Raw genomic sequence first — 57,347 nt, 5'->3', positions numbered from 1 at the left:
CCAACTCTCCAAAACACAAGAACTAGTATAACAAAACAGACCACCTTTGGGAAGCTATTGTCTTAAAATGTGTGATAATTACGGTTGAATCAGAGGGTTAATCGTTGTTCAGTTGCCAGTTAAGCTGTGAGCTATGAATAAGCCGTGGTGATTTTATCAATTAGGGAGAGATCGCTATGAATGAATCCTTTAGTTTTGCTACCGTCACCCAAGCGGATTTACCGCTTATTCGGCAGATGTATCAGGCCTCTTTCAAACCCATCTCTCTGAAGTACCAGGATGACCAAACTGACCCTTTTTTGAATCATTAGTTTTCCTAGAAGAAAAGTGGTCTCGTCCTACCAATCACTTATATTTTTTTAGCCACGGAAATGTTCGCGTAGGTATGCTTCGAATCATTGTCAGTCAGGATAGGCAGATCGCACGTTTATCTCCCTTGTTAATTTTACCGCAATTTCAGGGTCGAGGTTACGCGCAGCAAATGCTACGTGACATTGAAATCTTTTATCCGAGTATCACGACATGGCATCTGGATACAATTGCTGAAGAGAAAAAGTTGGTTCATCTATACAGAAAAATGGGTTATGTTCAGGACACCACCAAGATAACGGCCATAAAACCCGGGATGACCATCATTTATTTCTATAAAACCATTAGTAAGTGAATATTTTTCTGGATTTGAAGTGTTTGGACAAAAATTTCAGCCCCCGCTTAAAGCGATATTTTTAATAGCCAACCGTTCCCGAAACACTATTATTTTAATTAAGTCGTTTTCATCTTCCGTGCATTGCCACGTTTAACCTTGTATAATACGATTATCGCTAAACAAGGGAAGGTCGACACTTGAAAATTTCCATTAAGAAAGTACCGGCACTGTATGACCTCTTATATGGTGCCTTTGCCTTGGTAATGCTAGTTGCTGCCATCATGGCGACATTGCCAAACGGCTTCTCATTGACGGGTGTTGGATCAACACTGATGCAGTGGGCCAATCATTTGTGGTGGCTGACGTTGCCTGGGATCGTCTTACATTTGCTGTCGTATTTTGCGAGTCAGAATCAACGGCTGCTTTTAATAGGCAATCTGATAGGCTTGTGTGCCTTTATTGCCTTCATTCTGATTCCGAACTACAGTGTCTTTGCAGTCATTGGTTTGGCTGTTGCCATGTTCTTAATTTTGTCAGGCGCCAAACGATCTCGTCGTGTCCATAATAATTCGGAGGTGTCGTGATGGCCTGGTTAAAGCATAAAAAAGAAGAACCGCCTGAGATTGGCATCGGCGATCATGATTTTAGTCAATTCGTGCAGGATGCTCGCCGTGATCCGCAACGGTTTAAGGCCGTACAGTCAGTTTTCAGCCGCCTGAAGCGCAAGCCGCGAAAAGATGATTCGCGGCGACCTAAGCGACATTAAATCTGGTTTGGGGTGGTAATACCTATTACAAAAGTGTTGGTTCAGCCTTGATTTGTTAAAGACTGCCAACACTTTTTTTGGTCAATAAGCCGTCAAGGGATTCGATGAGATGATATAGAAATTGTATTTAAGCAACCATCACATTTTCGCAAGGTATCAATAAGAGAAGTGAACGATGTCCCTCGTGGATAAGTTGTCTTCTTACATACCAGTGACATACGCATTAAATAATATTAGTAATAAAATTAATTATTCAGTTAGTTCCTTTTTGTTTTTAAAAATCTCATGATATGCAATGCTGATGGATAAAGCATTAGCATTGCAGAATGGCTTTAACTCGCATCAAGCTTACATTTCTTACACTTTTGTCACGCGTTAAGAAAGCCGTAAAAGCCGTTGAAAGTGTTGAATCTAGGTCACGATTTTGGCATACTATTTTTATCGAGAAGGAGTGAAACAAATATGAAAAAAGCATTCGGCGTTGTGTTCTTATTGGTCGTCATTGTCTTGGGCTTTTTCGGCTATCAGTATTGGAACAGCACCTATAATGGCGTTGAATCCTATGCAAAGGTGACACAAGGAACCAAGCATGCGTCCAAAAATAATGATGGCTCCCCTTATAAAGTTAATGGTAAACAGTATTACTATTATGATTATGAGTTCACTTGGGTGACAAAGGATGGTCAAAAACGCGAAGTTGGATATGAGTCTGGCGAATCTGCAAATCCAACTGAACTACAGCCTGGCTCTTATGTGAAAGCAACTGTTTCCGAGAAACGGGTTATCAAAGGCCCAGAAGTCGTGAATAAAAATGCGATCCCTGCCTCAGTGCTTTCTAAGCTTGAGAAACGGGAACTGGCAAAAAAGAACGAAGCAGGCTCATTATGAGCTGACTGCTTCGTTCTTTTTATTTTTTACTAAGCTTGCTCCTTGAGTTTGAGCGAACCATCCTCGACAAGCTTTGTCAGAATGCGATAGAGAAGTTCCTCAGAGAAATCGCGAGATTCCGACAGTAGGTAACTGTAGGTATCGGCTACACCAGGATCAGGTACTTTTGCTAACCACGTCTGCAGTCGTGCATTGACCTTGTCGTCGGTATAGAGTTCAGAGACGAGTGCATCTGTCTGTTGGCTGATTAATGCGCGCAATGCCAAGTTTTCTGCCATGTTCAGCTTCCTTTCTAACTTGATACCATTATACCCGGCAAAGATTTTTAGGCAAAGCTGTGCTGCCTCTTTGATTTCGCGCGCAGCTAGGCTAAGATGTTAAGCATGATGATACCATGGTTAGTAACCCAGCCAACAATTCAATCTGCGCAGCAATTGCTAGGTATGCAACTGAGTCTGGCTGGCTGCAGTGGTTTGATTGTTGAGACTGAGGCGTATTTAGGTGTAGAGGATAAAGCCGCGCATGCGTTTGGCGGTCGAAAAACACCGCGTAATCACAGTCTGTATTTACCGGCGGGCAACGTTTATGTTTATCAAATGCGCCAGTACTGCTTATTGAATATTGTGACGCGAACTGCGGAGGTGCCGGAGTGTATCTTGATTCGGGCACTGGAGCCGCAAGCTGGTATGGCGAAAATGCAGCAACGTCGGCACCAAGAAGGCGTTGGGTTGACCAATGGCCCGGGCAAGCTTTGTCAGGCATTGGCAATTGACCGTGCGCTTGACGGCAGTCGATTAAACGCTGGCGGCTTGCAGCTGACGGCGACAACATTTCAGCCGCGTCACATCACGATAGGACCGCGCATTGGCATTCCAAACAAAGAACCTTGGACAAGCGCACCTTTGCGTTTTTCCGTTCAGGGGAATCCGTTTGTATCAGGCACAGCTCGGCGAGATTAGGATTTAAAAACGAGAGGATGGCAATCATGAGCCAAATCAATATGTTAGATGCAATTGGTGACAAAATGGATGCGCTGGATTTCGATGGTGATTTAAGTCTAAACTGGGATAAAGATGCCCATGTGATTGAACTTGAAATCACGATGACAGTACAAAGCGAGTCTGGTATCGAGGTTGAAGATCAATCTGGTGAGACCGTTGACAATGGGCCAGTTGAATATCAAGATGCCATTTTATTTTATGATGAAACCCGGCTGCACGGTGAAGACTATGCAGATGATTATTTAGCTGTTTTCGGGTTTAATGGTAAGAAGGGCATTGATAAAGCCACAGTGGATGCTTTGTTTATCTATCTGCAGGATTTTTTAGACGATAGCGAAAGTGACCTCATGGATTTTGTCGACGGCACGTCTGACGATGATACTTTCGTCTTGAATTTTGACGATGCGGCATTTGAACGGATTCTGGCGGAACAGCCGGAGGAGGATAACCGCGTCTTTTTACCCTATCCCAAGTACTAGTCAGCCTGCCAAAGAAGAAAGAATATTGGCTGCAAGGACCGGTCGGCTGACTTTTCAAGCCGGTATCTGGACAGTAGCAGTTTTTGCATCAAAGAACACGTTTAAAGGAGGCAACCATGAATGATTGGACAGCGTTAACGGTCACAACCACCACTGAAGCCATTGAGGCGGTCAGCAATATTTTAATGGAGGCAGGGGCGGTTGGGATTCAAATCAAAGACGCCGCTGATTTCAAAAAAGAAACCGTGGATGCTCACGGTACCTGGTTTGACCCGAAAACGGTGCCGCATTTGGCCTCCGGAGCACAAGTGATTGGGTATTTTGATCCAGCAACATCACTTGTTGAACAACGCGATCATATTGCAACGCGGGTCCGCGGGCTTGCTCAATTCGGCCTGGATCCTGGTGCTGCAACCGTCACCTTGGCAGATGTCAGGCAGGCGGATTGGGCAAATGTCTGGAAACAGTATTACCATCCCTTACGCGTTTCGCGATTTTTGACCATCGTACCCAAGTGGGAGCATTATACGCCGCAACAAGCAGGCGAATTGCAGTTGACACTTGATCCCGGTATGGCCTTTGGCACCGGCACACACCCGACGACCCAGCTGATGCTTTCGTTATTGGAGTCCGTGATCCGCGGTGGTGAAACCATGATTGATGTCGGCACTGGCTCAGGTATTTTAGCGATTGCGGCTGAACGGCTTGGTGTCGGTGACATTTTGGCGACCGATGTGGACGAAATTGCCGTTAGAAATGCTGAGGCTAATATCAAGCTAAATCCTGTTAGCCACATTACTGTCATCGCGAATGACTTGTTGAAGGGCATTACCTTGTCAGCCGATTTGATTGTTGCCAACATTTTGGCCGAAGTGCTGGTGCCGCTGATTCCGCAAGTGCGACCACGATTAAAAGCTCATGGGCACTTCTTGCTTGCTGGCATTATTGCCAACAAGGCGACGTTAATTATTCGGACTTTAGAAGATAATGGCTTTTCAATTGCTCAGCGGCGCGAAGCCGGTGGTTGGGTCGCATTAGACGCAGTGATTAAAGAAACAGCGTGAGGTGGCACGGTTAGCAATCAAAGCAATGAGCGTTCTTAGCCGAAATGGCCGTGCTTTGACGATTCTGACCAAGGTTCTAATGTGCAGCTTTTTGCGCTAGTGCTTGCGATTCGTTTATGAGGAGGACATCAGATGCAGCGGTATTTTACCGATCAAAAACTTAAAACCGGTGACGTTGTTCAGTTAGATGCGACCATTGCCAAACATGCGATCAAAGTGCTGCGTCAGGATATTGGTGATCGGTTCGAACTCGTTGACCCCATGCACCACGCATATTTGGCAATCATTCAGCAGTCGTCGCCGCTACAGGTCGCGATTGATGAAGACATAACTAAAAAAGTTGAACTGCCACTGGCTGTGGAAGTTGTCTGTGGTGTCAGCAAAGGGGACAAATCAGAATGGATCGTTCAAAAAGCTACTGAGCTGGGTGCCGACAAAATCGGTTTTTTCAATGCCCAGTGGGGAACGGCACGGTGGCCGGCGGAACGGGTTGTTAAAAAAATCGCCCGTTTACAGGAAATTGCTAAAAATGCTGCCGAACAAAGTCATCGAAACCAGGTTCCAGATGTGACGATGTATGCTAAGCTAAATCAGGTAGGGCAGACTGCCGAGGCGAAATTGGTCGCTTATGAGGAAAGTGCCAAACAAGGTGAGCATGGTGCCTTAATCTCGGCGCTATCGCCTCGGCCTGCTTCGTTGTGTGTGGTTTTTGGTCCAGAAGGCGGCCTTGCACCAGAAGAATTATCAGTTTTAACGGGGCAGGGGTTTATTGCTGCAGGATTAGGGCCGCGCATTTTACGTGCAGAAACTGCACCGCTTTACTTGCTTAGTGCCGTGTCGGTTTTAACAGAATTACAAGCAACATCTATATAAGTGTCATTAAAGGAGAACATTTTCATATGAGTCGTATTCTCAATTGGGTCAAAGTGCCCCGCAACAGTGTTATTAGTTGGAGCATTCTGATCACCTTGATTTTACCGTGGCTATTTCCGTTATTTCATATCAGCACAGCGATTCGTGTCGGTGTTTTGTTTATTCTCATCGATATGTTCAGTGCTTGGTGGATTGGTAAGATGATTCATCGGCATCATTTGGCTTGGTGGTGGTTATTCGTTCTGCCAGTTTTATTTGCCGCCATGGTTTTTTTGCGTTATCAATGGTATGGCTATTTCTTTGTGCCGGTCTATATTTTGCTCAGTCTGCTCGCAATGGCAAAGGACTAGCATTTTTACATAGAATCGTTATAATTTAAGGGTAATCTAAGAAAAGTGAACCGTCACGCACACTGCTTTTTGAAAACGGTGTGTTGAGATAAAAGCGCGCACTGACGCGAAACAGCAAGCGTAGCGAAGCGGCGATAAGCGTGTTGCCTAAGATTCTTTTGGCAGGTGCTTATCGCCCTTCTCATAATATCAGCGTGCGCGTGCCTGTGAAGGCGTGGAATTCAGGAGGGAATAGAATGGCCGAAGAAGTTGAACTCACCCAACCGGATGTCATGAAGTTGTGTAAAGCTTACATGAACCCTGAACACTTGGCATTCGTCGAAAAGGCCTACAAGTTTGCCGCATATGTTCATAAGGATCAGGTTCGCAAATCTGGCGAGCCGTACATTATCCATCCCATTCAGGTGGCAGGGATTCTCGCTGAATTAAAAATGGATCCAGCAACAGTCGCATCTGGCTATTTGCATGATGTCGTCGAAGATACCAATATTACTTTGGGCGATATTGAAGAAGTGTTTGGTCATGATGTTGCCGTCATTGTGGATGGCGTCACCAAGTTAAGCAAAGTGACCTATGTTGCCCATAAAGATGAGCTGGCAGAAAACCATCGAAAAATGTTGCTGGCAATGGCCAAGGATCTACGGGTCATTATGGTGAAGCTGGCTGATCGGCTGCACAATATGCGGACGCTGCAACATTTGCGGCCTGATAAGCAACGACGAATTGCCAACGAAACATTGGAGATTTACGCACCCTTGGCTGATCGTTTAGGGATCAGTACCATCAAATGGGAACTCGAAGATCTATCGTTGCGATATCTCAATCCGCAACAGTACTATCGCATTGCCCACTTGATGAATAGTAAGCGGACTGAACGTGAAGCTTATATTCAGGAAGCCATCGATGAAATCGAAAAGGCCTTGGCTGATTTACACATCAAATATGAGATTTACGGTCGGCCAAAGCACATCTATTCAATTTACAAAAAAATGCGCGACAAGCATAAGCAGTTCGATGAACTCTATGATTTGTTGGCCATTCGGGTGATTACCGAGACGATCAAAGACTGTTATGCGGTTCTTGGCGCCATTCATACTAAGTGGAAGCCGATGCCTGGGCGATTCAAGGATTATATTGCGATGCCCAAGGCAAACTTGTATCAAAGTATTCATACCACGGTGATTGGACCGATGGGTAAGCCGCTTGAAGTTCAGATTCGCACCGAAGAAATGCACCATGTGGCTGAATATGGTGTTGCGGCACATTGGGCTTATAAAGAAGGCCAGACCAGCAAGGTTGAGTACGATAAGACCGGTAAGAAACTCGACATTTTCCGTGAAATTCTGGAGCTTCAAGATGAAACCAGCGATGCTGCCGATTTTATGGAAAGTGTCAAAGGCGATATCTTCACGGATCGGGTTTACGTTTTCACGCCTAAAGGTGACGTCTATGAGCTGCCTAAGGGGAGTAATCCGTTAGATTTTGGCTACCTTGTGCACACAGAGGTTGGTAATCACACGGTCGGCGCTAAGGTCAATGGCAAAATCGTACCGCTGAATTATGTTTTGAAAAACGGCGACATTGTCGAGATGTTAACGGCTAGTGGCAGTGCGCCAAGCCGCGACTGGATCAAACTGGTCTTCACTTCACGGGCTCGCAATAAAATCAAGCGCTATTTTAAACAGGCTGATAAAAGCGAGAATGCTGAAAAAGGCCGTGATATGCTGGAACGTGAACTTTTGGACGAAGGTTACGTGCCAAAAGATTTCTTGACCAAGGAAAATATGACAGGCTTGATGCAGCGCCTCAATTTTCAAACGGTTGATGAATTGATGAGTTCAATTGGTTACGGCGAATATACCCCGAAAGTCATCGCCAATCGTTTGACGGAGAAATTCCGGCATGACAAGGCTGAAAAAGACCGGAAGGCTAAAGAAGCCGAAATTCTGTCCAAGAATCAAAAGGTTACGACGGTTTCAAGCGACAAACATCAGCAGCCACAAACCCATTCTGAAGATGGCGTTGTCATCGAAGGAGTGGATAACCTGTTGGTGCATCTTGCGAAGTGTTGCATGCCTGTCCCTGGTGACGCGATCGTTGGCTATGTCACAAAGGGTCGCGGGGTCACCGTGCATCGCGCCGATTGCCCGAATGTGCAAAGTTCCGGTGAAATGGCCGGCCGGTTGATTGATGTCCGCTGGGAGAATGAAGAAGCCCAAAAGCAGCTTTTTGATACTGACTTGGAAATCTACGGTTATAATCGCAGCGGTTTACTGAGTGATGTGTTGCAGGTTCTAAATGCCCAGACCAAGGCGTTAAACAACATTAACGGCCGGGTTGACCATGACAAAATGGCTGACATTCACGTGACAGTGGGGGTACGCAATCTTGCTCATTTGGATAAATTGATGGATGCAGTCAAAAATGTGCCGGATATTTATGAAGTAAAGCGCGCCAATGGCTGATTTTAGGGCTGGTTGACGATAAAAATGCTGTTTGCTCAAGACAGGTGGTCAGAAATCTGCTACCGTATTGAGTAAGCAGCTTTTTTTGATCATGCTAAGCAAATAAAGGGGATTGAATTCATGCGCGCAGTGGTACAACGAAGTCTTGAAGCAAAAGTGACAATTGAAGGCAATACAGTCGGCACAATTGACCACGGGTTTGTGGTTTTACTCGGTGTCGGACCAACTGATACGGAAGCCGACAGTGATTATTTGGCCGAAAAAATTAGCAAGCTACGGGTGTTCAGTGATCCAGTCGGCAAAATGAACTTGGCTTTAGCTGATGTAGGTGGCCAAGTGCTATCGATTTCGCAGTTCACGTTGTATGCTGACACTCACCGCGGCAATCGGCCGAGTTTTACTGGAGCTGCTGATCCGGCATTAGGTGATCGTTTGTATCAAGCCTTCAATGCCAAACTCAAAGCTTTAGGTGTGCCTGTTGCAACTGGTGAGTTCGGTGGCGATATGCAGGTGAGCCTGACAAATGACGGGCCAGTTACGATTTTATTTGATACGGAGGCGAAATGATGCTAGTCAATGCCATCTGGGATTTTGACGGGACCTTGTATGATTCCTACCCGGGGATGATGAAAGCGTTAGGTGCTTTGGTGACAGACAACGGTGGTCACTTTGATTTAGCCGCTTTGTATCGAACAACCAAAGAGACTTCAATCAAACAATTTTTGACGACATTTGGGGCACAGATCGGCCGCAGTGTGACCGATTTGGAGGCTGATTACCACCATCGGGCTGCGGCTTATTTGCAGGATATCAAACCTTACCCGACTGCCTTAGCTGTTTTGCGAGCGATCAAGTCGCAAGGCGGGAATAATCTTTTGTTGACGCACCGCGACCACAGTGCTTGGAAAATATTGGCCAAGGATCATGCTGCTGATTTGTTTTTGGGTGGCGTGGATGCCGATTTAGATTTGCCACGCAAGCCGGCACCAGATTCAATTCAGTATCTGCTCAAACGATTTCAGCTAAATCCGGCTGTCACAGCGATGATTGGTGATCGCTCATTGGATGTTGACGCTGGCATTAACGCTGGCGTCAAAACGATCTACTTTAACGTTGACGGCTTGAACGCCGCACCGCAAGCTGATTTTCAGGTGGATCATCTGGAAGAGATCCCGCCATTATTCCGCGTTTAAAAGTTATTATCGACTCTAAAAAAGGTCCTGCATTGAAGTTGTAAACTCAATGTCAGGACCTTTTTTAGTTCATCACTGATGATTGCCTGCCTTAAAGTAGGCGTTTAGGCCATTTACAATATCGGTAGCAATCTTGGACTGATAGCTCGGATCTTTGATTTGACGGAAATCTTTATCGTTGTTGATGTAACCCATCTCGTTCAGAATAGCAGGTTGTTTATTATCACGCAGGACTTCGAAATTACCAAAGGCGACACCGCGGTTTTCCAGCGGAAGGCCGCTGAAAGCACTGTTGACGGACTTGGCCAAGGCAAGGTCTTTTTTGCTGTCGTAGTAATAGGTGGTGATCCCAGATGCTGAATTCTTGGATGGACTGGAGTCAAAATGGAAAGAGATGAAAGCATCCGCGTGAGCATTGTTGGCAGTATTTGGTCGAGGTGCTAAATCAACGAAAGTATCCGTTGTACGGGTCATAATGACATTGGCACCAGCCGCGCGTAAAGAGTTAGCAACTAAATTGGCCGTCTTAAGCGTGTATGTTTTTTCATAGTCGGTGCCATCATTGGCAATCGCACCAGTGTCGGAGCCGCCGTGACCTGGGTCAAGGACAATCGTAGCCTCTGACAGTTTTGTAGCGGCTTTTTGCGTTTGCCCGTCATTTGGTGCGCTGACGGTCCAGCTCGCAACGTAGCCAGTTTTGCCATCTGGTGCCGTGACCGCATACCAATCATCTTGTTGCTTAGAGACCGTCAGTTCGGTGCCTTTGTCTAGCTTTTCAACCGAAGGCGCATTGATACCGGCGGCATTGCGAAGGTTGGTCATCGTATTGGTTGTTACCTTCAACGCCGGCGCACTTTTCTCGTTTGCCAACGCCGTTTGCGCAGGCTGGGCTAAATTGGTGGTTTGGCCGGTTAACTGAACGCTGCTGCTGGTGATCCATGCAGCCGTGGTGTTGTACGCAATCTGAGTCCAAGCGCCTTCTTGATAAACGACCTTGACGCTGTCGCCGGCATTTAGCGAACCTAGTTGTTTTGCATTTTGACTGGCATATTCACGGACGTTAACCGGTTGATTAACCGTTGCCACTTTGGCCTGTGAAGTTGCTGCCTCACTTTGATCCACCAACCAAGAGGCAACCCAGCCGATTTTATTACCAGCTAGTCGGACTTGATACCAGGAGTTTTTCGCACCGATAATCGACAGTTCATTACCGGATTTCACTTGTCCCATAATTGAATATGCCAAACCAGGACCTAACCGCACGTTGACGGTATCTGCCTTGACAGTCATGTATTGTGTGTTGGCCATTACACTGGTTGTGGCAACACCAACGCCGAAAAGTAGCGCCACCAGAACGACCAGCGGCCATTTTTTTAATTGTCCAATTTTCTTCATGAGCCCACCATTTTCTGAAGATAGTTAATCCTATTATAGCAAATCGCATTAGAAAAAGTGGCGTAATCACGTTTAAGTTGCGTTAAGAACTAGACAACAAGACAATTCGCAGTAACCCTTACCAGTCGGATCGGACGCTTATGCCAAAAGAAACTGAGTGATTTTTTGCCGAATCGCATCATGCTTGGCCGGGTTGTATTGATATTGTGGATCGTGCCAATGATCCGGGGTGTATAACCAAACAGGTTTAGCAAGTCGCTCCGCGGATTCCGTTTTGTATCGTGGAAACACATGGGCATGTAAAAAATTATCTGTATTCCCTAAAATATCATAGTTCACTCGGACCCGGTGACAAGCGGCCAAAACCGCATCGCCTAACTGATCCATGCTTTGTAAGAATAAAGTTCTTGCTGGCTCTTCGAGATGATTGAGATCGGTAATATTCTGTTTTGGAAGGAGCACACAGTAACCGGGTAAAAATTGAACATCACCAAATACCGCAAATCCGCCGGGTAGCTCAGCCATGACCATTGGATTGGTACCATCAATGGCTGCTTGGATACGATTATCTTGCCACATAAAGACACTTCCTTGTTTTAGTAGAGTGGGCGCGAAATTAGTAATAGCGTACTGCTGCGGAGCCGAACTGGCAAAGAATTCTAATCTATACGTTTCCCAGATTATTCAGAATCTAATGAATCACAAGTCCAATAAGGAATTATGTCTCATTCTTTTTCGGTCTAAAGACTGACGCCAAGTGCAACTTATGATTGATGTTGCCATAAGTTATTAATTTTAAACTAGTTTCAGGAGGTGCATGTCTCATGTCATTATTTTTGAAAAACGTTGGTCAACGCTTTGGGGATAAACAAGCGTTGACTGGGATAACCGCGACACTTGAAGCCAATGGGGTCATTGGTTTGATTGGACCAAATGGTGCTGGCAAGTCGACTTTACTGAAACTCTTAGAACCTGTCTAGTATCTGCTGAATCTGGTAGAATTGTGGAAAACCGACTGAGGAGTTTGTCATGCCAGATTATCCAAGCAATATTTCTCGAGCGCAATTTTCGTTAATACAACCTGATTTAGAAAACTTCCGCAAGCATACAAGACCGCGTCGTTATGATCTTTATGACGTGTTCAATGCCATCCTTTACTCGCTTACTACAGGGTGTCAATGGCGTGAATTACCGCACGATTTCCCGGAATGGCATACCGTCTACCGCTATTACGATATGTGGCGAGATAAACCAGACCCGACAGCTGATTCGCTATTAGAAAGGCTTTTAAAAAAACTGTCGCTTCCTATCGTTTTGCACAGGGCCGATCGGCCCGAACGTCGTTTGTGGTTGTTGATGCTCAAAGTGTTAAAACCACTGATTTAACGAAAAATAGTGGCTACGATGGCGGCAAAAAGATTTCAGGGATTAAGCGTCATATGGCGGTTGATATTAATGGTTTACCACAAGCCATTCTCGTGACACGAGCTAATGTATCAGATCGTTCAGGTGCATTGGCTATGTTTAGTTTGGCTAGCCAAAATTTAGAGCTGGTTCAGCATGTCATGGTTGATGGTGGCTACACTGGCAATGACTTTGCGGATCAGGTGAAGCTCATTTTGAATGCTAAGACAACGGTAGCTAAACGCAACGAGTTGCATATGTTCACGGTGTTACCGCAACGATGGATCGTTGAACGTTCATGGAGTTGGCTAGACAAATGTCGGCGACTTTGGAAAAACTGTGAACGTGTCCTTAACAGCAGTCTTCAAATGGTTGTATTGGCCTTCCTGAAGATAGTTCTTAAAAGATACTAGACAGGTTCTTAGCAACATTGGCAAAACCATCCAGTGGCACGATTTTATTGGATGATGTTGACATTGTCAGGCAACCGCAAAAAATGCGTCAAGTTTTAGGCTATCTGCCACAGCAGGTGCCTTATGATGCACATGTGACCGCATTGGCCTATTTACGCTATATTGCGGCGCTTAAGGGCATTGCTCCTCGCGAGGCGGACCGGCAAATTGTCCAAACGTTAGGACTGCTGCATTTGAATCCCAGCAATTCAACCTTGCTCGGTGATTACTCAGGTGGGAGCCGTCAGCGTGTTGGGCTGACTGCTAGTCTTTTAGGTGATCCGCAAGTGGTGATTGTTGATGAACCCACTGTTGGCCTAGACCCAGTTGAACGAATTGCTGTCCGCAATTTATTGAGCAGTCTCGCGCAAACCCGAATTGTCATCATTTCGACCCATATTATTGAAGATGTTGAGGCCATTGCCAGTCAGTTATTATTGCTTACCGATGGACAATTGCATTTTCAAGGCACACCAGCACAATTTCTCGACAAAGCTTCGGGGCACGTTTGGGAATACACACTGCCGCGCAATGCGTCCTTGCCGACAAGTGAGCGAATTAGTGGTATGCAAGAAAGAAGCGATGGTATTCATATTCGCATGATTGCAGACGAGGCGCCGGTGGCGAATGCGGTCATGGTAGCGCCTAACTTAGAAGATGCGACTCTCGATTTCTTTGAAAGTCAGGCGGTGAGGAAAGGATGATGCGACTCATTGCGGTTGATTATCGGGAACGCACCCAACAATTCTCATTTCGTATTTTGGCGGTGATAGCACTTTTTGCTGCTGTCATTCTTGCACCGCGGCCAAAGGGCAATTTTCGGGTATTAGTATTGGATCCACAGTATTTTGCGCAAGCCAATAATCCCACTTGGTTACCAATCGGTGTTGCTTGCGTGTTGTCATTGTTCTTTCCACTTGTGAGCCTTGTGATCGCGCGCCAAGGTATTCATGCTGATCGGGAAAATGGTGTCCTTACATATTTGTTGACGACAAAATTATGACGGTTCCGTTATTTGGCGAGTCAATTTCTGGTTAGCTGCTGCCTATTGTTCACCATTTTAGTCTTGGTGATGCTTGGCAGCGGGCTAATGCTGTTGATCCAATATCCTGGTCAAGGGTTGAGCTTGAGTCAATTTTTGTCACCTTTTTTTAGTCTGGTGCCTGGGATCTTCTTGATTAGCGGCTTAGGGGTTTTGAGTGAGACATTGCCGGGACTGCGAGGACAACTCGGTACCACCGTGTTAGTGATAGCACTTCTGACGTTATATGCCATGATGACTACCATGACTTGGTACAGCCAACTTTTTAACTTTTCGGGTATTGCGTTCTTGATGGCCATGATCCGCCAGTCCGCCATTTCTGCCGGACATCCGCTTAACACGGTGCTGATGCTGGGCGGCAATGATCATTTGAGTCGGACGGGCACACATCAGCTAATTTTTCAGCCGCTGGCGTTAACACAAACAGAATGGTTGGCAATCGGCGGGACGGTGTTGATGAGCATCGTGTTGGTGTTACTGGCTGCCTTTTGTCTGGAGCATCGGCCACTACACCAAAAAACGAACTCAGGCAAATCAAAATTAACGGTTGATTTGCCAAGGCCAAAAGATGATCGGTTTCATTCGGCAAGGACGGCCAATTTTCGCTGGCAACAATTGCTTGGCCAACAGGCACATCGACTTTTCCATTCTCAGAACAAGTGGTGGTGGCTAGTGGCGATCGGTTTATGGCTTCTTGCTTGGGTTGTGCCAGTTGGCAGCTTGCGCGGGATGATTTTGCCGATTCAGTATTTGTGGGCCATGAGTTTCTTCAGTCAAATTGGTTGGCCTGATGATTTGAATGGTTTATCGGCATGGGAAGGTACCGTGAACCATGCGACTCGCCGCGCCATCAACAGCACTTTATGGTTAAGTGTTACCTTTTCGTTACTACTTTTGCTGCCAACCTTGCTGCGGCAGGGAATCGTTGCGTGGCCGTTACTTGGCTGGGCCATCATGTTACCGGTGGTGAGTCTCATGTTGGGTCAGTTGACCAAATCCGGCCAGTGGAGCCAACTGCTGGGGACTGTCATTTTGTTCCTAGTCGTTTGCGGCCTGACTGGACCACTACCGCTAGCGACGAGCCTAGTTGGTATGGTGACAGGTGCCGTTTATAGTTTGATTGCTGTGGGCTGCTGGATTGTGATAGAAGTACGCGCAGAGTAGCATGAAGTATTAAAAAGTGGTGATCGTCGGCCCGGTACAGATGATTGTTGACTTTGCTCGGTTAAAGCGTAATAATCCATGGCAATCATTCGACAAGGAAGGGATATGAAGCGTATGGCAGAAACATTAGGTAGCATCTTAAAACGAGCACGCATGGCCCGTCATTTGACCCAGCAAGTAGTAGCTGATGATATTTGCTCGCAGCCCATGCTTTCAGCTATAGAAAATGGCCGGTATACACCTAATGCGGACTTGCTAATTGCACTTTGTCAACGGCTCGGCATTGACCTTAACAGTTTGCAATTAGCAGATAACTACGCTGTCGGGACGGCGACACAGTTTAATCAGACAGTTGAAAAACTATGTAATCAGCATCAGTACACCGATTTGCTCAAATTTTTGAAACAAGATGATGTCATCAGTGCGATTCAATCAGATACCCAGACGCAAGCTTATTATTACTATTTGAGTGTCGCAACGTTTCAAGCATCAGATTCGCCAGACCTAGCGCAAATTAAGCAAATCCTAAAACTGGCATTAGCGAGCGCGCCTGAGAGCCAGTCGATCTTGACAAGACTCATTCAGATCACACTAGCGCTGGTTTCGGCATTAGGAAGACACGCTGATCAAGCTACAAAATGGCTGGCAAAAGCAACCGAGCAAATTGATCAAACACCTTTTGAGCCGAACGTGACAGTGATTTACTATCTCTCGGCATTGACCCAGTTTAACCTTGGACAAGATGTCAAAAGTGCAGCATCAGCTGCTCGTGGCCTTGAGGTAGCAGCCGCACACGATTCGCATTATTTGTTCGCTAATGTTTACTATTTGTTGGCCATTTTAGCGCACCGAAATGATCAGGCTGACAAACAACAGCTAGCTGAACAGCGGTCCGTTACTTTTTCGGAGCTGTTTAAGGAGCCTGTCTACAAACCGGATCATTAAATATTAGTATTCTTATTTTAAAGGAAAGGTAGTCTTGCCTATCATAAAGTCATTCAAACAAGGAGAGTGACTGATATGCAAGACTTTTTTACGAATGACTTATTGATTCACGCGAATCAGAATGCGGTGATGGCAATTTTGGCTAATCCTCGAAAATTGATTGAATGGGATCCAGAAATTCAATCAATCAGCGAAGATAAGCATGGTCATCGTTTTATCATTTTACGAACGAACAGCGCGCTGAACCCTCGAGAGCAAATGACCATTAGCGTTAAAAAGAATACTGTGATTTATCACAGCACTGGGGGGCGGGTGGCTTATGATGTGATTTTTTCACTGATTACTGAAGAAAACGGCACAGCCGTGACAGAGCAAGTTTTGCTTGATTCAGCAAGTGTTAAGGGCTTGCCGGTGAAATTGTTAGCACCCATTGCTAAACATGCTTTTATGATCAACCTGACAAACTTAGCGACTTTTGTTGAGCGTTGGGCTTTGATGGAAGACGGTGAGGCAAAATGAAGGTCATTCAACAGGTTAGTTTTGCTGGCATTGATGCAATACGTGATGTTGAAATTCCCGATCCTAAGCTATCACCAATGACGGCACTCGTTGAAACAGCTTATGTGCCAGTCTTACCGTGGGATGTGATGACTGAAAAAGGCGATTTACAGAACATGCGGCCCGTTCAGCTGCCGCTAGTGATTGGTTACGGTTTTTCGGGGGTTGTCTCAAAAGTCGGTGCATTACGTTCATCGAATTTGATTGGACAGCGGGTGATTGGCGCTAATCCTGCTGGCGCAATGCAGGAACGGATAGCCTCAAATCTGCCACCTCTACTGTTTAAAGTACCCGACAACGTTCGGTTGCGTGATGCAGCAACACTTATAGGTGGTGCTGACGCAGCTTTGATGGCTGTCAATACGATGCAAGTCAGTTCGGGAGACACTGTGCTAGTGACAGGAGCTTCTGGCGGCGTAGGGACATATTTGATTCAACTTTTGAAAATGGTCGGTGCACATGTTGAGGCACTGGCTTCACCACCAAACTTTGATTTTCTGAAAAAGCTCGGCGTTGATGACCTAGTTGATTACTCGGCTGATGTCACTACGCAGTTAGCAAATCTGCCACATGCTAATAAGGTGATCGACACAGTGGGACGACTCGATTTACTCGAGGCAATCATTGCGGCCACCCGGCATTTTGATCTGCTGTCGCTTTCAACAACGACATTTCCTGAACATACCCAAGATCAGACATTTCAGTTTGCAAATGGCTCAATTGGGTTAAACGGGTATAAAAGGTTGCTTAACTGGCTCAGCGATGGGACACTTCAGGCGCACGTCCAGACAATCTTACCTGTCGAGCAGATCAAACAAGCGCAGCATCAACTAGTTGAAGAACATTCCCATGGACGCATTTTGATCAAATTTTAAATCAAAAAGTCACCCTTAAAGGTATAAACCTGAGAGTGATTTTGGTGAAATCAGATTAACCGTACCGTCGAGTCAAAATATTGCTCCATAAAATGAATGCGCGCGGCAATTTCAGCTGCCGAGAAAGTTTCGTTTTCAGTGGTGGCGACCCACTTTTCTTCGTTATCATCCGCTCGGTGAACAACAGCAATCAACTTGCCTTCAAACGATTGCAAGGGTTCATTAATCAGGTCGGAGACAATGTAGACATCTTGCTTTTCGCCGTCGCCACCGGTAACCGTAGGCACATAGCCGTAATTAATCGGATAAGGCGCATGCGACTTGTCTGAAAAACCGATGGGGCGATCAACTTTAACAAAAACTGATTTACTTGCCATTGATATAACGCTCCTTGCCTATGCTTGAACATGACTAACATCTTTTTTCCTCAGTATTATACAATATCCACAAGCAACAGATTTGTTGAAAATGAACCGTGAAAATCTTGCCAAACGCGTTGACAAAACTTTCAGCAAACCGTATGCTTTAAGCAATAACTAAGACCTGTGACGAAGTAGGATAGATCACTTTAAGCGACCCGGAGATGGTGAAAGCCGGGAACGATCGAAAAGACACTTCTGAGGTGAACAAGTTCCGGAACGCCACCGTTATGGCAAAGAAAAAAACAAGGTGGTACCGTGTCCGCACCCTTCGAGCAATCGAGGGGTGTATTTTTTTAGAGCGCAAAAGGACGCGCTTAGAAACCGGAGTGTAAGTGGCCTTGAGCAGTAGTGACAAAAGTGCAGGTCACTACTGCTCAAGGTCCTTACACGCAGGTTTCTGCGTCCTTTTGTGCGTTTCGGAACCAGCACACTTCCCCAACTAAATCACAGTGCTTAAACCACAGGAGGCAATCCATGAATTATCAACGCCCAAAAGGCACAGCCGACATATTACCAGGCCAAAGCGAACGCTGGCAGCAAGTTGAAGCCGTAGCTCGCAAAATTTTTGCACAATACCAGTATCATGAAATCCGCACACCCATTTTTGAAAATGTGGATGTATTCTCGCGTAGCGCGGGGGACACTAGTGATATTGTTACTAAGGAAATGTATACCTTTAAAGACAAAGGTGACCGGATGATAGCTTTACGCCCTGAAGGGACTGCTGGCGTCGTTCGTGCCTATGTAGAAAATAAACTGTATGGTCCTGAACATGCTAAGCCTTATAAGGTTTACTATTTGGGTCCGATGTTTCGATATGAACGGCCTCAGAGTGGTCGGCAACGCCAATTTCATCAAATCGGGGTTGAGGCATTTGGCAGTGATTCACCGGTGTTGGATGCCGAGACGTTGGCTTTGGCAAAACAGTTGCTGGAGGCCTTAAGCGCCAAGCATCTTAAATTTGTGATCAATTCGTTGGGAGATCCAGCAACCCGCAAAGCCTTCCACGCAGCGCTGGTTGACTATTTAACACCTTTCAAAGATCAGCTTTCTGAAGACTCCAAGGTTCGTTTGGTTAAAAACCCGTTGCGGATCCTTGATAGCAAAGACAAGCATGATCAGGAAATTGTGGCCAATGCCCCATCTATTTTGGATTATTTGACACCGGAGGCACAGCAACATTTTGATCGGGTGAAAACCTTATTGCAGGGATTGGGGATTCCGTTTGAAGTGGATGCCACGATGGTGCGCGGCTTGGACTATTATAATCACACCATTTTTGAAGTCATGTCCGATGATAAGGTGTTTGGTGGCGGCTATACAACGATTTTAGCTGGTGGTCGATACAATGGCTTAGTCGAAGAACTGGGCGGTCCGGAGACACCTGGGATCGGATTTGCCATGGGTGTTGAGCGCCTGATGTTGCTAATGCAAGGCGAATTGCCAACGGCGCAGCCAGATGCGTACATTGTGACCATTGACCAAGGTGCCGATCAAGAGGCCCTGCAAATGCTGACCGCCATTCGTCAACAAGGCTTCACCGGCGAGATGGATTATATGGGACGCAAACCTAAAGGACAGTTTAAGGCTGCCAACAAAGCAAATGCCAAGCTTGTTTTGACGATTGGTGAAAGCGAACGCGCTGCAGGCACTGTTCAAATCAAAAATATGGCCACAGGCGATCAGCAAGCATTCCCCCAAGCTGATGTGCTGGCCGACTTTGGCAAAATCTATACGCAAGTAATGGAGGCAAAATAAAATGAGTAAACGAACCTGTTATGCCGGTGATGTGACCGCCGAGTATGTTGATCAAGAAGTGACACTAAAAGGCTGGGTACAAAAACGTCGCAGTCTGGGTAGTTTGATTTTCATTGACTTGCGTGACCGTGAAGGCATTGTGCAATTAGTCTTCTCTGAAGAATTTGACAAGGATGCTTTAGCTGTGGCGAATTCGGTACGCTCTGAGTACGTCATCGAAGTGCAAGGTGTGGTAAAAAAGCGTAAGCCGCAAGCTGTCAATAAAGATATGAAAACCGGGGACGTGGAAGTTGAAGTTCATACCATCACAATTTTGAACAAAGCTAAAACGCCACCATTTTATATTGAGGACGGGGTGGCCGTCACTGAGGAAACCAAGTTAAAATACCGATACCTTGATTTGCGCCGGCCGGAAATGCAGAAGAATATTTTTACGCGCGCACATATCATGCGCAGCGTGCATCATTTTTTGGACGACAACGGGTTCATTGACGTTGAAACACCGACATTGACCGCCAGCACGCCAGAAGGTGCCCGGGACTATTTGGTGCCGTCACGTGTTTATCCTGGCAGCTTCTACGCACTACCCCAGTCACCGCAATTGTTCAAACAGCTGCTGATGGGTGCTGGGTTCGATCGGTATTATCAAATTGCGCGTTGCTTCCGTGATGAAGACTTGCGTGGTGATCGTCAACCAGAATTTACCCAGATTGACCTTGAAACCAGCTTTCTAACTGCTGAAGAGATTCAGGACATCACAGAAGGCTTGATTGCCAAAGTGATGCATGATGTGAAAGGCATTGATGTCAAGTTGCCATTTGACCGAATTACTTGGCAAGATGCGATGGATAAATACGGTTCTGATAAGCCGGATCTGCGCTTTGACATGCAGATTCAGGATGTGTCTGAACTCGTCAAAGATTCTGATTTCAAAGTCTTTGCCGGCGCTGTTCAAAATGGCGGCCAAGTGCGGGCTATTGTTTTACCAGGCGGCGCTGACAAGTATTCTCGGAAAATGATTGATGCCCAGCAAGACTACATCAAGCGTTTTGGTGCCAAAGGTTTGGCTTGGCTCAAAGTCACGTCAGACGGTATCAGCGGCCCGATTGCCAAATTCTTTGGCGATGGTGCTGATCTCGTGAAAGCTGTTGGCGCTAACGCCGGTGATCTGGTGTTGTTTGTTGCTGACAAGGCCAAGGTGGTCGCAGATGCATTAGGCTATTTACGGACCCATTTTGGCCACGATCTCGGTTTGATTGACGAACAAGCATTTCGCTTTTGCTGGGTCGTTGATTGGCCGCTGTTTGAATATGATGAAGGCATCCAGCGTTGGGTACCGGCGCACCATCCGTTCACAATGCCAAATGAAGAAGACGTTCATTTGCTTGACACTGATCCGCATGCCGCACATGCTCAAAGTTACGACATCGTGCTCAACGGTTACGAATTAGGTGGCGGTTCCATTCGTATTCATAACCGCGAGATTCAGGAAAAAATGCTCAAGGCGCTCGGGTTCACCCCAGAACGAGCCCAAAAGAGTTTTGGCTTCTTGCTAAATGCCTTAGACTACGGGTTCCCGCCGCATGGTGGTCTAGCTATTGGACTCGATCGGTTTGTCATGCTGCTAACAGGCCGCGATAACATTCGCGATGTGATTGCTTTCCCGAAGAACAGCAAGGCTAGTGAACCGATGACCAGTGCGCCATATCCCGTTGCTGATGCACAATTAAAAGATCTCGGTATCGAAGTTCGGGCCGATGTTGATCCTGAAAAGGAACATGAAGGCGACGAAAACCTTACTGAGTAAACGTTACTTTAAAAAATGCCAGCCACAATTAAGTTGCTGACAATTAAAACACCTCCCGCTATAATGAAGACAGCGGGAGGTGTTTTAATTGTCAGATCAATTTGAAAAGGAAAGCAAAAAGGACTTGAAAAAGCGCTTGTCACCAGAGGCTTATGCGGTGACACAGGAAGCAGCGACAGAGCGGCCGTTTACTGGCGAGTACGACGACTTTTATCAAGATGGCATCTATGTCGACATTGTTAGTGGTGAACCGTTATTCTCATCGCAGGACAAGTACGATGCCGGCTGCGGCTGGCCGTCATTCACCAAGCCAATCAGCAAACTGGCTGAGCACCGCGACCAAAGTTTTGGCATGGAACGTGTTGAAGTGCGCAGCCCATCTGCCGAGTCGCATTTAGGCCACGTCTTCACAGACGGTCCAGCTGCAAAAGGCGGGTTGCGCTATTGCATCAACTCAGCTGCGTTGCGGTTTATTCCAGTGGCCGACTTAGAAAAAGAAGGTTACGGGGATTATCGGCAACTCTTTAAGTCTGTTCATTAAAATGTTTTAAAAAGACCATGGTAGCAATACAGGACCGCCCTTGTTATACTTGATGCGCGACTTATTACGGGTGACAGGGAGCGGTTTTTGTATGGAAGAGATTGATAAGCTGATTAGACGACACCAAAATTGGTCACGGCTATCAGCGGCTTTTTTCTATAGTATTTGTGTGGCAGTGGCGCTGAATATGTTCTGGGAACCAGGTGGGGTTTTTGCCAGCGGGGTCACTGGACTAGCGCAGTTATTGGCAACAATCGTGCGAAAGTGGTTTAATTTTTCGATTGCATTGCCTTTCGTATCGTTATCAACAACAGATCTTTTTTCAACCGGGACGCTGCTTTTCTTCCTGAACGTACCGTTGTTTGTGTTAGCATGGAAAGCCATTGGCCATCGGTTCACTTTTTTCACGTTCTTGGCGGTCATTTTTTCGACCATTATGATTCGGGTGCTCGGTGTGCTGACACCGCTTACTAAAGACCCGATTGTCTGCGGGATCTTCGGAGCGGTCGTTAACGGTCTCGGAACGGGGTTCGCCTTGCGGAATAATATTTCAACCGGTGGGATTGATATCCTCGGCATTGTTTTGCGAAAACGCACAGGCCGAACGGTTGGGACAATCAATATCATGTTCAATATTTTGATTATCTTCTTCGCCGGATTTGTCAATGACTGGCCGCATGCGCTGTATTCTGCTTTGGCGATCTTTATCAATGGCCGGGTCATGGATTCGCTTTATACGCGGCAGCAACGACTTCAAGTTATGATTGTCACGGCCCGGCCGCGACAGGTCGTGAATGAGATTCAGAATTCAATGCGGCGTGGCATCACAATTGTTCACGATGCAGAAGGTGCCTTTCATCACGAGGAAAAGACGATTCTGTTCACCATCATTTCGCGGGCAGAAATGTATGATTTAGAACAAGCCATGCGCCACAGTGATCCTTATGCATTCGTCTCGATCACGGATTCGGTCAAAATTCTGGGTCATTTTTATGAGCCGAAAACGGATTAAGACCATCAGATTTAGCCCGGAGCGATTCCGGGCTTTTTCATTGGCAAGCCGTGCCTATCGGAATCGTTCAACGTATCCGACATCGGCAGGTCACCTTGTCAAAATCAAAAACGATCAATTAATTAGGAGGGAAACATGTTAATAGGAGCTAACGTCAGTATGAAAGGGTCAAAAATGTTGCTTGGTGCCGTTGAAGAAGCCGCCAGTTATATGGCTAACACGCTTCAATTCTATACGGGGGCACCGCAAAACACGCGGCGCAAACCAACTAGCGAAATGATGATTCCTGAAGGGCTAGCAGCGATGACGGAAGACGGCATTAGTCATACTGTGATTCATGCCCCGTATATCGTTAATCTCGGCAACACCAAGAAACCGGAAAACTTTACATTTGCGGTGCAGTTCATGCGAGAAGAAGTCGCTCGAGCAGATGCTCTTCATGCCTATACCATGCCTTTTCATCCCGGTGCGCATGTCGGCGCTGGTCCGGAAGCAGCGATTCAGCAAATTATCAAAGGGCTTAATGAGATCATTGATCCTAATCAAAAAGTGACCATTGCCTTGGAAACAATGGCTGGCAAAGGCACGGAGATCGGGCGCTCTTTTGATGAATTAGCTGCCATTATTGATGGTGTGACACATAACGAAAAGCTTCGGGTAACCTTTGATACCTGTCATACCAATGATGCTGGCTATGATATCAAAAAGGACTTTGACGGTGTTCTCAACGCGTTTGATCACATCATTGGCCTTGATCGACTCAGTGTGATTCATGTGAATGACTCGAAAAATCCGCAGGGCAGTCATAAAGATCGGCATGCCAACATTGGCTTTGGCACGATCGGGTTTGACGCCTTAAACAAGATCGCTCATCACCCTGCCTTGGCCGAATTACCCAAGATACTCGAAACCCCGTATGTTGGTCCTGACAAAAAACATCAGGTACCGCCATACGGGGCAGAGATCAAATGGCTAAAAACAGGGGACTTTCAGCCCGATGAGTTACGCCACTTGATGGTTTAATGGGTTTCAGTATTATCAAATTCATCAAGACCCATGTGTTCCAAAATAAGCGTTGCTGTTTCTTCAATCGATCGGTGGGCGGTGTTGATCACCATGCAGCCGATTTTTTTGTACAGATCTTCCGCAAACTTGAGTTCTTGATTGACTTGATCGCGTGCTGAATAAGCGGTGTCGGGATTCAAGCCATAGGCAATCATTCGCTGGCGCCGGAATTCCATCAAAACAGAGGCATCCGTGGTTAAACCAACAATCTTCTTCGGGTCAACTGACCAGATCTCTTCAGGAATATGGGCGTTAGGTACCAGCGGCAAGTTGGCCACTTTAAGGTTGCGATTAGCGAGAAACAATGACAATGGTGTTTTACTCGTTCGCGAAACGCCAAGCAAAACGATATCTGCCTCGAGAAAGCCTTTCGGGTCTTTGCCGTCATCATACAGCACCGCGAATTCCATAGCTGAGATGCGGTCAAAATACCGTTCATTAAGATCATGAACAGCGCCGGGAACGTGATTTGGTTCCTCATGCGTAATTGACTTAATCCCGCTTAAAATTGGCGACATCACATCAATGGCAATCACGCCTTGATCTTTGGCATAATGCGTTGCAAGTTGAGCAAAGCCTGATGTCACGAAGGTCATGATTGCCAAGGCATTTTCCTTCTTGGCCTCATCAAGCGCGCTGTAAATCTTTTCTTCCGTATGAATAAATGGGAACCGGACATAATGTGCCTCAAAGTTGGGAAACTGTGCCGCGACAGCTTGCGCCAACCGCAAGCCAGTTTCGCCAACCGAGTCCGACATGATATATAAATTTAATTCTTGCGTCATACTGCCACCTCATTACTTAGATAACGCTATCATAGCATATTTACCAACTAAACAGGAGCGGTTAGCCGACGACCAATGGTGACAAGCGTGTCTAGACCAGTTAGCTATTTAAGGTCGACCATTTGCTGATGCTAGGGATTTTACGCCAAAAACAACTAAAAAACTTAACAGAACAGGGCAAGTTTATTCAAAAATGTAAAATCGCTTATTGACGCGTGGTTGCTAGTTTTGTATACTAATAAACGAACTATTGGCTATGATATCCGTCAGTGGTTACACAAGTGTCGGAGGGAGGGATATCACATGGCTAAGACAGTTGTTAAGAAAAACGAATCTCTCGATGACGCTCTTCGGCGCTTCAAGCGTACTGTATCCAAGTCGGGTACACTCGCTGAATACCGCAAGCGTGAGTTCTACGAGAAGCCTAGCGTACGCCGCAAGCTGAAGTCAGAAGCTGCACGTAAGCGTAAGAAGTTTTAATTAAAGGACTTGGTGAATAGTGGCTTTAATGGATGAGCTTAACGCTCAGATGAAACAAAGCATGTTAGCCAAGGACAAAGTGACGTTGAGCGTCGTCCGGATGTTGAAGACGGCTTTGGTCAATGAGAAGATTAAACTCGGCCACGACCTTTCTGAAGAGGAAGAAAAGAGCGTTCTTGCGACTGAACTTAAACAGCGCAAGGAAAGCGTTTCTGAATTTACAAAAGGCGGTCGTGATGATCTCGTTCAACAAACCGAAGCTGAAATCAAGGTCGTCGAACGTTTTTTACCAGCCCAGTTAAACAAAGCCCAAGTCGGTGACATCGTTGATGCAACTATCAAGGAAGTTGGCGCCAAGGGTAAGCAAGACTTCGGCAAAGTGATGAAGACGTTGATGCCAAAAGTCAAAGGCCAAGCAGATGGCAGTCTTGTCAGCAGCGTGGTCAAAGAAAAACTTAGTTAACGACAAAGCCGGTGCAATAGCCGGCTTTTTTATATGGGTTTTGCGGGTGAATGGCGTGCGTGGTGATCAGATAAGAGTGCTGATTTTGCTGACGAATGGGTTTCCGTTAAATATCGTCTAACTTTGGTCAGACGATTGCTTCACGCTTTGCTTGGAAACGCGCGAGCAGGCGCAGAAACCTGCATATAAGGATCTTGAGACTAAATGACCAAAGACCGGTCATTTAGTCTCAAGGCCACTTATGCTCCGGTTTCTAACCGCGCCTGCTCGCGCTCTTAAAATATGCTAAACTGAGAGCATCATTGCTTAATAAATTTGTTAGGGGGCCAATATTTGGCACAAGAAACCTCGGAGAAAATTTTCCGTCTTAGTAATCCTGACATGGCGATTAACCTTGTCGGGATCAATGACGCTAATTTGACATTGATTGAAGAAGGATTGAATGTGCAGATCTCGCCTTTTGGGGATGAGTTGCGGATTCATGGTGATACTGAAGCGGTCAGCTTGACATTACAGTTACTTGAGGCGGCTAGTAAGTTATTAGCTCAAGGCATTAAATTGTCACCGCAGGACATCGCTAGCGCCGTTGCGATGGCCAAGCGTGGGACGCTTGAGTATTTTGCTGATATGTACAGTGAAACCTTGTTGCGCGATGCCAAAGGTCAGCCAATTCGGGTCAAAAACTTTGGGCAGCGCCAGTACGTTGATGCCATTAAGCATAACGATATCACGTTTGGCATTGGGCCAGCAGGCACTGGGAAGACATTCTTGGCCGTTGTCATGGCTGTCGCCGCGATGAAGGCAGGCCAAGTTGAGCGGATCATTTTGACTAGACCGGCAGTTGAAGCCGGTGAGAGTCTGGGTTTCTTGCCAGGCGACCTCAAGGAAAAAGTTGATCCCTATTTGCGTCCGGTATATGACGCCCTTTACGCTGTTTTGGGGAAAGAACACACAGATCGGCTCATGGATCGCGGTGTGATTGAAATTGCCCCGTTAGCTTATATGCGTGGCCGAACGTTGGATAATGCGTTTGCCATCCTTGATGAGGCGCAAAATACCACCCAAGCACAAATGAAAATGTTCCTGACCCGCTTAGGTTTTGGCTCAAAGATGATCGTCAATGGGGACATCACTCAAATTGATTTGCCGAACAACGCCAAAAGCGGACTGCTTCAGGCCGAGCAATTACTCAAAGGTATCAGTCACATTGCCTTTACCCAATTTTCGGCACAGGACGTTGTGCGGCATCCGGTTGTTGCAAAGATTATTGAGGCTTATGGTCGACACGACCTGCTGTTGCAGAAGAAGACGAAGGAGTAAGGGATGGACTTAGAATTATTCGATGACGATCAACTGCTGGATGACAAGCACCATGATCTCATCAAAAAACTAGTCGCTTTTTGCGGCAAACAGCTTAAGTTGCCTGAAAATACAGAAATGTCGATCACCTTGGTTGGGGATGATGAGATTGAGCGCATCAATCGCGAGTATCGTGAAACCGACCGGGTCACGGATGTTATCAGTTTTGCGATTGAAGAGGGCGAAGACGATTTGCCGCTGCTACCTGGCATGGCAAAGAACATCGGTGATCTTTTCATTGATCCACTGACCGTTCGCCGCCATGCCGAGGATTATGGGCACAGCTTTGAGCGCGAGCTGGGTTACACCGTCGTCCACGGTTTCTTGCATCTTAATGGCTACGACCACATTAAGCCAGAAGATGAAGCCGTCATGATCCCGCTTCAAAAGAAAATCCTCGCAGCTTATGGCCTTACCAGATAAACAAGTTGGCAAGAATAAACATTTCATCCAAAGTGCCCGTCACGCGCTCGATGGGCTGAAGGTGTTTTTTGTCGACGAAAATAATTTTAAGCGCGAATTTCTGAGTGCAACTCTGGTCATTGTTGCCGGCGTTGTCTTACAAGTTTCCGCTTTTTCATGGTTCGTGTTAGTTCTGGCAATCTTGTTGGTGTTTCTTGGCGAGTTGTTGAACACGATCGTTGAAAATGTTGTTGATTTTATTGTTGGCGATCAATATGACGCGCGCGCGAAGAAGATTAAGGACATGAGTGCCGGCGCGGTGCTCATCGTGTCGTTGATTGCCGTCGTCGCCGGTATTTATGTCTTTGGGCCACCACTTTTGGCCCTTTTTAGGAGTTGGTAAGTTGTCAGTTTTGCGTACAGCTGCTTTAGCGGCTCGAGAAAATGCCTATGTTCCGTATTCTCATTTTGCTGTCGGCGCGGCTGTCCGTGTCGGTGATCGCATTTTTTCAGGGGCAAATGTCGAAAATGCTAGTTACGGTCTTAGTAACTGTGCTGAACGCAGTGCTATTTTTGCGGCAGTCAGCGCGGGCTATTCGAAGCTGGATGAATTGCTGGTGATTGCAGATACCAAGGGACCAGTGGCCCCTTGTGGCGCTTGCCGCCAAGTCATTAGCGAATTCTTTGGCCCTAATGCTGTCATCACGCTTGCCAACGTTGCCGGACAGTCAGTTCAAACGACGCCACAGGCTTTACTGCCAGGTGCGTTTTCGAAAGGAGATCTTAACGCTTGAGTGAACATCATTCTGGTTTTGTTGCGATTATCGGTCGGCCCAACGTCGGCAAGTCAACGTTTATGAACCGTATTTTAGGTGAAAAAATCGCCATTATGTCGCCAAAGGCTCAGACGACCCGTAACAAAATAAACGGTATCTACACGACTCCTGACGCGCAGATCGTATTTGTCGACACACCAGGTATTCATAAGCCGAAAAATGAGCTGGATACCTATATGGATAAAGCGGCATTGTCAACTTTGAATCAAGTTGATGCCATCTTGTTCATGGTCGAAGCGGATGAGGAAAAAGGCCCTGGTGATGGCTATATCATGCGCCAACTGGCGGAAGTGAAAAAGCCGGTTTATTTGATCATTAATAAAATTGATCTAGTAAAACCTGACGATTTATTGCCGTTGATTGAAAGCTACCAGCATGACTATGCGTTTGCCCAAGTTTTTCCGATTAGTGCAACGATGGGAAACAATGTCGACGAGCTATTGACGGCATTGACCGATGCATTGCCAGTCGGTCCGCAATACTACCCCGAAGATCAGCTCACCGATCATCCTGAGTATTTTGTTGTCGGTGAACTTATCCGCGAAAAAATTCTCGAATTAACTCGCGATGAAGTGCCGCACGCTGTTGCCGTTCAAGTTGAGCGCATGAAAGATCGGGAAGGCGGTAAATTGCAGATCGAGGCGTATATTATCGTTGAACGCGATAGTCAAAAAGGCATCATTATTGGCCGCGGTGGGCAGATGCTTAAGCAGATCGGCATTCGCGCCCGACGTGACATCGAAAACCTGTTGGGCGACAAGGTGAACCTGAAGTTATGGGTTCGCGTCCAGAAAAATTGGCGTGATAATAATGCTTATCTGAAGTCGTTAGGGTACAACACGAAGGATCTTCGATAATGGTTAGGCAGACTGAAACATTTGAGGGACTGGTTATGTCCCGCCAGAACTATCGCGAATCTGATATGCTTGTCAAAATTTTGACCGATCGATTCGGCAAAAAAATGTTTCTTTTGAACCGGGCCCGTAAGCCCGGTTTTACTTTAGGTGCTGGTATTTTACCGTTTACTCACGCTGATTATATTGGTGAAGTTCGTGAATCCGGTCTATCTTATTTGTCTGCCATCAAAAATGCGACTCAATATCGGCAAATTTCTGATGACATCACCTTAAATGCTTATGCAGCCTATATTTTTGGATTAATCGATCTTGCTTTTCCAGATGGGCGGCCAGTCGGATTCTGGTTTAACCAAATCAAACAAGCCTTGTATCTCATTGATTCTGGCCTCGATCCACAGATTATCGCCAACGTGATTGAAGTCCAGATGCTTAAAGAATATGGCGTTGAGCCTAACTGGCGCGGTTGTGTGATTGACGGTCGCGCCGATTTGCCGCTTGATTTTTCCGAAAGTTATGGCGGTTTGCTGTGCCAAAATCACTGGGATAAAGATCCGCATCGACTTCATGCTAGTCCGCGGGCGATTTTTTACCTGCGACGCTTTAGCACGCTTGATCTCAACAAAGTGGAGCGCATCAACGTCAAACCTGATACCAAAGCAGAATTACGACGAATTTTGGATGTTATCTACACTGATATGGTCGGTGTGACCCCGAAAGCCAAACGTTTTTTGGATCAGATGCATCAATGGCAGGATCGCCTGCCTGATGACTCGGAATGATGGCTGATATCAGTGGCATAATTATTTACTATCAACATATTTTTGACTGGATAACTCTCCGAAACAAACACTGAATTAATTTAATTATCGTAATATGTCGCTTTTAGATGGAATAACGATACTTATTTATTCCATATTTCTTAATTTCTTATAGAAACTATTAACTATCTTCGCCGGCTATGGTATATTCAACTCGTAAACAGTTGACTAGATCATAGCATTTTTTGGTTTGTTGAGAGGAGCGGGCGTCATGGCAAGAACCTTACCGAAAGCTGTGAAAGTATGGGTAGCAGCGAATTTATTGGCAATTGAATTTGATAATGGGCAAACACGGTATATGCGATCACATTTTATTGATCAATATATCTCTGCTTGGTCATTACCAAAAGGCAAGAAAAGACGTAGACTATTGATAGTTGACCCAACATGGGCTTGGTTTGGTGCCAATCCAGTCATTGCCGCTGATGGTAGCTTGACAATCTTTGAAACCGATCGGTACACGCCAGAAGAACTTTGGGGCAATAGCAAGTCGCAGATTTATGAAGTTTCTGGGGTGCATTAATTAGCAATCTTCTGATAAAGGAAGCCAACGGGAATTGGCTTCCTTTTTTGGACAAAGACAAATGCACGATCACTTGTTGGTCTACGGTGGTATACTATCATGTAGTAAGCGTTTTTTTAATGCAATAAATGGTCGTTGGGTTTTGCATTACGTAAAGAAGGGTGCGTTATGTCAGAAATAACACCAAAAGCCGTCAAAGTCTGGCTGGCCGCCAATATATTGGCCATTGAGTTTGATAACGGCCAGACTCGTTATATGCGTTCACATTTCATCAAAGACTACCTGGATGCTTGGTCCCCGACGCGAGGCAAAGGCAAGCGCGTCAATTTGATAATTGCCCCAACATGGGAATGGTTTGGGGCAAATCCGCAAATTGCCGAAGACGGCACCTTGACACTCTTCGACAAGGACACCTATACACCTGAAGAATTGTGGAAGAATAGCAAGGAGCGGATCGATGAAGTTTCTGGCACTTAAGGAACTTTTGTAAATGATTGTTTGTTGGTTTAACCAATAGCCCACGATTATCAGTATTTCAATCTGAAAATAGAAAGCAGAGAGTTGGCGGAGCGGCGATGGGCTCAGTCGTGCCCACCACTCTAGCTGCGCGGTCGCCACCCCGAATCGCCGCGGAGCCAACTCGGAGTATCGGGGACTGCCCACCGAGAATAGAACGAGAAATGGCAATGTCTGCAGTTGCTTCAAAAACGTGTTCGCAGGCGCAGCTCGCCTACTCACACTCTGCTTGACAGGTTTTTTCGCGATGCAATACTAATAAGGAAATTGAATCGGTGATGAGAAAAAGGGTCGCAACGAAACCTTTTGAAGCGAGTCGGGGAAAGTGTAAGCCTGATAACGGTTGTTGTGATTGGCGTTTTCGAACCAAATGATGAAGCCGCAGGTAGTTTTTTCTATCTGAAGTAGGGTGGAACCGCGCATCTAGTTATTTATCTATGTTTTCATTGTTGAATTTACTGGCTTAGGGTCCTGAGGGGTGTTTCAAATAGTCGAAAAAGTAGCTTGTTTCATGGCTGTTTTCAACATTTTATTTAGCATCTAGATAACATGAGATCACATATAATTTGGGAAAATAAAATAACACCAGCAGGCATGCTAGCCTTACCTAATGTGGTAGGGCTATTTTTGTGCCATGGATAATTGCCAGAAAGAAATTGCTGGTGGTCAATAGTGAGAGCTATACTGTTGTTGATCTATTTATTCATCAAATCTTATGGAGGGTACAAATGTTAAAGAAAATGGTAATCTTCGGTTTGCTTGCGCTTACTATGGCGGGATGTGGGTCACCATCCGCGACTGACAAGCCCGAGTCAACTAGCTCCGTTGAGATTGCTAGCAAGTACTATCATCAGCTAGATAAAAAGGAGCAGTCAATGGTGTTCTTTACTTTTAAAGCTGTTGCAGATGACTCCCAAGACGGCGGAAAGTACATCGTTGATATGAAGGTCAGAAATGGCACTAAAAGCCAGCTCAAGTTTGACCTTAGTAAGTTTATTTTAAGCACAAGTAATACTGGGACACCCATCAAATCAGTGAAGCATGGTGATCTTACTATTGCACCAATGCGAACGAAGACAGTTACAGGGTTGTTTGATTCAGCGACTGCGGCCAACTTTAATGGTGTTGGCGAGTTTTGCTACTTAAGCCGAGATTTCTTATTGGCTTATAGCTATGGGGCGGATAAGACTGCTGGTGCTACAACAGATAACCTTAAGGTGGCCTCACTGATCGTCCAAAACAAGGCTACAACTCAGAAACCATCTGAATCTGCCGTCAACACACAAAGTCAAGCTGCTACAAGTGCACCCGACAGCGAAACTAGTCAACAGACAAGCCAAGCTTCCACACAACCGACTACTCAGCAATCTCAGGCAAGCAGTGAATCAGTGCGCATTGTTAATAGTGCTGAGCAAGCCATGCAAATAGCCGCACCTTTTCTCAACACAACAGTTAACGCTCTTAGGGCAACACCTGTAGACGATGGATGGCAGGTTGGACCCAAAATGACATATGCAGATGTAATTGTCCATTACAATGGCCGGGTATTTTCACCAGCGAACCCTGCAACGGGCCAACCGGATCACTGGTTAAACTGAGATTAGTAAAAAGGTCGCATCTTTTTGGGAGTTCTTAATAATGAGAGAACGTAACAGGCAGGTACCACAGCGTAAATCTAGAAACAAGTTTTTATTCATTATTGGTATAGCTGTAATTATGGGGTTGCTTTGGGTAAAAAGTGCTGGAGACAATCCATCATATGTTGTCCCTGGCAAGATATTTGAAGTTCAATCTGCTGGTGGAGTTGGAACTGCAAATCACATGTCTATTGGCTACATAGCATTTGGCTCGCGGCAAGACAATTTTGGGTGTCTTTATATACTTGCATCTAGGAAAGACGAAGAAAAAATGAATGATAGCGGGGAACTGTCTGAAAAGCTGCATGTAGCAGGAGTCTGGACAAATCGTGATAATGGTAGCATTATAGAATGCCCCTATGGATTGCAACTAGCGCAAGCTATGGATGATCCGGATGCGTTTTATCCAGAGCTTTCAATGTCCGTATACAAAGTATCTGGGATATTCAAGAAAACACTAGAAGTCAAGCGTAAGTTCACTTCGTTTCTTCAACCTGATAAGGAATCATCAGACAATGTGAAACTCGTAGAAGTCGGAACAATCAAAGAAAACAAAAAATAAAACTTTAAAAAACAGTATCTTCATCCATTAGGCAACACTTCCTTTTGTGCCTTGCTACTAATCTAACAACCAGCTACCTAAGTGCTGCACACGTCCTATTTGTTTCTCATTTGCCATCTAAGGCGTTCTCCTAGTTGCTTGGTGTGATGGTGTGATTGTGCCTGATTGGGTAAAGATACGTCAGGTGCTTCTAAAGTGTGTCTCACAGCAGCTAAGTAGAATTAAAGGAGCTTTAAAAGGGGTGCATCATGTGACCATGGTGTGCTTATTCATTTCCATTTGTTATTAGTCAATTCATTGCTGTACCCATAGAAGACTCATATTGGCTCTCTAAGCTATTTTATCATCTCGGGCGTGTGTAATTCATACCCATTCGTCCATAAGGCGTTATATGGTATTACATGAGCATCATAAGATTGTCCACCTGTTCCACCTGATTGGGAAGTGGGCACCATTGTGATTTGAACCAGACACTATAGGATACCCATAGAAGGCTTACATTGGCTCTCTAAGACAAGTTGGCATCGATGCATTTTGTGCATCATGCATCTAAAACGGAATAGACGGGGCATAATTTGTGTTTTAAAGAGGAGACAGTAAAGGGCACAATGCTCAAATGTTCAAAAGTCGTGGTCAATCTTCTAACCCTTATTTCCGTTTTGAAATTGCTATAAACTGCTATAAACATGGGTACACACTTGTAAAAACTGATGAATAGAGTAAGCACGTGTAACCCTTTTCCATTTTGAAGGACCCATAATCCTGGTAGACACTTTTTCAATGGGTCTACACTTTCTGGTGTTGAGAAATAATCAACACTGAACGTGTAGGCCCTTTTTGGATAACGCAAAAAGACACCTACTCAGTGTCCATGCTATGCTTGTTAGCGTCGAAACCAAAAGCAAGCGAGGTTATGAGTAAATGTCCCAATACGATCCTACACTGTCCGTCCTTGGAATACCAGACCATAATATCAAAGTAGCCTTTGTTCGTCATGAATATCGCGGCAACGGGGTACGTCGCCGCCAGTATCATGTGATTGATGCCGAGCTGACTTACCGGTTAACCCGGTGCCCACTGTGTGGCTTTGAGGCCTTGCACCCTAACGGGTTTTACACGGCCCACGTGCGCGTCCTCAACGGGGTTGAAATGCCGACAGTCATTGACTTGCACAAGCAACGATGGCGCTGTCATAACTGTTACCACACAGTCAGTGCCAAGACGCCACTCGTGCAACCCAACCACACGATCGCCGCTCACATGACAGAACGAATCATGAAGTTAGCGCATGAACGGTTGCCAGTCAAAACCATCGCCCGTATTATCGGAATCTCAGCCTCCTCGGTTCAACGGATCATTGACCAAAATCTCAAACTCCGACCGGCTCGCCGGCTACCCACGCGACTCTGCTTTGATGAGTTCCGTTCCACTCATGGCATGATGTCGTTTATCTGTCTTGATGCCGATTCACATCGTCTGATTGCCTTGCTTGGTGACCGATTCAACCGCACGATTAAAAACTTCTTCATCGCTCATTATTCACTCGCTGAACGCACTCGGGTCCAGACGGTCACCATGGACATGAATGCAGCTTATCAGACGATTATTCATGAGGTTTTCCCCAAGGCCCAAGTCGTCATTGATCGGTTCCATATCATTCAACTTGCGGCTCGTGCCCTTGATCAGGTACGCGTCCAAGCGCTCAAACAGCTTGATGACAAACACAGCCGTCCTTATAAGATCATGAAGACAAACTGGCGGCTTTTTCATCAAACTGCGCCTGACGCTAAACACAAACAGTTCCTGTTTGGTTTGAATGAATACATCACGCAACAGGAGGCCATCGATATCGCACTTGATACTGAGCCCAAGCTCAAGCAAACCTACGAGACCTACTTAGCGCTTCATGATGCTTTGATGGTGAAGAAACATCCCGCGGAGCTGGCAAACCTGTTAGCTACTTACGAGCCAAACGGTACGGCAATGGACATGACGATCGCGAAGCTTAAGCGACACAAAATCGCTGTTCTCGCCGCTGTCACCAGCCCTTATTCCAACGGTCCGATCGAAGGCGTTAACCGCCTCATCAAGTCACTCAAACGATCCTGTTTTGGCTTCAAGAATCAGCTGAACTTCTTCAAACGAATCTACCAAATCACGGCATAACATGACAAAGACGGCTCCCCAAATGGAGAACCGCCTCAAATGATAAATTTATTCTTCAACACCAGTTGACGCAGAGCCAAATTAACTCAGTAACTTATAACGCCAAGATCTACTTTTAGTAAGTACGCTCTCATCAGCGGTGTAAATCTTGACTAAGCTACCTTTGTGAACACCTTTTAAAATTAAACTTGGTGTGTCATACTCCATCTCAACAACTTCTCCAGGTGCATATTGTGCATATTTTTTGTTTGGTGTTCGTTGCTGTAAAATAGAAACTTTTAAGCCAAGCGACTCTAATACATCCTTTGCTTCCTTTGCCTGCATTCCTAATACATTGGGGACTTTAACGTTGTTGTCCACGGTCTTTTCTACAGCTTCTGTAGTCTTCTGAACAATTGGAGATATTACTGCGTGTACAGTGTCGTCACTTACTAATGACTGCCTGGCCATTTTCCCAAGATTCTTTATTAATCCCATCTTGTTAACCCACTTTCTAGTGTCTTCTGTTGGTCCACTAAGCTAGCTCTTATTTTATTACTTTATGTTAGCTTTGGAAATTGTTGAAAATAGTTTCATATATATTTCACCTTAAGCGCTTTGTGTTAGCATTGGTAGCATCCATGGGTGGAAGTAGGTAATTGCTGATAGTTCCCCCTTGCCACAAAAAAGTGACTGTGGGTGGCTCTTCACCACCAATTGCATACACAGCCTAGTTATTAACCCATGATAATCACGTTGCTAATAACCAGCATCCAGTTACCACTCTAGTCCTGCCCAGAGTACCATGTGCATGAGTTTGAGATTTATTTAGCTGTTAACTGTGCGGTCTAACTCCTGAAAACACCTCTAATACACATGGCCGGATGACCTCACAGCTCGTTAAAGCTGTCAAGACGTTCCACCCCTACCATTTACCATTTAAAGTCCGGAAGGCCGTAGACACCAAGGATTTGACGATAGGGAACCTGACTGGGATTTCTTACCGGCTGGACTTTATAGCATCGGCTCCAGCTGACCACCTGACTTTATTTCAACCGTGAGCAGGTATGCTGTGACACGAACATAACAATCATGATATACTTATTTTGTCTTGACTAGACAATCAGTATAATGACCCATTGGCGTGGGTGATTATTGCGGATATTCAGTTTTGGGTATCTGTTTTGATTGCTACTTCGCATTGGCGTGCGGGGTAGTTTTTTATTGTCTTCAAGAAATTGAATCAGAGCACCAATAAAGATTCCTGCTAGAGTTGCAAAACATAAAGCCGCAAGTGTGATCTGATGAGACACAAGCCAAATAAAGATATCAACCAAATTTGCACCTTCTTTTAATGTGTAAGCTAACTACACTGTGCTATAATCTTTACATGAATCATCATAAATTGTTTTAGTGAATACGTAAACACTGTGTTCTTAATTTTATAAGAAAGGAGATTGATCTAATGCTTTTATCTGGAGAACAAATTAAGCAGCTACGGAATGCGCGGCGAATATCTCAAGTAGACTTGTCACGTGTAACCGGATTATCGGCGTCTCTAATAAGTTCATATGAAGCCGGAACACGAAATGTCACTCAAGAGGCATCTGATAAGATTGCAATTGCTTTCAATGGCATAACTCCAATCAATCCAGCAGAACGTACGCAGACTGCTGATCTTGATGATGACAAAACGCTTGTTAAAATGAACGGAATACCACTTATGCCTGCTGAAAAGGCCTTGCTAAAAGCTTTAGCGAAAGCAATGCTGGATCAGCGTAAATAGTTAGCTCTCTACATAGCCTGCTGGCGATGAAGGGACAAAATTATGGCTTCAATCAGGAGTTACAAACTTGATAGTGGAAAAAGACGGTGGAAGGTATCCGTTTATGTTGGAATTGATCCAAAGACTGGACATAAGAAGTATGTTGTAAAAGGAGGTAAGCTCACACGACAAGACGCTATTAAAGCAGGGCTGATTTGGAGAAAGCTGTTCAGAATGGTGAACTCACGGTTGCACCTAAAACTGATAAAGTTGCACGAAAGTTTAAAGATGTCTATGAAGAATGGCTAAAATCATACAAGCTCACAGTCAGGGAAAGTGCATGGTCCAAGACTCGTGACTGCTTCAATCTCCATATTTTGCCTGATCTAGGCGACATGTACATTGATAAGATCACTCCACAAGATGTCCAAACTGCGGTGAATAGATGGTTTAAACAGTCTCCAGTGGCATTTAAACGGTCCTTTGTTCATATCAACCGAATACTTACCTATGCTGAACTCAGGGACTATATCCCACACAATCCTGCAAGACGCATCATCTTACCACGTGTCCAAGACAAGATTGGCTCCACAAACGACTTCTGGGATAGACGTCAATTGGAAGTGTTTTTCAATTGTATTAACCCTGATAGGGAACTTTACAAGTATGTGCTGTTTCGTATCCTAGCTTATGCCGGTTTAAGAATTGGCGAGGCTATGGCGTTTGAATTGGGAAGACATTGATTTCAAAAAGCGACTAATTAGTGTCAACAAAACTGTTTCACTCGGTGTGCATGGGAAGCTGATTGTTAATCCGCCAAAAACCAGAGCAAGTAGGCATGATGTCCCAGTTGATTCAGAAACTATTAATTGGCTAAAGCGATGGCGAATTGAACAACCTGACTATGTATATGGCTACGTCAAGCTTTCAACTCATCACCAACTTCTGTTCACTACTAAGACAGGTAACCGTTTCCGTGTTGACAAACCGCGCATGTGGTTTAGTACCATTATTCGTAACAACAACTTGGCACCGGTTATATCGTTGCACAAGTTTCGTAAAAGCTATATCTCTAATCTTTTGATTGCCGGTGTCGCTGTCAGTACGGTCCAAAAGATGGTCGGACATACCGACCCCAGAATCACCTTGCAAATCTATGCCCGTGTCCATCAGGAACAAGAAGTGGAGGCCGCAGAGAAGCTGGCAGGGTATTTAAAAACCGGTAAAAAATAACTGCTGTAGCTCCACTGGCAAAAAGGGGTACAGACGACAGGGAAAACATGAGAGATAACATGAGGGAAAACATGGCAAAATTGCTTACAATTAGGTGCTTTCAGAAAATCTATTGACACGTTTTTCCGCGATGCTATACTAATAAGGAAATTGAATCGGTGATGAGAAAAAGGGTCGCAACGAAACCTATTGAAGCGAGTCGGGGAAAGTGTAAGCCTGATAACGGTTGTTGTGATTGGCGTTTTCGAACCAAATGATGAAGCCGCAGGTAGTTTTTTCTATCTGAAGTAGGGTGGAACCGCGCATAAGCGTCCCTACGCCATTAATTGGCGTAGGGATTTTTTCGTGTCCCGAAGCCAATCCCACTTCAATTCACCGGGAAAGAGGCAATGATGACAAAAAAAATGGACATCCAAACGATGATCCTAACCCTCCAAAAATTTTGGGGTGACAAGGGCTGTATGCTCATGCAAGCTTACGACGTGGAAAAAGGGGCGGGGACAATGAGTCCGTACACTTTCTTACGCGCCATTGGACCAGAACCATGGAATGCTGCGTATGTTGAACCGTCTCGACGTCCAGCTGACGGCCGATATGGCGAAAACCCCAACCGGTTGTTTCAGCATCATCAATTCCAAGTCGTTATGAAACCATCTCCTGAAAATATTCAAGAATATTACTTGGATTCGCTTGCTGCACTCGGCATTAATCCATTGGAACATGATATTCGGTTTGTTGAAGATAACTGGGAAAATCCATCCATGGGCTGTGCCGGTGTTGGTTGGGAAGTTTGGCTTGACGGCATGGAAGTCAGTCAGTTTACCTACTTCCAAGTCGTCGGTGGACTTGAAGTATCGCCAGTTACCAGCGAAATCACTTATGGGGTCGAACGACTTGCCTCCTATATTCAAGATGTGAACAGTGTCTTTGATCTTGAATGGGGCGACGGTGTTTTGTATGGGGATATTTTCAAGGAACCTGAATACGAACACAGCAAGTATGCTTTCGAAGTCAGCAATCAAGAGATGCTGCTGAAGTTCTTCGACGCCTATGAAAAGGAAGCTTGGCGTTTGATGGATCTCGGTCTGGTTCATCCAGCTTATGATTACATTCTTAAATGCAGCCATACCTTTAATCTTTTGGATGCCCGAGGAGCTGTCTCGGTTACTGAGCGGGCCGGTTACATGAGCCGCATTCGCAAGATGGCTCACAAAGTTGCTCGGGCATTTGTGGCTGAACGCAAGAAGCTTGGCTTCCCATTACTGCAACATCAAACGGAGGTGGAATAACATGACGCATCAATATCTGATTGAAATCGGGCTTGAGGACATGCCGGCGCATGTGGTGACGCCGAGTTTGCAACAGTTTCACGATAAAACCGTCGCTTTTTTGAAAGAAAATCATCTCGATCATGGCGCGATTGACCAGTATGCAACACCGCGGCGCCTAGCATTGCTGATTCACGACCTCGCCGACAAGCAAGAGGACGTCGAAGAAGACGTCAAAGGCCCAGCTAAGAAAATTGCGCAAGATGCAGATGGCAACTGGACCAAGGCGGCGATCGGCTTTTCTCGCGGCCAAGGCATGACCCCTGATGACATTGTCTTTAAAACGATCAAAGGTGTGGATTACGTTTATCTGCATAAGGCAATCAAGGGCAAAACAGCAGCAGCTATTTTACCAGGTATGCTGGATGTCATTAAAAGCCTGACCTTCCCAACCCGAATGAAGTGGGGCGCTTATGACTTCGAGTACATTCGGCCGATTCATTGGCTGGTCAGCTTACTGGATGATGCGATTGTCCCGATGAAGTTGCTGGATGTTGACGCTGGCAGAACCACTCAAGGGCATCGCTTCCTTGGCAGACCAGTGACTCTCGGCAATGCGGCCGACTATGTTGCGGCCTTAAAAGCACAATTTGTGATTGTTGAACCGGCAGCGCGCAAGCAATTGATTAGCGATCAGATTCACCAAATTGCCGCTGATCATCAATGGCAGATTGATCTGGATGCAGACTTGCTGGAGGAGGTCAATAATCTTGTTGAATGGCCAACTGCATTTGCTGGTAATTTTGATGAAAAGTATCTCAAAATTCCTGAAGCTGTGCTGATCACCTCAATGAAAGATAATCAACGTTACTTCTATGCCCGGGATGCGTCAGGAAAGATGGTCAATGCGTTTATTGGTGTTCGTAACGGTAATGCTGATCATTTAGCCAATGTGATTGCGGGCAATGAAAAGGTATTGACCGCGCGATTGGAAGATGCTGCTTTCTTCTATGCGGAAGATCAAAAGCGTAGCATTGCTGACGATGTTGATCGTTTGAAAGCTGTTAGTTTTCACGATAAAATCAGTTCCATGTACGACAAAATGGCTCGAACAAGGGTTATCGCCGATTTGTTGGCGGATCGTTTTGGCTTATCTGCGACTGATAAGGCTGATCTGGACCGAGCAGCTTCGATTTACAAATTCGACCTTGTCACTTCAATGGTTGGTGAGTTTCCAGAATTGCAAGGTATTATGGGCGAACATTATGCGCAATTGGCAGGTGAGAAACCAGCTGTTGCCCAGGCTATTGCTGAGCATTACGAGCCGATTTCTGCGGATGGGGCGTTGCCAGAAAGCTTAGTCGGCACCGTACTTGCCATTGCAGACAAATTCGATTCGTTAATGAGTTTCTTCGCGGTTGATCTGATTCCAAGTGGCTCAAACGATCCTTATGCGCTGCGCCGTCAAGCTTACGGGATTGTTCGAATGATCGCCAAACATGATTGGCCATTTGCCGTTGCTGAACTGCAGACGACGATTGCTGATGCCTTGAAGGCAGCAGGAAAAACCAATAATCTTGATTTTGCTGCGCATCAACAGGATTTGAATGCATTCATGATTGACCGTGCCAAACAAGTCTTGCAAGGTCAGAAGATCCGCCATGACATTGTGGATGCAGTGACAGTTCGCGCTGATGCCGATCTTGCCGGTATCTTGGATGCTGCCAAGATCCTTTCTGCGCACGCGGACGATACTGATTTCAAACCTGTCATGGAAGCACTTGGACGTGTGTTGCGGATTACCAAGAAGCAGCAGGTAAAAGTCGATGTGGATACGGCGAAGTTTGAGAATCCGAGCGAAGGTCAGTTGTATGATGCAACGGTGGCGACTGCCAAGAAGTTTGATGATGAACCGACGGAAGCCGATTATCAGGCGCTTAAGGCACTCGCAGATCCAATTAATGCGTACTTTGATGCCACAATGGTCATGGCCGACGATCAAGCCATTCGCCAAAATCGCTTGGCAGCTTTGCTTCAACTTGCCGCATTGATCAAGCAATTTGGCGATGTGAGTCAAGTCATTGTTAAGTAGCCTTGCATTCCAAGCCTAAACAGGCTATACTGTATTTTGTATTATTATGCCGATAGACTATCAAAAAGTCGCATTTCAACTCAGAAGTGCGACTTTTTACCGCTATTTCGGGTAACGTGTGTTGGGCGTCTGCAGGCTGTCAAACAGCTCTGCGGCACATGTCATGAAAGGGAGTGAGCTGACATCGCCGGAATGATTCCTGAGGCTACTGTCGACAAAGTCCTTAAAGCTGTCAATATTGCTGATTATATTGGCCAATATGTGCAATTACGCAAGACCGGGCAGAATCTGTTTGGCTTGTGTCCTTTTCACGAAGAACACACCCCATCATTTTCTGTGAATGAACCTAAGCAGATTTTTCACTGTTTTTCGTGCGGCCGCGGCGGCAATGTTTTTAAATTCGTGATGGACTATGATAACGCCACCTTCCCGGAGGCAGTTAAAAAAGTGGCGGATTTTGCTGGCATGCCACTGGATGTTCAGGTGGGTCATGCAGCACCGGTTGATCCAGAGATCAGCAAGCAACAGCATATTTTGCAAGACACGGCCGATCTATTTCATCATATTTTGATGAATACGGAGAAAGGTCAGACTGCACTTGATTATTTGCACAAACGTGGCTTAACTGATGACACAATTGAAGCTTTTCAACTGGGGTATGCGCCTGAAGAACGTAATCTGTTAGTAGCGTTTCTTAATAATCGCAAAGTCGACTATCAAGATCAGCGTGCCAGCGGTTTGTTCGTAGAGGATCAAGAAGGAAAATTGTTCGATCGGTTTAACGATCGCGTCATGTTTCCGCTAACGGACAGTCATGGTCAAGTGATTGGTTTTTCCGGGCGGATTCTAAGCAAGGACAAGACCCAAGCTAAATACTTGAACAGTCCCGAAACCAAGCTTTTCAACAAGCGTGATGTCCTATTTAATCTTCATCGTGCCAAAGCCGATTTTGGCCGTGATGGCGGCCCGATTCTTTTTGAAGGCTATATGGATGTGATCGCTGCGTACCAAGCCGGTGTAAAAACCGGGATTGCTTCCATGGGAACAAGCTTAACTACTGAGCAGGTTGACATCATTAGCCACTTAAGCAAGCGATTAACCGTGTGTTACGATGGTGATGAACCAGGGCAAAAGGCGATTGAACGTGCGGTTGCCATGTTGGCTGATCATCCGCGATTACAAACGGATGTGGTCGTTTTGCCGGACGGGATGGATCCTGATGAGTTCATTCGTGCCCGTGGTGCCGAAGCCTTCCAAGCGCAAGTCAAATCCGTATTGACGCCGACCGCGTTTATCCTGCAATTCTTAGCGCGCGGGGTTGACATGAACAATGATCAGGCTAAACTGACGTATCTGAACGCGGCTTTAAAAACCATCGGTAAGATTTCGAATCCGGTAGCGCGGGCAGTTTATGTGAAGCAGTTAGCTGACACGACTGGCGTACCTGAGAGCGCTCTGAATCAAAGCCTGCCAGCGCCGCAGCAAGCCGTGCAACAACAGTCGTCGGCTCCTGTGAGCTATCAAACCGCGCCGGTTAATCAACCAGTTCGGCCAATTGATCGTTACACTGCAGCCCAACGACAATTACTGTATTATGTTTGGCACGATGATTTAGTGATGCAGCGTTTAAAAAATACTGCTTTCACATTTCCAGTGCCACATTTTCAGACGCTCTTTACCGGATGGCTAGATTTTCTCCATGAGCAGCCTGATGGCGAGTTAGCTGGATTCCTGGATCGAGTCGATCCGGATCTGAGCGGGGTGGCGGCTTCGGTGGCGATGCAGGTTTTGCCTGAGGCGACTGAGGCAACGATTGACGAGTTGATTCAGACGATTACGTCCGCTTCAACTGTCGAACGGCTGCAGGCCATCAAGCAGGCCATCACAGAGGCACAGCGACTTGGCGATAAGCAGAAACTAGGCGAGCTAACGGTGCAGTATGTGAATCTCATGAAACTTTTGAAACAACAACAAGGCTAGGGGAGGAACTTTAATGGCTGATAAAAAAACAGCAACTGAAGTAGACAAGACCACAAAGAAGACAACGGCTAAGCCAGCAGCAAAAACTGCGGCTAAGACAACCGCTGTCAAGGCGGCGGCAAAAAAGACCACCGCGAAGAAAACTACGGTCAAGAAGACTACCGCTAGCAGCAAACGCACGACCAAAACGACAACGAAAGCATTCGACGATGCTGTCAAGGCCGTGATTAAAGATTACAAGAAGAAGAAACAAATTACTGAAGATGACCTGACCGACAAGTTGGTTAAGCCGTTTGAGCTCAAGAGTGGTGCCATTGACGATCTGATGCAAAAGATCGAGGATAATGGGATTGCTATTGTTGATGAAAATGGCGAGCCAGCAGCGATTAGCTTGAAGAAGCAAAAGAAGGTTTCCAAGAAGGAAATGAGTGACATGTCCGCACCTTCAGGGGTCAAAATCAATGACCCTGTGCGGATGTACCTGAAGGAAATCGGCCGAGTTTCCTTGCTGACAGCTGATGAAGAAGTTGCCCTTGCCTTGAAGATTGAACAAGGTGATCAAGAAGCTAAGCAACGTTTGGCTGAAGCTAACTTGCGACTGGTTGTTTCCATCGCTAAGCGTTATGTTGGTCGCGGCATGCAATTCCTGGATCTGATTCAGGAAGGGAACATGGGGCTGATGAAGGCGGTCGAGAAATTCGATTACCGGAAAGGCTTTAAGTTCTCAACGTATGCCACCTGGTGGATTCGGCAGGCTATTACCCGTGCCATCGCTGACCAAGCCCGGACAATTCGGATTCCAGTGCATATGGTTGAAACCATTAACAAATTGATTCGGATTCAACGGCAACTGCTTCAAGACCTTGGTCGTGAACCAACGCCTGAAGAAATCGGCGCGGAAATGGACATGCCAACTGAAAAGGTTCGCGAAATCCTGAAGATTGCGCAAGAACCTGTTTCCTTGGAAACGCCAATTGGTGAAGAGGATGATTCACATCTTGGCGACTTCATTGAAGACCAAGACGCCACCAGTCCTGAAGACCATGCTTCCTATGAACTGCTCAAAGAACAGTTGGAAAGTGTGCTGGATACCTTAACGGATCGTGAAGAAAATGTTTTGCGGTTGCGTTTTGGACTCGATGATGGCCGGACCCGTACCTTGGAAGAGGTCGGCAAGGTCTTTGGCGTGACCCGCGAGCGAATTCGTCAAATCGAAGCTAAGGCATTGCGGAAGCTCCGCCACCCAAGCCGTTCCAAGCAACTTAAGGATTTTCTTGAGTAATGAACGTTTGTTAGCTGATAAAGCCGTCTGCCTCATTAGTGAGGTAGGCGGCTTTTTCGTACGTCATCATGTGGCGAAGGCCCTCATTCAGATTCGAATACCGGAAATCTTTGATGTTTCTGAGGACGTAACCCGCTTTTCAGAAAAGTTAACTAACTGTTCGGCGTAGTTTGTTATAATGAAAACTGTTAACGAGATGAGGAGAAAGTATAGTCATGGATCATATTCATTTATCAAAACGGCTTCAGGCCATTAGCAGTTTTATTGAGGCAGGCGAACGGGTAGCGGATATCGGCACAGATCACGCTTTTTTGCCGATTTACTTGGTACAGCAGCAACGCATCAATTTTGCGATTGCCAGTGATATTGGAGCGGGACCGGTCGCAATTGCCAAGCAAAACGTTGCGGATGCTGGGTTAACTGCGCAGATCAGCGTCCGTCAAGCTGACGGTTTGGCAAGTATCATGCCTGACGATGCCATTTCAACGGTTGTCATTGCTGGAATGGGCGGTCAGCTGATGACGGATATTCTTGAAGCTGGCCAGCCACAACTAGACGGTACCGAAACCTTGGTACTGGCTCCTAATCGACACCAATACGATGTCCGTTTATGGCTTGATCAGCATGGTTATGGCATTATCGGCGAGGACATTGTCGAAGATGAAGGTCATATTTACGAACTGATGGCAGCTGGTCGAACGCGCCCGGATGTGCCTTATTCGGAAGCTGATTTACGCTTCGGGCCGATTTTACGGCGGCAAAAGAGTCCAACTTTTATGAAAAAAATGCACCGCGAAGCTGAGAAAACCGAGGCTGTGCTTGAAGGTTTGGCTGATGCACAGATGGTGCCGCTAGAAAAGATTCGCGAACAACAAAAAATTTTATCATTAATCAAGGAGGAATTAGACGCACATGACGAGCGGTAAACAGATTATTAATCGATTTGAAGACTTTGCCCCCCTAAGTTTGGCATGGGAACGCGATCCAAGCGGGCTGCAATTAGGTAACCCAGATAAACCAGTTAAAACCGTCCTCGTAACATTAGATGTCCGGCCGGAAGTGGTCACTGAAGCCGAGGCGATTCATGCTGATATGATCTTTTCTCATCATCCAGCGATGTTTCGACCAGTGCATAACTTGGATTTGCGGGTTCCGCAGAATGCCATGTACGCCCAAATTCTAAAGGATGACTTGCTGGTCTATGCAGCGCATACTAACCTTGATCGCGTCCAAGACGGGATGAATGACTGGCTGGCAGAAGCGTTGGGATTAAGTCAAGTTGTGCCTTTTATCAATGAAGGTGAAGGCGCCAACATGGGCCGAATTGGCTTGTTACCAGACAAAATTCGCCTTGATGCTTTTGTTGAACAAGTCAAAGCAGCCTATAACGTTAAAGGGTTGCGCGTGGTTGCCCGCGATCTAGACCGGCTAGTTCAAAAAGTGGCTATTCTCGGCGGTGATGGCGGTGATGCCTTCAACGATGCCAAGCAAGCTGGCGCCGATGTCTTTATCACTGGCGATGTGTATTACCATACCGGTCACGATATGCTAGCCGCCGACCTGCCCGTGATTGATCCCGGCCACCATATCGAGTCGATTATGAAAGGCAAAGTTGCGACTTTGATCAACGAATGGGCCGATGCAGAAGGATGGGATGTTAAAGCCATACCATCTAAACTATCGACTGATCCGTTTACTTTCATGTGATTGGGAAAAATTTTCCAGTAAATGCGATTTTTAAATGGAATTGACAAAGAGCAAACCACATAGCATAGGTGCGAAAATCTTACACTCATGCTAAAATAAAGCAAATTAACTCTCGGCTTTTGCCGCCAAAGGAGCGAATACCATGCCATTAGTTCACATTGATTTGATTGAAGGCCGTTCACCGGAGCAACTGAAAGCCCTTGTGAAAGACGTGACAGATGCCATTGTCAAAGATACTGGCGCACCCGCTGAGCATATTCACATTGTTCTTAACGAAATGGCTAAGGAACATTATTCAGTTGCCGGTGTACTTGCATCAGATAAGGCTTAACGGGTGGCTTTGAGCAATCAGTGCCGGGTCACAGAAGGGAAGGGTTCAACGATGGCAGACACCAGCGATCAGGCAGCCTCACAAGATCAGGCTTATTTTGATAAAATGAAACAGCAAATTCTTGACGCTTTGGAAACCGTCATTGACCCAGAGCTCGGTGTCGACTTAATTAACCTCGGCTTGATTTATGGGGTTGATTTAGATGAAAGCGGCAAATGTACCGTTGAAATGACATTGACAACGATGGGCTGTCCTTTGACAGACATGTTGGATGCTGATATTAAACGGGCACTGACAACGATTGACGGGATTACCAGCGTTGAAATTCATTTAGTTTGGTATCCAGCGTGGGGGCCAGAACGCCTCAGTCGGTATGCCAAAATGGCGCTGGGCATTCATTAACCGGCGTTTAGACACGGAATGCAAAAGCCGCCGTTTAAGGCGGCTTTTGACTGTCTTTCAGGCAGTCAAAGCGATGGATCACGAGGGTGAACATGGACTATTGGAGCACATTAAATCGGCTGGCCAAACAATATGCGCGCATTGGACCGCTTAAATCACAACTAACTGCCATGAAGGATTGGCAAGCATCTATTGCGGCTGGTGTCTTGCCAGCACATGCGTTACCTTGGTTGGGACTTAGCACGCCGCAAATTGATGCCGCTTTAACCCAGCCACAGGCGCAGCTGCAAGAACTGCTTCAACTAGATCATTTATTGCATAATTTCCGCCGCTACATTGCCTTTCATGATGGCATGTGGTCATTTGTTCATGAAGATCTGTTTGCGACCTGGCATCGACTTTATGGTCCTCAGCGGTACTTGGAAGTGGCAGCTGGTAATGGTTACGTGAGTGCTGGTTTGCGCGCACAAGGCGACAAAACGATCACAACCGATGCGCACACTTGGACGAAAGAAAATGTCACTGGCTGTCAGCCGCTTGTTCCAGTTAAAACCGCCACAGCCAACGCGGCGTTGTTCCTCTACGCCCAACAAGTTGATGCTGTTGTGATGGCTTGGAGCCCAGATAAGGATCCTAATGATGTCCGGTTCCTGCATATTATGCAACACTATTTTCCCACTAAACAATTATTCGTGATCGGCGAACGCAACGGTGCAACCAATAGCCGGTTATTTTGGCAAGAAGCCCGAACCGTTCCGGATCGGCGATTATTCGCGCTTAATCGTGCGTTTGGTCATTTTGATGCGATTCACGAACGAGTTTACCGATTACAATAGTCTCTGTACTGTTGGCAAATGGCTTATTTGTGCAGGACTTGAGGAGGATGACGTGAAAAAATTATTCTTGATTGATCTTTTATGGATCGGTTTAGCGATATTAGCCGGTTTAGTATGGTCACAGCATGATCAAAATGAATATGCCAGTCAGCTTGATCACCTCGGCATGTCGGAAACGGCTCAGGAATATGTCACGACAAGTTCGCGCAGCATCACCACCGCGATAAGCGAGCTCGATAAAACTGATTTCAAAGGTTATCAGGTCCAGTTTGTTGCTAAACAAGTCGTGTACGTTTATCAGCGTGGCACAGTTGCGAGCCTGCCACTCGATAGTGGTCAGTGGTTCTCGGCTGGCGATTTTGCCTCCAGTCTGCCGGTGACGGTGGTTGGCCGCGATCTTGCCGATAAACTGTATACTGGCAGTAATAATCAACGTTATTTGCAAGTGAATGGTCAATATGTCCCAGTATTGGGAACGGTGGGCACACGCAAAGGCAGCCCGCTAAATAAAGTTATCTTTCTCAACGCCTCTGCACAAACTACCAATAGTAAGCTGAAACTAAAGCAGGTCAAAATCTATGTTGACGGCGCCAGTCAGCATAGCAAGGCCTTAAAAACCGCTTTCAAAGCAAAAAATATTCATCGGGTCCACTTTAGCGATAGTAATGCTTCGACTTGGTGGCATGCTTATGGTCAAACGGCATTGTTCAGCTTATTCTTATTGTTGGGTGCAGGATTGCTGACGATGCTCATGGTGGTCTTAATGGGGCCGTTGCAAACAGCTGGTTTGGATTTGAATATGCGGGCGCGTTACTTGCGCGGCGTTTTATCTAGCTGTGGTGGTCATATTGGCGTCAGTCTTTTTCTTGGTGGCCTTTTTGCAAACTGGTGGTTCTACTTCACCACGCGAACTAATATTTGGGTCTTTCTTGTCGTTTTGACCATCGCTGCCATTTTCTTCCTCCGTTACTTGATTCACAGAAAGGATAAAGCTAGTGCAACTACCTGAAGCATTTAAGGAAAAATATACTCGTTTGCTGGGCGATGAAGCAGCTGCTTTTTTAGCGACATTTGAAGCACCTGCGGAAAGTGGCTTTCGGCGTGATCCAGCCAAGCCGTGGCCATTGGACGAGTCATTAACTGAACCAATTCCTTGGAGTCCGTGGGGTTATTATGGCAAGGTCGCCGGCAACGACATTGATCACGTTGCCGGACTTGTTTATAGTCAGGAGCCAAGTGCGCAGTTTGTCGGTACTGTTGCAGCCCCAAAGCCGGGTGAACGGGTATTAGATTTGTGTGCAGCGCCAGGCGGTAAATCGACCCAACTTGCTTGCTATTTAGGCGACACTGGGCTTTTGGTCAGCAATGAGATCAATGGTCCGCGGTCAAAAGTTTTGTCAGGCAATCTGGAACGGTGGGGTACTCGGCAGATTTTAGTAACGAATAATGATCCTGACACGTTGGCAAAAGCGTGGCCACAAATGTTTGATCGAATTTTGGTTGATGCACCTTGTTCAGGAGAAGGCATGTTTCGTAAAGATCCGGATGCAATCCAGTATTGGCATGCGGACTATCCTGCGCAATGTGCTGAGCGGCAAAAGCAGATTCTCAAAGCGGCTGTGAAGATGCTAGCACCAGGCGGCACGTTGATTTACTCGACTTGCACCTTTAGTCCTGAAGAAGATGAGCAAATCATTGCCTGGCTATTGGCCAATAACGCGTTCACGCTTACGCCGATTAAGCAATATCCGGGGATGGAAGCTGGGCGGCCAGCGTGGGCCGATGGCAATCCGGAACTGGCCAAAACAGTCCGACTGTTTCCTCACCGATTGCGTGGCGAAGGGCATTTTGTTGCTAAGCTGAAGTTAGCAGGGGCACCAGCATCACATCAACCAGCCCGTTTGCCGCTTAAACCGCTAGCCAAGCCGGCGAAGGATGAAGTTGATGCGTTTGTAGCGGCAAGCCTAACCAAGCAGCCCAGCGGCCTATTTTATCGGCATGGCGATTTTCTTTCAATTTTACCAACAACGATGATCCCGTTTGAGCACGTGAAAGTGGTGCGTGCCGGTCTGGAACTCGGAAGTTTCCGGAAGAAACGATTTGAACCAAGTCATAGTTTAGCAGCTGCTCTTAATCCGGATGATTTTCAAACTGTGATTGAGGTTGATGCGGACGGTTATGCACGTTATCGGCACGGTGAAACGTTGCCAAGCAAGGTAAGTGGCAAACGTTTTGTTCTGCTGACATTCGAGCATAAGCCATTTGCAATTGGTAAATTGGTGAATGGTACCATCAAAAATTATTATCCAAAAGGGTTGCGTGTTTGATATTTAGTAAAGAAGACTCGGTTCGGGGCATAACTCACATCCGGTGAACGAGGCTGAGCCATTATTTGCTCATCGGACTTGTGAATCATTAAATTCCGGATAGTCGTAGGAAGGTGCTAGGCTAATAGTCCCTTGCCGTGCCAAACTTCGCAATCTCCGGCCAGATGGGGTGGCGACGCGTAGCTAGAGCGGAGACGGCGCTTCGAGCCCGCAAAGCCCGCGGTCTCGAAGTAGCCTAACAACATCAGCTCCGAAAACCGGTCGCTGTGTTGTTTGCACGGCTGAGCCTCATCTGGCCTACGATTGCTCCGCCTTGGCACTACGGTCTTTAAAATCTCAGCAACTAATCTATGGATAGGTAAAAACGAACGACTTTCCGATATTAGGAAAATCGTTCGTTTTTATTTGCCGACTGAGAATTGTGTTGCAACATTATTCCCTTCGAATAAAAGTTCCAGAAGTCAATCATGACTTGGATTGTTTTAGGGTCAAATTCCCGGTAAGCCACGAGCCTGACGATAATGTTCCAAATCAGCACTTAGCACGATTGGGGCTTCTTGCAGCTCCTGCCAATTGGTGACGCCCAATAACGCGTAAAGTTGGCGCAATTGGTGCAGAAAGTTCTGAAAATAGGCCAGCGTCGCTTCATAGCCAGTTTGAATTAAGTGATGAAGCACCATACCACTCATGCCGACTGCATGAGCGCCCAGCCGCAATGCCTTCACAACATCTAATGGTGAACGAACGCCGCCAGTTGCAAGCATGGTTAGACCGAGTCCGCGCGCTTCAAGCAATGATTCAACCGTTGTCTGTCCCCAGTCTTGTAAATAAGCAAAATCGTGGCCCGAACGACGAGCATTTTCGATCGTGGCAAAGTTTGTTCCGCCGCGACCGCCAACGTCAACAAATTGAACCCCCAGCTGTTGTAAGGACTGAAGATCTTCACGAATAAAGCCATTACCGACCTCTTTTACGACGATAGGGACTTGGCTAGTCGCAATGATGCTCTTAATGTTAGCCTGCCACATAAAGTCGCGATCGCCCTCAGGCATGACCACTTCCTGAGGAGCATTGAGATGAATTTCCAGTGCATTCGCTTTTAACATTGCCACCGCCGCCTCGGCAGCAGTCGCATGATGACCGGCGCCAACATTAGCTAAAATAAACCCGTTTGGATCATGATCACGCAGCGTTGCAAAAGTCGGGACTAGTTGCGGATCACGCAATGCCACCGATTGCGATCCGCTGGCAATCGCCACCCCCAAAGCTTGGGCGAGCTGGCCTAGCTGGGCGTTTAACTTGCCGGTTTGTGGCGAGCCGCCGGTCATGGCATTGATATAAATCGGCCATTGCCAATTAAACGGGAGATCAGGTTTTAGATCCACCGCAGCCATGGTTGTTTCCGGCAAAGCTCGATGCAAAAGACGAACCTGATCGAAACCCGCATGAGCAACAGATTGAAAGTATTTTTCAGCTAGAAAAACATGTTCATCCTTGCGATGCGATTGCTGACTTTGTGTCATCAAATTGCTCCTTTGTGATGATGCTGGCATCCGGACCAAGGCGTGTGCTCAAAATCCGATCACCGAACACAGGGCGCAAGGCGGTTAATAAAATGTCCACGTAAGGTTCAGTAGTCAGAATTTTGACATTTGGTCCTGCATCCATCGTGGCAAACGCGGGAATACCCAAAGCCCGTTGTTCTTGCACTAATTGCCACGCCCGTAATGTTTCCGGCAGAAAGTAGGTGAATGGCGGTTCCTCGGCCATAATCGCCGCATGCATGCGCATACTGGACAATTCTGTCAATTTGCCGATCAGCGCTAAGTCGTCTTCAGCCAACGCGGTAATCATTGGTTCAATTAAACTTTCATTTGAGGCCACCCAGGCATCATAGTAGGGACTTGTGGCCACTGTGTTGGCCATGCCTTTTCGTGAACTGACCGCCTTTTTTTCAGCAGATACCGTGACCACAAGCATTCGTAATGGCAAACTAGGTTGAATCGCGAGTGGTTCAGCGAATGAAGAGGCGTCGTCATGGCCGCGATGCCAGATAACGGCACCACCAAAGATAGAGCGCGTTGCTGAACCTGATCCGCGGCGCGCTAATCTTGATAGTTCAGTCGGAGAAAGGTTTAGACCTGCCGCGCGGCTGGCAGCAGTGGCCAAGGCAGCAAAAGCAGAGGCTGAACTTGCCAGCCCGGCAGCAGTCGGCACGTGATTCAAGGAAGTGACTTGGGCGTACGTGCTAATTTTTCCTAAGTGCCGAACCCGATCCAAAAAGCGGCTGACCGCAACCGGGTTTTGTTCTTCACCGTTAAGCATGAAGCGATCATCATTTAGACTAGGATCAAATGTCACTGCTGTGTCAGTATAAAAGTCATTTAAAGTTAAAGAAATGCTGCTTGTGGCTGGCAGCATCAACTTGCGATTGGCTTTTCCCCAATATTTAATCAGCGCAATATTTGTGTGCGCGCGTGCATAAGTCGTCATAATAGCCTCATTTCGATTCAAAATGGTATTCCCACACTTTAGCCGCATTAGCAGCTTTAAGCGCCGTGGTAATCGCTACCGCTTGATCACTGGCTGCTAAAGCAATCATGCAACCACCCATCCCTGAGCCTGTTAATTTAGCGCCATAAGCACCGTTATCAATCGCCACGTTAATGAGACGGTCAAGGTCAGGACTGCTAACGCCAAGTGCAGACAGATCGGCCTGATCGCGATTGAACAGTTGGCCTAAGGTAATAATATCATCTTGCGCCAACGCCAATGCTGCCTGGCGAACGGTGTCACCGATATCCTTGATGAGCGGCCGGTACATTTTGGGATTCTGCTTTAAACGATCTGCCACTGCTCCAACTGCAATTTTAGTTTGTCCGGCAACGCCAGTATCGGCAATTAGCAACACACCGTTTCGTGGCATCATGATCGAGCGCGGCGCCTTACCACGGACGAACCATTGCGGCCGCTCAGCGCTAGCCGTGGCAGCATCAAGACCGCTTGGATTGCCATGCAAAGCTTTTTCAGAGACAGCGGCCCAGTTCAGTAATGTGTCGTGTGATAGCGATGTTTGAAATGCATCGTAAAAAGCGCGAACAACTGCCACAGCGGTTGCGGCAGATGAGCCCATACCGCGCTCGGAAGGCAAAGCACTCGTGATGGTTAAATGAAATCCTTGATTCTTGGCGTTAAAGAAGATCAATAAACGTCGAATAAGCATGGCAATACCGGCAAAATTGGTCAATTGACCAGCATTTAAATTTCCTGTGAAAAAAGAAGACGTCACAGTTTGTCTGCCATCCGGCTGAGGCGTGACGCGAGCTGACAAGCCGACACTCTTCACTGGCAGTGCAATGGCCGGTTCCCCATACACGACCGCGTGTTCGCCAAGCAGAATAATTTTTGCATAACTTTTTCCCGTCCCGATTTCCATATAAACACCTCGTCAATATTCTTTATTAATGATAGCGCAAACGCCCGTCAGGCACTACTTAGATATGCTAGACTAAAGCATAATGTAACAGAGCGTGAGCAGCCGCGCTTAGAAACCGGAGCATAAGCGGCCTCAAGCCTAAATGGCTGGGTTTTGGCCATTCAGGCTTGAGGTCCTTATGTGCAGGTTTCTGCGGCAGCGAACGCGTTTAGACAGAGCGTGAGCTGGCCCGGTGAGAAACCCGAGTGTAAGTGACCTTGGCCGTGATGGCCGGGTTTTGGCCATTGCTGCCAAGGTGCTTACATGCAGGTTGCTGCGCTGGGGAGCGCGTTTAAGGAGGTAGGTAGCGCATGGGGCTGCAATTCATTTTAGGAGACGCAACAACGGACCACGCTGGCACGATGGCGACAATGGTCCAAGCTAATCTGCAAGCCGATTCACAAAACCAAATTTTTTATTTAGTCCCTAATCATATCAAATTTGAAGCCGAAGTCGACTTGTTGAAACGGTTGCGGGCACAAGCAGCATCCGTCAATGGTGTATATGCGCAAAATCGAGTGCAGGTGCTGTCTTTCTCCAGACTTGCCTGGTATTTCCTTAAAAACACTGCGCTTTATCAACAGCCACGACTTGATCGGGCCAGTAACACGATGTTGGTCGCAAAGATACTCGGTGAAAGCAAGGAAGAATTAACGATTTATGCTGGCGAAGCGCATAACACTGGGTTTGTGACACAACTGGCGGATCAATTAAGCGAATTAGTGACCGGTCGTATCACAGCAGAAGATCTGAATACGACAGTAGCCGCTTTAACACCAGGCGATCGGCACCGTGCTAAATTGCGAGATCTGGGGATCATTCTGGATCATTATGAAGCGGAAATCGGCCCTTATGCCACTAATGCCAGCCTACTAAGTGGGTTGCAACAGGTGATGCGCAATCAGGACCTGAGCCACACATTCATTTATCTCAATGACTTCAACGTCTTTTCAGCTTCAGAGACTGGATTGGTCGAAACAATGATTGAAACGGCTGCTGAGGTGACCGTTAGTTTAGTGCTGGACAAGCCATATCCGGCTGCGCCGCCAGTGGCACCTAATTTATTCTTACCTGCAGGCCGGTTGTATCACCGCCTTTATCAAAAAGCCAAAACGATGAAAGTACCGATCCGGCTAGATCGTTTTGCTAAACCGCGTCCGCTAAGCGAAGGCATGAAGCACCTTGCTGATTGGTGGCAAACGAGTACCAATTTACAACCACAGGCGCCTGCACAGACAGCACAGAACAAAGAAGTTGAGTTGGCAGTGGCGACTGATCCATATCATGAATTACGGACGGTTGCCCGTCAAATCTATCAAGCCGTCCGGCAAGGTGCACGTTACCGCGATTTTCTGATTTTAGCCCGTCGCTTGGATCCATACGCAGCGGTGATTCCGGCCATCTTTGAAGAATTCAACATCCCTCAATTTACTGATCTCGAACGGCCAATGAAGGATCATCCGCTAGTCGTACTCATTGAAAGTCTTTTTGCCATACAAGACCACGATTATCAATATCAGGATGTCATGCGCCTTTTGCATACCGAGTTGTTACTACCTGAGAATATGGATATCGCGGCTTTTCGTGATGCTTTAGACACAACAGATAACCATCTTGTTCGCACTGGCATTACCGGCAAAAAACGGTGGACACAGACCGACCCATGGCGCTATTTTCAGCGCAATCCTAACGCTGACGATTCGCAACTTGATCCCGAGGCAGATAAAACTGCCCAGATTAATGCAATCAAGACTTTGGTTGCGGACACGGTTCCGCAATTGCTGCGTCAATGGCAGACTGCCAAAACTGGTCGCGAAGCCGCGGCCAGCTTATATCAATGGCTGCAAACGACTGGTGTGATTGATCAGCTGAATGTGTGGCGACAAACCGCTAACGCTGACGGTGATTTAAGTCGCAGTCAAGCCAACGAGCAGGCTTGGGATACCTTCACCCAATTGTTAAATGACTATGCGACCATTTTAGGAGAAGCTGACTTCAATCGTGATCAGTTTCGAGAACTGTTGGCGGCCGGCTTTGCTAGTGCCACCTACACGCAGATTCCGTCGACGCTGGACTCGGTGGTTATTTCCGAAACGGGTTTGGTTCGTTTGGCCAAGGCAAAACACGTTTACGTGATTGGCGCAACAAACACCGCGATGCCTGATGTGCCTAACGATAGTGGTGTCTTAAATAGCGAAGAGCGGCAACTGTTGGCGGCTCAGCTTCCAGATGACCGTTTTTTACCTGAACAAGGTCCGACCACAACCTTAGGCGATCCTTTTATCAATTATCTTGGATTTATGGCAGCTTCTGAAAAACTGACACTTAGTTACCCCATGCAAAACACGCAGGAAAGCAGTGAAAATCAAGCCTCGCCGTACTTTAGACAACTAGCCCAAGCACTGCAATTAACGCCTGCTACTTGGGCACCGGCTGGGTTGGGGACATCTCTAAAAGCAGTTCTGGGTAGTCAGCGGGCCATGCTCAGTGATTTTGTTCGCGCGGCTGGTGAAGCTCAGCATCAGAAATTGCCTTTGAGTCGAAGTTGGCAAGGCGTTTTGGCCAGTCTCAAACAAACCACACTGGCACCGTTAGCTCAGAAGCTAGCAGGCAGTTTGACCTATCAAAATGACCCTGGACGTCTTGATCCGACATTAGCAGTCCAATTGTACGGTCGGGACATGAATGTCTCGGTATCGCGATTAGAGACGTATTATCGTAATCAGTTTGAATACTTTTTGAAGTATGGTTTGCTTTTACAGCCGCGACCTGAATTTGAGTTATCGCCAGCCGATACTGGTAGTCTTTTCCATGCGGTGCTGGATCAATATCTGACTCAGTTGCGCGACGCCGGCCAGACATTGGCCGATGTCACCGCGGCAGATGTAGCGGCGGCGGTCCCGCCATTAGTCGCGGCTATCACGAAGCGCCCGGGTTATGAAATTCTTGGCAGTACCCATCGGATGGCTTATTTGACGAGTCGCTTAAGTCGGTTATTGATTCAAGTGCTGACGAACATGCGCCAGCAGCAACGCCGGACCGGGTTCCGTCCGATGCGCACTGAGTTGCAGTTTGGCCGAATTGGGGATACCAGGGGCTTA

General features: G+C 46.5%; 59 protein-coding genes, 1 tRNA gene and 4 pseudogenes (2 of these 64 only partly in view). 53 read left to right on the top strand and 11 right to left on the bottom strand.

Features of this window, described 5'->3' with window-relative positions; genetic code table 11:
• A tRNA-Ser gene (locus LBPC_RS07650) sits at nt 1–10 on the bottom strand; it reaches 78 nt to the left of the window's first position.
• Between the two features lie 369 nt (nt 11–379).
• Between LBPC_RS07650 and LBPC_RS17260 the strand changes: the two are divergent.
• From LBPC_RS17260 to LBPC_RS07625, 4 genes and pseudogenes are all read left to right on the top strand, one after another.
• Nucleotides 380–664, top strand: a pseudogene (locus LBPC_RS17260) (GNAT family N-acetyltransferase); the annotation flags it as partial.
• Nucleotides 665–843: 179 nt separating this feature from the next.
• On the top strand, nt 844–1,230 hold the full coding sequence (locus LBPC_RS07635; protein ID WP_003565719.1) for a hypothetical protein: 387 nt from the start codon (nt 844–846) through the stop codon (nt 1,228–1,230).
• Nucleotides 1,230–1,412: a hypothetical protein gene (locus LBPC_RS07630; RefSeq protein ID WP_003565717.1), complete on the top strand. Its 183-nt coding sequence runs from the start codon at nt 1,230–1,232 to the stop codon at nt 1,410–1,412. Before LBPC_RS07635 ends, LBPC_RS07630 begins: the two co-directional genes overlap by 1 nt.
• Before the next feature lie 462 nt (nt 1,413–1,874).
• Complete coding sequence (locus LBPC_RS07625) at nt 1,875–2,300, top strand: YxeA family protein (protein WP_003660795.1); 426 nt, start codon at nt 1,875–1,877, stop codon at nt 2,298–2,300.
• A 29-nt stretch (nt 2,301–2,329) separates the two neighbouring features.
• On the opposite strand, the gene LBPC_RS07620 is transcribed toward LBPC_RS07625, so the two are convergent.
• Nucleotides 2,330–2,578, bottom strand: a complete 249-nt coding sequence (locus LBPC_RS07620) for a hypothetical protein (protein WP_003575242.1) — start codon at nt 2,576–2,578, stop codon at nt 2,330–2,332.
• Between the two features lie 105 nt (nt 2,579–2,683).
• Here LBPC_RS07620 and LBPC_RS07615 point away from each other — a divergent pair, with 105 nt between their 5' ends.
• The 8 genes from LBPC_RS07615 (at nt 2,684) to LBPC_RS07580 (ending at nt 9,725) form a co-directional block, all read left to right on the top strand.
• Complete coding sequence (locus tag LBPC_RS07615) at nt 2,684–3,259, top strand: DNA-3-methyladenine glycosylase (protein ID WP_032761162.1); 576 nt, start codon at nt 2,684–2,686, stop codon at nt 3,257–3,259.
• A gap of 26 nt (nt 3,260–3,285) precedes the next feature.
• On the top strand, nt 3,286–3,780 hold the full coding sequence (locus LBPC_RS07610; RefSeq protein WP_003579276.1) for a DUF3013 family protein: 495 nt from the start codon (nt 3,286–3,288) through the stop codon (nt 3,778–3,780).
• 116 nt (nt 3,781–3,896) lie between these two features.
• On the top strand, nt 3,897–4,844 hold the full coding sequence (gene prmA, locus LBPC_RS07605; RefSeq protein ID WP_003594607.1) for a 50S ribosomal protein L11 methyltransferase: 948 nt from the start codon (nt 3,897–3,899) through the stop codon (nt 4,842–4,844).
• Nucleotides 4,845–4,976: 132 nt separating this feature from the next.
• On the top strand, nt 4,977–5,717 hold the full coding sequence (locus LBPC_RS07600; RefSeq protein ID WP_003598825.1) for an RsmE family RNA methyltransferase: 741 nt from the start codon (nt 4,977–4,979) through the stop codon (nt 5,715–5,717).
• 26 nt (nt 5,718–5,743) lie between these two features.
• Nucleotides 5,744–6,067, top strand: coding sequence for a hypothetical protein (locus LBPC_RS07595; protein WP_003565703.1), 324 nt, complete (start codon nt 5,744–5,746; stop codon nt 6,065–6,067).
• Nucleotides 6,068–6,303: 236 nt separating this feature from the next.
• Nucleotides 6,304–8,532 carry a RelA/SpoT family protein gene (locus LBPC_RS07590; RefSeq protein WP_003565701.1) on the top strand — a complete coding sequence of 743 codons (2,229 nt, stop codon included), beginning with the start codon at nt 6,304–6,306 and terminating at the stop codon, nt 8,530–8,532.
• A gap of 120 nt (nt 8,533–8,652) precedes the next feature.
• Nucleotides 8,653–9,099: a D-aminoacyl-tRNA deacylase gene (gene dtd / locus LBPC_RS07585; protein ID WP_003565699.1), complete on the top strand. Its 447-nt coding sequence runs from the start codon at nt 8,653–8,655 to the stop codon at nt 9,097–9,099.
• On the top strand, nt 9,099–9,725 hold the full coding sequence (locus LBPC_RS07580; RefSeq protein ID WP_011674532.1) for an HAD family hydrolase: 627 nt from the start codon (nt 9,099–9,101) through the stop codon (nt 9,723–9,725). Before dtd ends, LBPC_RS07580 begins: the two co-directional genes overlap by 1 nt.
• Before the next feature lie 72 nt (nt 9,726–9,797).
• On the opposite strand, the gene LBPC_RS07575 is transcribed toward LBPC_RS07580, so the two are convergent.
• Nucleotides 9,798–11,120 carry an N-acetylmuramoyl-L-alanine amidase family protein gene (locus LBPC_RS07575; protein WP_003660802.1) on the bottom strand — a complete coding sequence of 441 codons (1,323 nt, stop codon included), beginning with the start codon at nt 11,118–11,120 and terminating at the stop codon, nt 9,798–9,800.
• Nucleotides 11,121–11,258: 138 nt separating this feature from the next.
• Nucleotides 11,259–11,699, bottom strand: a complete 441-nt coding sequence (locus tag LBPC_RS07570; protein WP_003660804.1) for an HIT family protein — start codon at nt 11,697–11,699, stop codon at nt 11,259–11,261.
• 245 nt (nt 11,700–11,944) lie between these two features.
• Between LBPC_RS07570 and LBPC_RS15510 the strand changes: the two are divergent.
• The 7 genes and pseudogenes from LBPC_RS15510 to LBPC_RS07540 all read left to right on the top strand — a co-directional run.
• Nucleotides 11,945–12,088 (top strand): annotated as a pseudogene (locus LBPC_RS15510) (ATP-binding cassette domain-containing protein); the annotation flags it as partial.
• 61 nt (nt 12,089–12,149) lie between these two features.
• Nucleotides 12,150–12,937 (top strand): IS5 family transposase gene (locus LBPC_RS15505; RefSeq protein WP_144340478.1). Its coding sequence is split into 2 segments (ribosomal slippage): nt 12,150–12,417 and nt 12,417–12,937, totalling 789 coding nucleotides; the frame shifts between segments, so codons are not numbered across the junction.
• 2 nt (nt 12,938–12,939) lie between these two features.
• Nucleotides 12,940–13,680: pseudogene (locus LBPC_RS07560) on the top strand (ATP-binding cassette domain-containing protein); the annotation flags it as partial.
• Nucleotides 13,677–15,182 (top strand): annotated as a pseudogene (locus LBPC_RS07555) (ABC transporter permease). The pseudogenes LBPC_RS07560 and LBPC_RS07555, both read left to right, overlap by 4 nt.
• Nucleotides 15,183–15,287: 105 nt before the next feature.
• Nucleotides 15,288–16,127 (top strand): helix-turn-helix domain-containing protein, encoded by an 840-nt coding sequence (locus tag LBPC_RS07550; protein ID WP_003594595.1) that lies wholly within the window; start codon nt 15,288–15,290, stop codon nt 16,125–16,127.
• 75 nt (nt 16,128–16,202) lie between these two features.
• A complete protein-coding gene (locus LBPC_RS07545; RefSeq protein WP_003594593.1) occupies nt 16,203–16,646 on the top strand; it encodes a hypothetical protein in 444 nt (147 codons plus the stop codon).
• A complete protein-coding gene (locus LBPC_RS07540) occupies nt 16,643–17,560 on the top strand; it encodes a quinone oxidoreductase family protein (RefSeq protein WP_003594590.1) in 918 nt (305 codons plus the stop codon). The genes LBPC_RS07545 and LBPC_RS07540 overlap by 4 nt, the downstream gene beginning before the upstream one ends.
• Nucleotides 17,561–17,610: 50 nt before the next feature.
• On the opposite strand, the gene LBPC_RS07535 is transcribed toward LBPC_RS07540, so the two are convergent.
• Nucleotides 17,611–17,937: an inorganic diphosphatase gene (locus LBPC_RS07535; protein ID WP_003579256.1), complete on the bottom strand. Its 327-nt coding sequence runs from the start codon at nt 17,935–17,937 to the stop codon at nt 17,611–17,613.
• Between the two features lie 519 nt (nt 17,938–18,456).
• Here LBPC_RS07535 and hisS point away from each other — a divergent pair.
• From hisS to LBPC_RS07510, 5 genes are all read left to right on the top strand, one after another.
• Nucleotides 18,457–19,740: a histidine--tRNA ligase gene (gene hisS, locus LBPC_RS07530; protein ID WP_003660817.1), complete on the top strand. Its 1,284-nt coding sequence runs from the start codon at nt 18,457–18,459 to the stop codon at nt 19,738–19,740.
• Between the two features lies 1 nt (nt 19,741).
• The gene (gene aspS, locus LBPC_RS07525; RefSeq protein ID WP_003565683.1) at nt 19,742–21,547 is read left to right on the top strand and encodes an aspartate--tRNA ligase; all 1,806 of its coding nucleotides are present in this window, start codon (nt 19,742–19,744) and stop codon (nt 21,545–21,547) included.
• 88 nt (nt 21,548–21,635) lie between these two features.
• Complete coding sequence (gene msrB / locus LBPC_RS07520) at nt 21,636–22,088, top strand: peptide-methionine (R)-S-oxide reductase MsrB (RefSeq protein WP_003598806.1); 453 nt, start codon at nt 21,636–21,638, stop codon at nt 22,086–22,088.
• Nucleotides 22,089–22,179: 91 nt separating this feature from the next.
• Nucleotides 22,180–23,100 (top strand): YitT family protein, encoded by a 921-nt coding sequence (locus LBPC_RS07515; protein WP_003565679.1) that lies wholly within the window; start codon nt 22,180–22,182, stop codon nt 23,098–23,100.
• Between the two features lie 135 nt (nt 23,101–23,235).
• The gene (locus LBPC_RS07510) at nt 23,236–24,123 is read left to right on the top strand and encodes a deoxyribonuclease IV (protein ID WP_003660819.1); all 888 of its coding nucleotides are present in this window, start codon (nt 23,236–23,238) and stop codon (nt 24,121–24,123) included.
• On the opposite strand, the gene LBPC_RS07505 is transcribed toward LBPC_RS07510, so the two are convergent.
• Nucleotides 24,120–24,950, bottom strand: a complete 831-nt coding sequence (locus LBPC_RS07505; protein WP_003565675.1) for a pyruvate, water dikinase regulatory protein — start codon at nt 24,948–24,950, stop codon at nt 24,120–24,122. The genes LBPC_RS07510 and LBPC_RS07505 overlap by 4 nt on opposite strands.
• 303 nt (nt 24,951–25,253) lie before the next feature.
• Between LBPC_RS07505 and rpsU the strand changes: the two genes are divergently transcribed.
• From rpsU to LBPC_RS07440, 13 genes are all read left to right on the top strand, one after another.
• Nucleotides 25,254–25,430 (top strand): 30S ribosomal protein S21, encoded by a 177-nt coding sequence (rpsU, locus tag LBPC_RS07500; protein ID WP_003565673.1) that lies wholly within the window; start codon nt 25,254–25,256, stop codon nt 25,428–25,430.
• 28 nt (nt 25,431–25,458) lie between these two features.
• The gene (locus LBPC_RS07495) at nt 25,459–25,893 is read left to right on the top strand and encodes a GatB/YqeY domain-containing protein (RefSeq protein WP_003565671.1); all 435 of its coding nucleotides are present in this window, start codon (nt 25,459–25,461) and stop codon (nt 25,891–25,893) included.
• Nucleotides 25,894–26,226: 333 nt separating this feature from the next.
• A complete protein-coding gene (locus LBPC_RS07490) occupies nt 26,227–27,213 on the top strand; it encodes a PhoH family protein (protein ID WP_003594580.1) in 987 nt (328 codons plus the stop codon).
• Between the two features lie 3 nt (nt 27,214–27,216).
• Nucleotides 27,217–27,675, top strand: a complete 459-nt coding sequence (gene ybeY / locus LBPC_RS07485; protein ID WP_003565667.1) for an rRNA maturation RNase YbeY — start codon at nt 27,217–27,219, stop codon at nt 27,673–27,675.
• A complete protein-coding gene (locus LBPC_RS07480) occupies nt 27,659–28,057 on the top strand; it encodes a diacylglycerol kinase (RefSeq protein WP_003565665.1) in 399 nt (132 codons plus the stop codon). Before ybeY ends, LBPC_RS07480 begins: the two co-directional genes overlap by 17 nt.
• A 1-nt stretch (nt 28,058) precedes the next feature.
• Complete coding sequence (locus tag LBPC_RS07475) at nt 28,059–28,448, top strand: cytidine deaminase (protein WP_003570376.1); 390 nt, start codon at nt 28,059–28,061, stop codon at nt 28,446–28,448.
• Nucleotides 28,445–29,347 carry a GTPase Era gene (gene era / locus LBPC_RS07470; RefSeq protein WP_003565663.1) on the top strand — a complete coding sequence of 301 codons (903 nt, stop codon included), beginning with the start codon at nt 28,445–28,447 and terminating at the stop codon, nt 29,345–29,347. Before LBPC_RS07475 ends, era begins: the two co-directional genes overlap by 4 nt.
• The gene (recO, locus tag LBPC_RS07465) at nt 29,347–30,126 is read left to right on the top strand and encodes a DNA repair protein RecO (RefSeq protein WP_003660829.1); all 780 of its coding nucleotides are present in this window, start codon (nt 29,347–29,349) and stop codon (nt 30,124–30,126) included. The genes era and recO overlap by 1 nt, the downstream gene beginning before the upstream one ends.
• A 250-nt stretch (nt 30,127–30,376) precedes the next feature.
• A complete protein-coding gene (locus LBPC_RS07460; protein WP_003575189.1) occupies nt 30,377–30,688 on the top strand; it encodes a hypothetical protein in 312 nt (103 codons plus the stop codon).
• A gap of 168 nt (nt 30,689–30,856) precedes the next feature.
• Nucleotides 30,857–31,165 carry a hypothetical protein gene (locus LBPC_RS07455; RefSeq protein ID WP_003590883.1) on the top strand — a complete coding sequence of 103 codons (309 nt, stop codon included), beginning with the start codon at nt 30,857–30,859 and terminating at the stop codon, nt 31,163–31,165.
• 767 nt (nt 31,166–31,932) lie between these two features.
• A complete protein-coding gene (locus LBPC_RS07450) occupies nt 31,933–32,802 on the top strand; it encodes a hypothetical protein (protein ID WP_011674525.1) in 870 nt (289 codons plus the stop codon).
• 40 nt (nt 32,803–32,842) lie between these two features.
• Nucleotides 32,843–33,403 (top strand): hypothetical protein, encoded by a 561-nt coding sequence (locus LBPC_RS07445; protein ID WP_003660832.1) that lies wholly within the window; start codon nt 32,843–32,845, stop codon nt 33,401–33,403.
• A gap of 921 nt (nt 33,404–34,324) precedes the next feature.
• On the top strand, nt 34,325–35,569 hold the full coding sequence (locus tag LBPC_RS07440; RefSeq protein WP_041091502.1) for an ISL3 family transposase: 1,245 nt from the start codon (nt 34,325–34,327) through the stop codon (nt 35,567–35,569).
• A gap of 81 nt (nt 35,570–35,650) precedes the next feature.
• Here LBPC_RS07440 and LBPC_RS07435 read toward each other — a convergent pair whose 3' ends face one another.
• Both LBPC_RS07435 and LBPC_RS15500 read right to left on the bottom strand, forming a co-directional pair.
• A complete protein-coding gene (locus tag LBPC_RS07435) occupies nt 35,651–36,046 on the bottom strand; it encodes a PASTA domain-containing protein (protein WP_003660836.1) in 396 nt (131 codons plus the stop codon).
• A gap of 617 nt (nt 36,047–36,663) precedes the next feature.
• Nucleotides 36,664–36,885: a hypothetical protein gene (locus LBPC_RS15500; RefSeq protein ID WP_162259785.1), complete on the bottom strand. Its 222-nt coding sequence runs from the start codon at nt 36,883–36,885 to the stop codon at nt 36,664–36,666.
• A 128-nt stretch (nt 36,886–37,013) separates the two neighbouring features.
• Between LBPC_RS15500 and LBPC_RS07430 the strand changes: the two genes are divergently transcribed.
• From LBPC_RS07430 to LBPC_RS07370, 15 genes are all read left to right on the top strand, one after another.
• Nucleotides 37,014–37,334, top strand: coding sequence for a helix-turn-helix domain-containing protein (locus LBPC_RS07430; RefSeq protein ID WP_003660838.1), 321 nt, complete (start codon nt 37,014–37,016; stop codon nt 37,332–37,334).
• 42 nt (nt 37,335–37,376) lie between these two features.
• Nucleotides 37,377–37,622 carry an Arm DNA-binding domain-containing protein gene (locus tag LBPC_RS17255; protein WP_225358342.1) on the top strand — a complete coding sequence of 82 codons (246 nt, stop codon included), beginning with the start codon at nt 37,377–37,379 and terminating at the stop codon, nt 37,620–37,622.
• Nucleotides 37,529–38,056, top strand: a complete 528-nt coding sequence (locus LBPC_RS17250) for a phage integrase (RefSeq protein WP_003660840.1) — start codon at nt 37,529–37,531, stop codon at nt 38,054–38,056. Before LBPC_RS17255 ends, LBPC_RS17250 begins: the two co-directional genes overlap by 94 nt.
• A complete protein-coding gene (locus LBPC_RS17245) occupies nt 38,037–38,546 on the top strand; it encodes a site-specific integrase (protein WP_003660842.1) in 510 nt (169 codons plus the stop codon). The genes LBPC_RS17250 and LBPC_RS17245 overlap by 20 nt, the downstream gene beginning before the upstream one ends.
• Before the next feature lie 392 nt (nt 38,547–38,938).
• Entirely contained in the window at nt 38,939–39,835 is an 897-nt protein-coding gene (glyQ, locus tag LBPC_RS07420; protein ID WP_003579243.1) for a glycine--tRNA ligase subunit alpha, read from the top strand.
• A gap of 1 nt (nt 39,836) precedes the next feature.
• On the top strand, nt 39,837–41,906 hold the full coding sequence (glyS, locus tag LBPC_RS07415) for a glycine--tRNA ligase subunit beta (protein WP_003660846.1): 2,070 nt from the start codon (nt 39,837–39,839) through the stop codon (nt 41,904–41,906).
• Nucleotides 41,907–42,098: 192 nt separating this feature from the next.
• A complete protein-coding gene (gene dnaG, locus LBPC_RS07410; protein WP_003660849.1) occupies nt 42,099–43,886 on the top strand; it encodes a DNA primase in 1,788 nt (595 codons plus the stop codon).
• A gap of 13 nt (nt 43,887–43,899) precedes the next feature.
• On the top strand, nt 43,900–45,168 hold the full coding sequence (rpoD, locus tag LBPC_RS07405) for an RNA polymerase sigma factor RpoD (protein WP_003565648.1): 1,269 nt from the start codon (nt 43,900–43,902) through the stop codon (nt 45,166–45,168).
• Nucleotides 45,169–45,383: 215 nt separating this feature from the next.
• Nucleotides 45,384–46,094: a tRNA (adenine(22)-N(1))-methyltransferase gene (locus LBPC_RS07400; RefSeq protein WP_003594563.1), complete on the top strand. Its 711-nt coding sequence runs from the start codon at nt 45,384–45,386 to the stop codon at nt 46,092–46,094.
• Entirely contained in the window at nt 46,081–46,875 is a 795-nt protein-coding gene (locus LBPC_RS07395; RefSeq protein ID WP_003660853.1) for a Nif3-like dinuclear metal center hexameric protein, read from the top strand. The genes LBPC_RS07400 and LBPC_RS07395 overlap by 14 nt, the downstream gene beginning before the upstream one ends.
• Before the next feature lie 142 nt (nt 46,876–47,017).
• Complete coding sequence (locus tag LBPC_RS07390) at nt 47,018–47,206, top strand: 2-hydroxymuconate tautomerase (protein ID WP_003565643.1); 189 nt, start codon at nt 47,018–47,020, stop codon at nt 47,204–47,206.
• Nucleotides 47,207–47,257: 51 nt separating this feature from the next.
• A complete protein-coding gene (locus LBPC_RS07385) occupies nt 47,258–47,608 on the top strand; it encodes a metal-sulfur cluster assembly factor (RefSeq protein WP_003565641.1) in 351 nt (116 codons plus the stop codon).
• 92 nt (nt 47,609–47,700) lie between these two features.
• Entirely contained in the window at nt 47,701–48,444 is a 744-nt protein-coding gene (locus LBPC_RS07380; protein ID WP_003660856.1) for an SAM-dependent methyltransferase, read from the top strand.
• A gap of 52 nt (nt 48,445–48,496) precedes the next feature.
• Entirely contained in the window at nt 48,497–49,453 is a 957-nt protein-coding gene (locus LBPC_RS07375) for an ABC transporter permease (RefSeq protein WP_003565637.1), read from the top strand.
• Nucleotides 49,440–50,771: an RsmF rRNA methyltransferase first C-terminal domain-containing protein gene (locus LBPC_RS07370; protein ID WP_003594556.1), complete on the top strand. Its 1,332-nt coding sequence runs from the start codon at nt 49,440–49,442 to the stop codon at nt 50,769–50,771. The genes LBPC_RS07375 and LBPC_RS07370 overlap by 14 nt, the downstream gene beginning before the upstream one ends.
• 488 nt (nt 50,772–51,259) lie before the next feature.
• On the opposite strand, the gene fni is transcribed toward LBPC_RS07370, so the two are convergent.
• Genes fni through mvk form a run of 3 tightly spaced genes read right to left on the bottom strand, consistent with a single transcriptional unit; the run spans nt 51,260 to nt 54,207 of the window.
• A complete protein-coding gene (gene fni, locus LBPC_RS07365) occupies nt 51,260–52,294 on the bottom strand; it encodes a type 2 isopentenyl-diphosphate Delta-isomerase (RefSeq protein ID WP_003660863.1) in 1,035 nt (344 codons plus the stop codon).
• Nucleotides 52,260–53,264, bottom strand: a complete 1,005-nt coding sequence (mvaD, locus tag LBPC_RS07360; RefSeq protein WP_003575170.1) for a diphosphomevalonate decarboxylase — start codon at nt 53,262–53,264, stop codon at nt 52,260–52,262. Before mvaD ends, fni begins: the two co-directional genes overlap by 35 nt.
• Nucleotides 53,265–53,271: 7 nt before the next feature.
• On the bottom strand, nt 53,272–54,207 hold the full coding sequence (gene mvk / locus LBPC_RS07355; RefSeq protein ID WP_003594553.1) for a mevalonate kinase: 936 nt from the start codon (nt 54,205–54,207) through the stop codon (nt 53,272–53,274).
• A 350-nt stretch (nt 54,208–54,557) separates the two neighbouring features.
• On the opposite strand from mvk, the gene LBPC_RS07350 reads away from it, so the two are divergent.
• Nucleotides 54,558–57,347: the 5' portion of a PD-(D/E)XK nuclease family protein gene (locus LBPC_RS07350; protein WP_003660865.1), read on the top strand. It continues 750 nt past the right edge of the window; the window shows 2,790 of its 3,540 coding nt (coding positions 1–2,790); it begins with the start codon at nt 54,558–54,560; its stop codon lies off the right edge, out of view.

This window comes from Lacticaseibacillus paracasei subsp. paracasei, assembly GCF_000829035.1.
In the GTDB taxonomy this organism is placed as follows: domain Bacteria; phylum Bacillota; class Bacilli; order Lactobacillales; family Lactobacillaceae; genus Lacticaseibacillus; species Lacticaseibacillus paracasei.
The sequence above is the reverse complement of the archived record's forward strand: the minus strand, read 5'-3'. Positions and strand labels throughout refer to the sequence as shown.

What these genes read in the sequence shown, in the direction of transcription:
- LBPC_RS07630 (WP_003565717.1), top strand. Translation starts at nt 1,230, where the DNA reads ATGGCCTGGTTAAAGCATAAAAAAGAAGAACCGCCTGAGATTGGCATC.
- LBPC_RS07625 (WP_003660795.1), top strand. Translation starts at nt 1,875, where the DNA reads ATGAAAAAAGCATTCGGCGTTGTGTTCTTATTGGTCGTCATTGTCTTG.
- LBPC_RS07620 (WP_003575242.1), bottom strand. Translation starts at nt 2,578, where the DNA reads ATGGCAGAAAACTTGGCATTGCGCGCATTAATCAGCCAACAGACAGAT.
- LBPC_RS07615 (WP_032761162.1), top strand. Translation starts at nt 2,684, where the DNA reads ATGATGATACCATGGTTAGTAACCCAGCCAACAATTCAATCTGCGCAG.
- LBPC_RS07610 (WP_003579276.1), top strand. Translation starts at nt 3,286, where the DNA reads ATGAGCCAAATCAATATGTTAGATGCAATTGGTGACAAAATGGATGCG.
- prmA (WP_003594607.1), top strand. Translation starts at nt 3,897, where the DNA reads ATGAATGATTGGACAGCGTTAACGGTCACAACCACCACTGAAGCCATT.
- LBPC_RS07600 (WP_003598825.1), top strand. Translation starts at nt 4,977, where the DNA reads ATGCAGCGGTATTTTACCGATCAAAAACTTAAAACCGGTGACGTTGTT.
- LBPC_RS07595 (WP_003565703.1), top strand. Translation starts at nt 5,744, where the DNA reads ATGAGTCGTATTCTCAATTGGGTCAAAGTGCCCCGCAACAGTGTTATT.
- LBPC_RS07590 (WP_003565701.1), top strand. Translation starts at nt 6,304, where the DNA reads ATGGCCGAAGAAGTTGAACTCACCCAACCGGATGTCATGAAGTTGTGT.
- dtd (WP_003565699.1), top strand. Translation starts at nt 8,653, where the DNA reads ATGCGCGCAGTGGTACAACGAAGTCTTGAAGCAAAAGTGACAATTGAA.
- LBPC_RS07580 (WP_011674532.1), top strand. Translation starts at nt 9,099, where the DNA reads ATGCTAGTCAATGCCATCTGGGATTTTGACGGGACCTTGTATGATTCC.
- LBPC_RS07575 (WP_003660802.1), bottom strand. Translation starts at nt 11,120, where the DNA reads ATGAAGAAAATTGGACAATTAAAAAAATGGCCGCTGGTCGTTCTGGTG.
- LBPC_RS07570 (WP_003660804.1), bottom strand. Translation starts at nt 11,699, where the DNA reads ATGTGGCAAGATAATCGTATCCAAGCAGCCATTGATGGTACCAATCCA.
- LBPC_RS07550 (WP_003594595.1), top strand. Translation starts at nt 15,288, where the DNA reads ATGAAGCGTATGGCAGAAACATTAGGTAGCATCTTAAAACGAGCACGC.
- LBPC_RS07545 (WP_003594593.1), top strand. Translation starts at nt 16,203, where the DNA reads ATGCAAGACTTTTTTACGAATGACTTATTGATTCACGCGAATCAGAAT.
- LBPC_RS07540 (WP_003594590.1), top strand. Translation starts at nt 16,643, where the DNA reads ATGAAGGTCATTCAACAGGTTAGTTTTGCTGGCATTGATGCAATACGT.
- LBPC_RS07535 (WP_003579256.1), bottom strand. Translation starts at nt 17,937, where the DNA reads ATGGCAAGTAAATCAGTTTTTGTTAAAGTTGATCGCCCCATCGGTTTT.
- hisS (WP_003660817.1), top strand. Translation starts at nt 18,457, where the DNA reads ATGAATTATCAACGCCCAAAAGGCACAGCCGACATATTACCAGGCCAA.
- aspS (WP_003565683.1), top strand. Translation starts at nt 19,742, where the DNA reads ATGAGTAAACGAACCTGTTATGCCGGTGATGTGACCGCCGAGTATGTT.
- LBPC_RS07515 (WP_003565679.1), top strand. Translation starts at nt 22,180, where the DNA reads ATGGAAGAGATTGATAAGCTGATTAGACGACACCAAAATTGGTCACGG.
- LBPC_RS07510 (WP_003660819.1), top strand. Translation starts at nt 23,236, where the DNA reads ATGTTAATAGGAGCTAACGTCAGTATGAAAGGGTCAAAAATGTTGCTT.
- LBPC_RS07505 (WP_003565675.1), bottom strand. Translation starts at nt 24,950, where the DNA reads ATGACGCAAGAATTAAATTTATATATCATGTCGGACTCGGTTGGCGAA.
- rpsU (WP_003565673.1), top strand. Translation starts at nt 25,254, where the DNA reads ATGGCTAAGACAGTTGTTAAGAAAAACGAATCTCTCGATGACGCTCTT.
- LBPC_RS07495 (WP_003565671.1), top strand. Translation starts at nt 25,459, where the DNA reads ATGGATGAGCTTAACGCTCAGATGAAACAAAGCATGTTAGCCAAGGAC.
- ybeY (WP_003565667.1), top strand. Translation starts at nt 27,217, where the DNA reads ATGGACTTAGAATTATTCGATGACGATCAACTGCTGGATGACAAGCAC.
- LBPC_RS07480 (WP_003565665.1), top strand. Translation starts at nt 27,659, where the DNA reads ATGGCCTTACCAGATAAACAAGTTGGCAAGAATAAACATTTCATCCAA.
- recO (WP_003660829.1), top strand. Translation starts at nt 29,347, where the DNA reads ATGGTTAGGCAGACTGAAACATTTGAGGGACTGGTTATGTCCCGCCAG.
- LBPC_RS07460 (WP_003575189.1), top strand. Translation starts at nt 30,377, where the DNA reads ATGGCAAGAACCTTACCGAAAGCTGTGAAAGTATGGGTAGCAGCGAAT.
- LBPC_RS07455 (WP_003590883.1), top strand. Translation starts at nt 30,857, where the DNA reads ATGTCAGAAATAACACCAAAAGCCGTCAAAGTCTGGCTGGCCGCCAAT.
- LBPC_RS07450 (WP_011674525.1), top strand. Translation starts at nt 31,933, where the DNA reads ATGTTAAAGAAAATGGTAATCTTCGGTTTGCTTGCGCTTACTATGGCG.
- LBPC_RS07445 (WP_003660832.1), top strand. Translation starts at nt 32,843, where the DNA reads ATGAGAGAACGTAACAGGCAGGTACCACAGCGTAAATCTAGAAACAAG.
- LBPC_RS07440 (WP_041091502.1), top strand. Translation starts at nt 34,325, where the DNA reads ATGTCCCAATACGATCCTACACTGTCCGTCCTTGGAATACCAGACCAT.
- LBPC_RS07435 (WP_003660836.1), bottom strand. Translation starts at nt 36,046, where the DNA reads ATGGGATTAATAAAGAATCTTGGGAAAATGGCCAGGCAGTCATTAGTA.
- LBPC_RS07430 (WP_003660838.1), top strand. Translation starts at nt 37,014, where the DNA reads ATGCTTTTATCTGGAGAACAAATTAAGCAGCTACGGAATGCGCGGCGA.
- LBPC_RS17255 (WP_225358342.1), top strand. Translation starts at nt 37,377, where the DNA reads ATGGCTTCAATCAGGAGTTACAAACTTGATAGTGGAAAAAGACGGTGG.
- glyQ (WP_003579243.1), top strand. Translation starts at nt 38,939, where the DNA reads ATGACAAAAAAAATGGACATCCAAACGATGATCCTAACCCTCCAAAAA.
- glyS (WP_003660846.1), top strand. Translation starts at nt 39,837, where the DNA reads ATGACGCATCAATATCTGATTGAAATCGGGCTTGAGGACATGCCGGCG.
- dnaG (WP_003660849.1), top strand. Translation starts at nt 42,099, where the DNA reads ATGATTCCTGAGGCTACTGTCGACAAAGTCCTTAAAGCTGTCAATATT.
- rpoD (WP_003565648.1), top strand. Translation starts at nt 43,900, where the DNA reads ATGGCTGATAAAAAAACAGCAACTGAAGTAGACAAGACCACAAAGAAG.
- LBPC_RS07400 (WP_003594563.1), top strand. Translation starts at nt 45,384, where the DNA reads ATGGATCATATTCATTTATCAAAACGGCTTCAGGCCATTAGCAGTTTT.
- LBPC_RS07395 (WP_003660853.1), top strand. Translation starts at nt 46,081, where the DNA reads ATGACGAGCGGTAAACAGATTATTAATCGATTTGAAGACTTTGCCCCC.
- LBPC_RS07390 (WP_003565643.1), top strand. Translation starts at nt 47,018, where the DNA reads ATGCCATTAGTTCACATTGATTTGATTGAAGGCCGTTCACCGGAGCAA.
- LBPC_RS07385 (WP_003565641.1), top strand. Translation starts at nt 47,258, where the DNA reads ATGGCAGACACCAGCGATCAGGCAGCCTCACAAGATCAGGCTTATTTT.
- LBPC_RS07380 (WP_003660856.1), top strand. Translation starts at nt 47,701, where the DNA reads ATGGACTATTGGAGCACATTAAATCGGCTGGCCAAACAATATGCGCGC.
- fni (WP_003660863.1), bottom strand. Translation starts at nt 52,294, where the DNA reads ATGACACAAAGTCAGCAATCGCATCGCAAGGATGAACATGTTTTTCTA.
- mvaD (WP_003575170.1), bottom strand. Translation starts at nt 53,264, where the DNA reads ATGACGACTTATGCACGCGCGCACACAAATATTGCGCTGATTAAATAT.
- mvk (WP_003594553.1), bottom strand. Translation starts at nt 54,207, where the DNA reads ATGGAAATCGGGACGGGAAAAAGTTATGCAAAAATTATTCTGCTTGGC.